The sequence below is a fragment of the Planctomonas psychrotolerans genome, from assembly GCF_008642235.1.
GTDB lineage: Bacteria > Actinomycetota > Actinomycetes > Actinomycetales > Microbacteriaceae > Planctomonas > Planctomonas psychrotolerans.
In genome coordinates this window covers 1,975,394-2,030,650 of record NZ_SJEV01000001.1, presented here as the reverse complement: position 1 = coordinate 2,030,650, position 55,257 = coordinate 1,975,394, and the positions used below count along the sequence as shown (strand labels likewise).

Below are 55,257 nucleotides of genomic sequence, written 5' to 3'. Positions count from 1 at the left end.
CCTCGCCGACGAGATCCGGCCCGAGTCCCGGGACGCCGTGGCCGCCCTGCACGACCTCGGCATCTCCGTCGTGATGATCACCGGGGACGCCCAGCCGGTTGCCGATGCGGTTGGCGGTGCCCTCGGCATCGACCGGATCTTCGCGGGCGTGCGCCCGGAGGACAAGGCCGCGAAGGTGGCCGAGTTGCAGCGGGAGGGACGACGGGTGGCCATGGTCGGCGACGGGGTGAACGACGCCCCCGCTCTCGCCCGTGCCGACGTCGGCATCGCCATCGGGGCCGGAACGGACGTCGCCATCGCCTCGGCCGGGGTCATCCTGGCCAGCGACGATCCGCGTTCCGTGCTGTCGGTGATCGAGCTGTCCCGGGCCAGCTACCGCAAGATGGCGCAGAACCTCTGGTGGGCGGCCGGCTACAACCTGATCTCGGTGCCCCTCGCCGCCGGGGTGCTCGCCCCCGTGGGGTTCGTGCTGCCCATGGCGGTGGGAGCGCTCCTCATGTCGGTCTCCACCGTCGTGGTCGCGCTGAATGCGCAGTTGCTGCGCCGGATCGACCTAGCCCCGAAGGTCGAGCGCGGTGAGCACTCGTTCCACTGATCCACCGAGCCCCCAGCGCTCGCCGAGACGCTCGATCTCGGCCCGCCCGGAGTCCGGGACACCGACGCTCGCCTCGACGGGCGGCAGATCGAGGTCCCGGGCGACGGCGACCACGGCGGGCGCCCGGGTGAGGTAGTCGGAGGCGGCCCGAATCTTGCTCCGCACCCCCGCCGACATCGGCGACCGCGGACCGCCCGCCTCCGCGGCCGCGAGGATGCCATCGAGGCTGCCGAACGAGTCGAGGAGGGCGGCCGCGGTCTTCTCTCCGATGCCGGGCACACCGGGCAACCCATCCGAGGCGTCGCCCCGGAGCACGGCGAAGTCGGCGTACTGCTTCGGTGAGATGCCGTACTTCGCGCGAAGCACGTCGTCGGTCACGATCTCCAGGTTCTTCATCCCCCTCGCCGTGTAGATCACGCGCACCTTGCGGTCGTCGTCGACCACCTGGAACAGATCGCGATCGCCGGTGACCACGTCGACAGGATGGCGGGAGGTGCTGGCCAGAGTACCGATGATGTCGTCGGCCTCGTAGTCCGCGAGCCCGACGATCGGAATGCCGAGCGCGGTGAGCGCGTCGACGATGATTGGCACCTGCGGCGAGAGGGCATCGGGCTCCTCCTCGAGGTCGGAACCGCCCTCGACCACCTCGGCCACCCGGTGCGCCTTGTACGTCGGCAGCAGGTCCACCCGCCACTGCGGACGCCAGTCGTTGTCCCAGCAGGCGATCACCTCGGTGGGGCGGAAATCAGTCACGAGTCGCGCGATCATGTCGAGCAGACCGCGCACCGCGTTGATGGGCACGCCGTCGGGGGACTTCAGGGTGTCGGGCAGTCCGTAGAACGCGCGGTAGTACAGGGCGGCCGTGTCCAGCAACATCTCTCGCCGATCGTTCACGGCTCCAGTGTGCCGCACCCGGAAGAATTCGGGCGCCCGGATCTCAGCGCAGCCACTGGGAACGCACCCGGACGTCGGCATCCTCGTACCCGAGCGCGTCGTAGAAGCCCAGCACGTGCTCATTCGTCGTGCGCACCATCAGCTGCACCTTCACGGCGCCCCGCTCCCGGAGCCACTCCTCGGCGGCGGCCATGAGCTGCCTTCCCAGACCGGCGCCTCGGCACTCCTGGCGAACCGCGAGGTAGTAGACCCACCCTCGGTGCCCGTCGGAACCGACCATCACCGTGCCGAGCAGACGACCGCCGGCATCGACGCCGCCCAGCACTGTGGAGGTGCTGCCGGTGAGGGCGCGCTCCAGGTCGCGTTCGGGCGGATTCCACGGCCGCGTCAACCCGGCCTCCTCCCACAGCGCGGTGACGGCGTCGAGATCCGACGGAGTGAGGTCGCGGATGTCCATACTCCCAGCTTGGCGGATGCGGTACACCGGACGACGGAAGAGACCAAGCTGGGAGGCGCGCCCACCCCTTTCCCTGGAGGACTCCATGCCAGAACACTCCGACCGCTCCGAGAACACCGAACGCTTCGACCACGCGGATCGCTACGACGTCGCGGTGATCGGTGCCGGACCCGCCGGAACCGCCGCCGCTTTGCGGGCCGCCGAACTCGGAGCCTCGGTGGTCGTGCTGGAGGCGGGTCGTGTGGGAGGAACCTGCGTCAACACCGGATGCGTGCCCACGCGAGTGCTCGCGAAGGCGGCCCGCCTGGTGCGGGAGACGCGCGCTGCGGGGAACTACGGCATCCTCGTCGGCCGACCGTCGATCGACTGGGCCGCCACCGTCGCGCGGGTGAATGACCGGGTGGACCGGGTGCGGTCCATCAAGCGGGAGGCCGAACGATTCGCCGCGGCCGGGGTCGAGCTGATCCAGGAGGGCCGGGCCCGATTCGAGAACGATTCGACCCTCGTGCTCGACAGTGGACGGCGCATCACCGCCGAATCGATCCTCGTCTGCGTCGGGGGGCACTCCCGCCGTCTGCCCGTGCCGGGGGCGGAGCTCGCGACCGTTCCGGAGGACGTGCTCACCCTGGTCGAGCTCCCCCGTCGGGTGGCGGTGATCGGTGCGGGCAACACCGGCGCACAGCTGGTCACCGTCTTCAACGCCTTCGGGTCGGAAGTGACGCTGCTCGACGTCGCCCCCCGGGTCCTGATGGCCTCGGACGCGTCGATCTCGGAGCACGTGACCGCCGCGTTCCGCGACCAGGGGGTGGACGTACGCACCGGCATCGAGACCGTGGAGGAGCTGAGCCGCGCAACCGACGGCTCGATCACGCTGCGCTGGCGCGCCGACGACACCGCGGAGTCCCTTGACGTGGATGCCGTGATCATGGCCACCGGGTGGCCGGCGGATGTCGGCGACCTCGGCCTCGACAGGGCCGGCATCGAGGTCGAGCGCTCGGCGATCCCGGTCGACCAGTACTTCCGCACGGTCGTGCCGCACATCTTCGCCGTCGGAGACGCGAACGGGCGGGACATGCTCGTGCAGGCGGCGCAGTTCGAGGGCGAGGCGGCCGCGGAGAACGCGGTGCTCGGCGCGAACCGGCGCACCCCGCACCACCTGCTTCCCGCGGGTGGCTTCACCGATCCCGACTACGCCGGTGTCGGGCTGAGCGAGGCGGAGGCACGCGACCGCGACATGGACTGCGTGGTCGTGACGGTGCCCTTCGACAGCCTGGACCGTGCGGTGATCGACGATCGCGAGCGCGGCTTCCTGAAGCTCATCGCCGATCGTCGCCGCGAACTGATCCTCGGCGCCCACGCGGTCGGCGAGACCGCGGGCGAGGTGATCTCCTCCGTCACCACGGCGATGGCCGCCGGGGTCGACGTCGCGACCCTCGCCAACGTGCGCTTCGCCTATCCCACCTACGGTGCCGTGATCGGGATGGCGGCGCGGGCGCTCCTCGCGGAGCCTCCGCGCGATGCAGAACTCGAGTGACGCAGGGGTAGCGCCCCCGTCGTCAGCTCGGAGTTCTCACTTCTTCGTGCCGTCGAACATTCCCCGGTAGGCGAAGCCGGCGACCATCGCGCCGACGATCGGGAACACGAGAAACACCCACAGTTGGCCGAGCGAGTCGGTTCCGCCGTAGATCGCCGCGGCGAGAGACCGGGCGGGATTGACCGACGTGTTGTCGACGGGGATGGTGACGAGGTGGATGAGGGTCAGCGTGAGTCCGATCGCGAGTCCTGCGAACGCCGGGTTGCCTCGGGTGGGATGCGTGACCCCCAGGATCACGAGAAGGAACAGCGCGGTGAACAGCAGCTCCACGACGATGGCGCCGAGGATGCCGAACCCTCCCGGCGAGAGTTCTCCCCAGCCGTTGCTGGCGAAGCCACCGTCCTGAGCCGCCTGCACCCACCCGTCGCGGGACGACCCGATGAGCGCGATCATGCTGGTGGCGACGGCGCCGCCGAGCATCTGGGCGACGATGTAGCCGAGGGAATCCCGCCACGGGAATCGTCCTGCAGCAGCGAGACCCAGCGTCACAGCCGGGTTGAAATGCCCGCCGGAGATCGGACCGAACGCGTAGGCGGCCGCCATGACGGCGAGCCCGAACGCCAGCGATACGCCGACGAAGCCGATCCCGAGCGACGTCCCGCTGGTGCCGGTTCCGAAGTCCGCGGCGAAAAGGGCCGCACCGACACCGCCGAGCACGAGCAGGAAGGTCCCGAAGAACTCCGCGAGCAGGACCGCGACGGAGGAGGGCCCCTTCGGCGTATCGGGCGGCGTATGTTTCAGTCGAGTGCGGTCGACACGGGGTTCCGGGCGAGGGTCGTTCATTCGGGCATTCCTTTCACGGGGCGACAACCACGTCGGGTGTTCATCGACGTGGTGCCGTCTGCGAAGGACGATCAACGACAGCCCAAGTCAGGAGCAGCCCGAGCCGAAGAGTCTCGCCCGTGACATAGCCGCCCCGAATTTCCCTACCGATCAACCGTATATCGGTCGCCGAAGAAATGATCGGCGGTATCGCATGACGCCCCGCTAGGTGCCATGATCCGGATCGGGGAACGCGCCGGGACACCACCGCCGCGGGACGACGCGATCCGGCTGGTAGTGTTCGGAACTCTGATTCGATTCCCGCGGAAGGAGGGCGATGAGCTCGCTCCGGGGTCTCGTGGACCTCATCGGGTTGTCGTCCCGCAGCAAGGAAACGATCGTGACCGGGATCCGCGCGAATGGTGCATCGGTCGAACCAGGCCTCTGGGTCGCGACGCGAATCGGCTCGGCGGCGCGGGTGACGCGCGGCATGCGCTCCTCCCCCGAGGCGGGCCGCTGGACCCGCCTGAAGGGCGGCCGCGCCAAGGTCCTCCTGCTGACCGTCGCGGTGGCCGTCGCGCCGCCCATGATCTTCCGCGTCCGGGGCGCCGGCGGCGCGAGCCGCGCCCTCGCCACGAAGGCCGGTGGGCTGATCCTGTTCGACGACGCCCGGAAGCGCGTCGTCCACGTCGCCGAGGAACCATACCCCGCCGACTACGCGGAGCGACGCCGGTTCCTTTCCGAGTACCTACCGGCGCCGGCGGCTGAATTGAGTGCGGACCGGCTGCGCCTCACCGAGGACCTCGCAGCCGGGGTTGCCTTCGAGTCCCTGGCGCCCGGTCGTAAGAGGGCCATCGCCCGCGACTTCATGGCCAAGGCCTCATTCCTCGTCGAACAGAACAGTTCCGCGAGTGCGACGGCGGTCGTCGCCTCGGCACTGGCAGCCGCCGACCGCGCCGAGGGGCTCCCGGAGCACGTCGCTTCACGGCTGCCAGAGCTGCGCCCAGCGCTCGCCGCGGCGGCAGCGACCTGGCCGCTCATCCCGGCGCACGGCGACCTCACCGGTCTGAACATTCTCGTCGAGGGCGAGGCGGACTGGTCGCTCATCGACTTCGAGGACGCCGACGACCTGCCGTTCTTCTACGATGCCGCCTGCCTGCTGTTGAGCGACCCCGACCTCCGTCCCGACGCGGTGAACGGCGCCTTCGACGACGACCTTCGTCGCCTCGCCCAGTCCGCAGGAACGGCCGCGGAGCCGGCTCACCTCGACCTGTATCTGGCTGCCACGGCGCTGATCGCCGCCGATCGGCACGCCACCCGCCACGGTGGCCGATTCGGCCAGACCGTGCAGAGGCTCTGGCCGCCGGTCGACCCGCCCGCCTCTTCCCACCATGCCTGAACGCCGACACCGAGGGACCCCGACATGACCACGACGAATCACCCGGATCCCGTGAGCGTCGTCGTCGCGGTTCTCACGTTCCGGCGTCCGGAGGGCATCCGCCGCATCCTGCCTCAGCTGGTGGAGCAGGCGGAGGCGCTCGTTCCGCCCGCGACCGTGCTGGTCGTGGACAACGATCCCGACGGCAGCGCCGCCGAGTACGTGGAGGGCTGGGGCTCCCGCGGCGTGCGCTACGCCAACGAGCGGACCCCCGGCATCGCCGCGGCCCGCAATCGCGCCCTCGACGAGTCCGCGGCGGACGACCTCCTCGTCTTCATCGACGACGACGAGAGTCCGCTGCCCGGCTGGCTCGCCAGCCACGTCGACGGCTGGCGCCGGTGGCGCTGCTCCGCGGTCTCCGGTCCGGTCGTCTCGAAGTTCGACAGCACGCCGACCGAGTGGGTGCGCTCCAGCGGTGTGTTCGAGCCGGCCGTAAGACCGACCGGCACGGTGCTCGCGGGCGCCTCGTCGAACAATCTGCTGCTCGACCTGAACGATCTACGCGGCCGGGGGCTCCGGTTCGATGAACGGTTCGGGTTGACCGGTGGCGAGGACACTCGGCTCATCCACGGACTCATCGCGTCCGGCGGAACAGTGCGGTGGTGCGCGGAGGCCCAGGTCGTCGAGTACGTGCCGGCGAGCCGTGCCACCCGCTCCTGGGTCGTGAAGCGCCGCCTGCGCACCAGCAACACCTGGAGCCGGGTCGCCCTCGACCTGGCGGGCTCGCCCCTGCGCCGCGGCATCAAGCGGGCCGAACTGACCGCCCGCGCGGCCGTCATGGTCATTCGTGGCAGTGTGCGGGTCGTGCTGGGCGCGCTGCGTCGGGACGTGGGCGCTCGTGCCCGTGCCACGGTCGAGATCGTCAACGCCGCGGGAATGCTGCTCGGCGCGTACGGCTACATCAGCGGGGAGTATCGTCGGCCTGCGACCTCCGCGGCGAAGCAGCCGGCCGCCTAGGGTCCCGCTCTGCGGTGCCGAACGCCGCACCGCTGCACGCGACGAAGGGCCCCGGGGACGACCCGGGGCCCTTTCCCGTTCAGGCGGGTGCTATCGCTTCAGGTTGGTGAGCTCCTGCAGCACCTCGTCGGACGTGGTGATGATGCGGGCGTTGGCCTGGAAGCCGCGCTGGGCCACGATGAGGTTGGTGAACTCCTGCGAGAGGTCGACGTTCGACATCTCGAGGCTTCCGCTCGTCACGGTGCCGCGTCCCGTTCCGGGCGCGCCGATGTCGGCGGCGCCGGAGTTGAAGGTGGCGCGGTAGCTGGACCCGCCGGCCTTCTCGAGTCCGGCCGGGTTCACGAAGGTCCCGAGCACGATGCGGCCGATGGCCTCGGATGCGCCGTTGCTGAACGATCCGATCAGCGTTCCGTCACCGCTGAGGGTGAAGCCGGTGAAGGTGCCCGCGCTGCGCCCGTCCTGTTCCGCGATACTCACCGTGGCGAGCTTGGCGAAGCCCGTGACCGCGCTGAGGTCGACGGCCACACCGCCGACGGCGAGGGTGCCACCGCCCGTGAGCTGCCCATTGGTGAAGGTCATGGCGGAGGTGCCGGTGGCGCCTGCGCCGTCGGCACCGGCGGCGTTCCACCCGCCCGCCGTGCGTGTGAAGGTGAGGTTGAGCGTGCGGGTGGCGCCCGCCGGGTCGAATACCACCACATCGCGAACGATCTCGGCACCCACCGCGGCGTCGGTGGGCAGGTTGCCCACCACCCGCGCCGAGGAGGTGGGCACGGCCGCGGAAATGCTTCCCTCGGGAAGGCGGATGTCGCCCACTGCGCCGCCCTCGGCGACCACACCGTTGGTCGCGGCCCAGCCCTGCACGATGCCGCCCTCGGGCGTGACGAGGCGCCCGGAGGCGTCGAAGTCGAACGACCCGGCGCGCGTGTAGAGGGTCTCGCCGCCCTGCTGGGTGAGGAAGAAGCCGTCGCCGGAGATCATCAGGTCGGTGGCCCGGCCGGTGGCCTGCGTGGAGCCCTGCGCGAAGTTGGTGGCGATACCGGCCACCTGCACGCCGAGCCCGATCTGCGCGGGGTTGGTGCCGCCCACCCCGGCCTGCGGACCGCCCGCACCCTGCGTCATCTGCGACAGCGTGTCCTGGAACTGGGTCGCGGATGCCTTGAAGCCCGCGGTGTTGACGTTGGCGATGTTGTTGCCGGTGACGTCGAGCATGGTCTGGTGCGAACGGAGGCCGGAGATGCCGGAGTAGAGCGAGCGGAGCATGGTGTGCCTTTCGGAAGCGTTCGGTGAGAAGGAGGTGGTGTGGAAGACGTGGAGTGCGGACGTGCGAATCGTGCGGACGGTGCCGGTGCGGATCGGGTACGGGCTACGGGGCGGAGGTGGACCTCACGCCGGAGAGGGCGTCCATGGCGACCTCCTCTCCCCCGACAGTCACCTTGGGCACCGCGCCGGCGAACGATACGGCCGACGCCACACCCGTGACGGAGGTGCCGTCCGCTCGCGCGAAACTCACTTCCTGACCCAACAGGGCGGATGCGGCCATCCGCATCTGCAGGGAGAAGTTCTCCTCGTTGGTGGTGGTGAGCTGGCTGATCTTCTCCATCATGGCGAGCTGGGTCGTCTGCGCGATCATCTCGTTGGTGTCCATGGGCGAGCTCGGATCCTGGTTGCGCAGCTGCGAGACGAGCAGGGACATGAAGACCTCGCCGTCCATGGTCTGCTTGGGCGCGCGCGCCGCGGGTGCGTTCGACGCGGGGCTCGCGGCGGTGACGGCTTCAATGGGCATGGGTGCTTCTTTCCTCTAGGCCAGGACGTCGATGGTGGAGTGGGTGCCGAGCACGCGCAGCCGCGGTGCCTCGTCGGACGCGTGCCGGGCGGAGCGGGCGCCGGTTCCGGTTCCACCGTCGGTCTGGTCGGGCAGGCGGTGACGCCGGGCGTCGTCGCGAGCGTCGCGGGCGTCCGCCGGTGCGTTCTGGCTGGACAGGTCGAGGCTCGCGGTGATCCCCGACGTGACGAGATCCTTGCGGAGCTCGCCGAGGATGCCGCGGAGCGCCTCGCGACCGAGGTCGGTCGGGGCGAACAGCTCGACCCGCATGGACTCCGCGGCCAGGTGCGCGCGGACGGTGACGGGGCCGAGCGCGTCGGGCGTGACGGTGACGGTGACGGTGTGTTCTCCGGGGCCGGCGGCCGCGAGGGTGAACACCGGGCGCGCGATCTGCGTGGCGAACGGCACGGGTACCGCGGGCTGTGCCGGGGCGGTGGCCACGGCCGCCGCCGTCGGGGCGACGGGTGCCGTTCCGACGGCCTGCGCCACCGCCGATGCGGCGAACGCGGACGCGCTGGACGACGCGGATGCGGCTCCCGGTGCGAGAACCGCCTTCCTGCCCGAGGTACCCGGTTCCGTTGCTTCGGCACGGATCGCACCGACCGGCGTCGAGGTCCCGGTGACGACCGGGGCGCCGGTGGACGGGACGACTGCCGGGGCCGGCGCGAGCGGTGCCGGGGCGGCGGGAATGGTGGCGGGGACGGCCGGGAATCCGGTGGCCGCAGCGCCAGTCGCGACCCCCGCGGGCGTGCTGCCCGCGAGGATGGGCGCCTCACCCCGGGGCACCGGTGCGGTGCCGGGTGCGGTCGCCGGTGCCTCCGCGGGTGTCGTCGCGAGCGCGTTCGCGGGTCTCGTAGCGGGCGAGGGCACGGGGAACACAGGTGCGGTCGCGGTGGTCGGCGCGCTTCCGGATGCCGCCATTGACACGGCCGCGGACCGGTGCGGCGAGCCGTCCTGCGTGTCCGACGAGGTGTGTGTTCCGGTCGCTCCGACGGGGGCGGGACCCGCGGTCATGGGCGCCTCGCCCGTGACCGCGTGGGCTCCGGTGGTGGGGTCGACGAATCGGGCGAGTCCCGCGGTGAAGGGGAGCGGCCGTGCACCGTCCGCCGCCCCCGGCGGGACCGTGCCCGGCGCCGCACTCGACGTGACCTGCACCTCATCCGTCGGGGCCACGGCCGCCTCAGGCGTCGCGCCGTCGGCCGGGCTCGACCCGGTCGACCACTCCCCCGTCGATGCGGCGAGCGAGTCCGGGATGACGAGCGCGTCGGGAACGGCGAGTTCCTCGATCCCGGAGTCGGCGCCGTCCGGAGCCGACTCGGCGGAAGAGGCAGCGGCTTCCGCGGCGGGACGTGGAGCGGAGACGGGGATTCCGAGCGCCTCGCGCAGCGCGGCTCCGAATCCGGCGGCGCTCGCCGCCGACGGGGCTCCGCCGAGCGCGACCGCTCCGGCCGCCGCAGCGGTCGGGGTCGCGGCCGCCGCAGCCGGGCGCAACGGAAGCGAGGACATGGTCATGAGGCGCTTCCTGCGAGAGCGGACCGGAGTGCGGCCGTGAGGACATCGGTCGGCGGGGTGGCGGCGCCCATGGCGCTCGGCGCGGACGCGGCTGCCGCCGCGGTGGCCTCGGCCGGGACGATGCGGCGGATGGTCTTGATGTCGGCGTCTCCGAGGTAGTTGTCGACGAGCCGCACGTCCTTGCCGGGGCGCGGTGCGTGGATGATCTTGCCGTCGCCCGCGTAGATGACGATGTGGGTGTTGCCGTGGGTGACGAGGAGGTCGCCCGGCTTCGCGTCGGTGAGCGACGCGACCTCGGTGCCCTGCGCCGCCTGGCCCGAGACCAGTCGGGGCACCTCGATGCCGAGGTCGGCGAAGACCCGCTGCACGAGTCCGGAGCAATCCATTCCGCTCGCGTCCTCGCCTCCGAACACGTAGGGCACGCCCAGGTACTTCTGCGCACCGCTCACCACACTGTGCCCGGTCACGCCGGCCGTTGCTCCCGGGAGACGCGGAACGGCGGCCACGCCAGCGGTGGCGGACGGACCGGATGCGGCGAAAGACCCGGACGCGCCGGCCGTAACGACCGCCGCGCCGGAACTCGCCGCCGCCTCGGTGGCAACAGGAGCCGCCGCATTCGCCAGCGTGCCCGCGAACGCGGTGGCCGAGGCGGGAGAAGTCGTCGGAGTGCCCGGTCGGGACAGTTGGGTGAGCGTGTTCTGGATCTGCGCGATTCGTCCGACGGTGTCGGCCATGGTCATCGTCATCGATCGTCCTCCTGCCCGCGGTTCCAGGCGGTGGAGGCGATCTCGTCGAGCACGATCTGCTCGCTGCGCACGTCCTCCTCGGCCACGACGGCGTTGTGCTTCTGCTCGAGCTTCTCGAGGCCGATCGAGCGGGCGCGTGCGGCGGAGAACGCGACCTGCGCCTGTTCGGCGGAGGCCTGGTGCCCCTGCGCCACGGCGTCCAGTTCGGCCAGCATGCTGCGAGCCGAGGATCGCGCAGCGGCCACGGCCAGGAGTGCGGACGAGTCGAACACGCCGTCGAGCTGGGACCCGTTCTCGAGTTGCGCACGCGCCATGGCGCTCCGCACGGCGGCCTCCCGCGCCCGGGCGTTGGCGGCGGCGAGCACGCTCTGCGCCTCGTCCTCCTGCACGTGGCGGAGGCGGAGCAGGCCCGCGAGGGCGAAAGTGCGCGCCATCAGGCCGCTCCGAACGATCGGGTGAGGCCGGCGAGTCGCTGCCAGGCGTCGGTCGCGGGCGTCTGATCGGTCATCCGCTGCTGCAGGAACGCGTTGATGGCGGTCTCGTTGTCGACGGCGGCGTCCACGAGCGGGTTGGTTCCGCGCTGGTACGCGCCCACGTCGATGAGGTCCTGAGCCGCCCGTCGCGCGGCGAGCACCTTGCGCAACGCGGTCGCCGCCCCGCCCTGCTCGGGCGTCATGACCTTCGACGCCACGCGCGACACCGAGCCGAGCACGTCGATCGACGGGAAGTGACCCACCACCGCGAGCTTGCGGTCGAGCACGATGTGTCCGTCGAGGATGGACCGGGCAGCGTCCGCGATGGGTTCGTTGTGGTCGTCGCCGTCCACGAGCACCGTGTACATTCCCGTCACCGAGCCGGTCGCGTCCGTTCCCGCCCGCTCGAGCAGCGAGGCGAGCACGGAGAACGTCGACGGCGGGTACCCGCGCGTCGCGGGCGGTTCGCCGACCGACAGGCCGATCTCACGCTGCGCCATGGCCACGCGCGTGAGCGAGTCCATCATCAGCATCACGTCGGCGCCGCGGTCGCGGAACGACTCGGCGATCCGGGTGGCCACGAACGCGGCACGGAGGCGCATGAGCGCCGGCTCGTCCGACGTGGAGACGATCACGATCGACCGGGCGAGGCCCTCGGCGCCGAGGTCGTCTTCGAGGAACTCGCGCACCTCACGGCCGCGCTCGCCCACGAGTGCCACCACGGACACCTCGGCGTCGGTGCCGCGGGCGATCATGGAGAGCAGCGAGGACTTGCCCACGCCGGATCCGGCGAAGAGGCCCATGCGCTGCCCCTTGCCCACGGCGGTCAGCGTGTCGAGCGCGCGCACGCCCAGCTGGAGCGGCGTGTCGATGCGGGCGCGGTGCATGGATGACGGGGTGTCGTGGTCGAGCGGCACCATCGCGTCGATGTCGAGGGGACCTTTGCCGTCGATAGGGCGGCCGAGTCCGTCGAGCACCCGTCCGAAGAGCCCGCGACCGGTGGGTACCAGGAGCGGCGCGCCCTTGGACCGGACCGGCGTCCCGGAGCGGACACCGGCCATGCGCCCGAGGGGCATGCAGCGCACACCCTCGGTCGTCGCGGCCACGACCTCGGCGTCGACGCCCGCACCGTCGCCGATGGTCACGATGTCGCCGATCGCGCAGTCGAGACCGGCCACGACCACGCCGAGGCCCACGACGGATGCGACGGAGCCCACCCGCTCCGGACGTGCCGCCGCACGGGCGAGGGCGAGCGCCTCGGGGTGCGGACGCCAGGTGGTGATCATGACGGACCTTCGGTGAGTGCGGCGCGCATGCGCGACAGTGCGGTGTCGATGCGCGCGTCGAGGAAACCGTGCGGAAGGTCCGCGATCGCGTCCCCCCGGCCGAGCGACGGGTCGGCGACGAGGTGCATGCCCACGGCGGCGCGCGTGTCGGCATCGAGGGTGGCGAGGTCGTCGGCGTTCATGCGCACCGTGCGCACGTGCGCGGGCTCCACGCTCGCCAGCACGCGGGTGATCGCGGCGAGTGCCGGACTGTCGGTGGACCGGATGTCGTGTCCCACGATGGCTTCGGCGAGGTCGATGGCGGTGGCGGCGAGCACCTGCTCCGCCTCGGCGACGATGGGCAGGATGCGGTTCTCGAGTGCACGGGTGGCGGCGGCGAGCGTCGCGAGCGCGGCGTCGGCGGTGGCGCGATCGCGCTGCCGTGCGGCCTCGTGCTCGGCCTCCATGCGGGTGATGCGCTCCGCGAGCTCGGCGGCGGCGGCGCGGAGGCCGGCCGCGTAACCGGCGGCGTGCCCGTGCGCGGTGCCCTGCGCCTCCCAGCGTTCGCGTGCCCCGTCCCGCAGACGCGGGTATGCCACCTGCGAGTAGGCGATCTCAGTTGACATATGCGTCCTCGTCTCCGCGCTGTACGGTGATGCTGCCGAGCGCCTCCAGTTCACGGATCGCGCGGACGACCCCCGCACGCGCATCCTCGACTTGCGACACGCGCACCGGTCCGATGGCGGCGATCTCGTCGTCGAGCAGTTGACGGTTGCGTTCCGACACGTTCTTGCGAATGCTCGCGGTCACCGTGTCGGGGGCGCCCTTCATGGCGAGCGCGAGCACCGAGGCGTCGATGCCGCGGAGCACCTGCTGGATGTCGCGCGATTCGAGCTTCACCAGGTCGGCGAAGGTGAGCATGCGTGAGCGCACCTCTTCGGCGAGTTCGGGGTCGCGCTCGGCGAGGCGCTCGAGCAGCAGGCGTTCGGTCGAGCTGTCCGACCGGTTCAGGATGTCGACGAGGGGCTGGATGCCGCCCACCACCTCCACGGGTTCACGGGTGGCGACGACCGCACCCGACCGGGACTTGAGGCTCGATGCGACGATGCTCACGGCCTCCGGGGTGGCGGTGCCCATTGTGGCGATGCACTGCGCCACGTCGGTGCGCAGCGCCTCCTCGAAGCCGGTCAGCACGGTCGAGGCGTGCTCCGGCCGGAGGTGTGCGAGCACCAGGGCGATGGTCTGCGGCAGCTCGCCCTCGAGGAGGGCGAGCACCTGGCGGGGGTCGGCGGACTGCAGGAACTCGAAGTCCTTGCCGGCGAGGGTCGACGCGAGGCGGTCCATGACCCCCGCGGCTCGTTCCGATCCGAAGGACGCTTCGAGGAGCCCCACGGCCACGTCCCGGCCGCCACGGCGTTGCCGCCGCCCGCTCATGGTGAGCTCGTGGAACTCCGACATCGCACGGTCGGCCACCACGGAGTCCACGCGGCGCAGCCGCATGATCTCGGCGGTGATCTCCTCCGCCTCGACCTCGTTGAACTTCTGCATGACCAGGGCGGCGCGGGCCTGATCCATCTGCATGAGGATCACGGCGACCTTCTGGCTGCCCGTGAGCGCCGTCATCGTGTCGGTCATACCGGCTGCCTCTCGTCCATCAGGTTGCGGAGGAACTCCGCCGTTTTCTCCGGGTCGCGTTCCGCGAGGGCGTCGATCTCCGCGCGCTTGCGCTCCATCGAGATCGCTTCGGGGCCGGGCACCGGTGCCGAGACCGGCTCGATGGGCATGGGCGGGGGAACGTCGGTCATCGCGATGGGTACGGTCACGCCCTCCCAGTCGGCGGGCACGCCGGAGAGCTGACCGATGTCGAGCTCCTCGCGCTCGTTGCGACGCGTGCGGCGGGCGACGAGGATGAGGGCCGCGATCAGGGGCAGCGCGATGGCGGCGGCGATCATGGCGGTGCGGATGAGGGACGAGCGCAGCTCCGCGGCCTCCGCGGCCTCGGCGGCGGCGAGAGCGGCGGCGGCATCCGCCGCACCGTCCCTGTTGAACTCCATGACCTCCACGGTCACCACGTCGCCGCGCACGGCGTCGATGCCCGCGGCGGCCGCAACGAGGTCGGACACGTTGCCCACGTTGACCGCTCCCGCGGCGGCCGAGTCGAGCGCGACCGACACCGTCTGGCGTGCAACGGCGCCCGCCGGGATGATGGTGGACTCGGTCACCTTGTTCACCGCGTTGTTCCGGGTCGCCGACTCCGAGGTGAAGGTTCCGTCACCGTTCGCGCCGCCGGGTACCGCGATGTTGTCGGGTCCGAGCACGCCGGCGGCGTTCCCACCCGTACCGGTGTAGTCCTCGGTGGTGCTCGATTCGTTGAGCGCCGGGGCGCCCTCCGGTGTGGTGAACGACTCTTCGACGCGCTCACCGGATTCGGTGCTCATGGTGGCGGCCACCACGACCGACGCGTTGCCCACACCGACCACGCGGTCGAGCATCGTCTGCACGGCTCCCCGCACGCGCTGCTCGTAGTCCGCGGCCTGCTTGTCCGCTCCCCCGGTCGCCCCGGAGCCGACGGCGGAGAGCACCGTGCCCGCCGCGTCGATGACGGCCACGTTCTCGGGCGTCATGCCCTCGATCGAGGCGGAGGTGAGGTGCACGATCGCCTGCACCTGGTCGGCGTTCAGTGTCGCACCGCGATCGGTCTCCACGAACACCGACGCGGTGGGATCCTTGGTCTCCGCCACGAACACGGTCGCTTCGGGGATGGCGAGGCGCACGGATGCGACTTTCACGCCGTCGAGGGCGCCGATCGTCGAGGCGAGTTCGCCCTCGAGCGCCCGCTTGTAGGTGACCGACTGCTGGAACTCCGACGAGGTGACGCCCATGTTGTCGAGCAGCGAGTAGCCGCCGGTGCTGGAGCTCGGCAGTCCCGCCGCGGCCGCCTTGAGCCGCTGGTCGTAGACGCTCTCCTCGGGCACGAGGATGGTGCCGCCACCGCTGGTCAGCTCGTAGGGCACACCGTCGGTGCGGAGCTGCTCGACGATCACGTTGGCGTCGGCCGCTTGGAGGCCGGAGAAGAGCGGCGTGTAGGAGGGCTTGGCCATCCAGGCGGAGAGCGCCACGACGCCGAGCACGAGGGCCGCGACACCGATCAGAGCGATGGTGCGCTGCGCGATGGTGAACTCGCGCACCGAGGTACCGACCCGGCCGAGCAGGTCGCGAAGGGGAACGGGCATCAGGCTTGCATCCTCATGATCTCGTTGAACGCGTCGACGCCCTTGTTGCGCACGGCGGCGACGAGTTCGAGGGTGACCTGTGCGCGGGTGGAGGCGATGGTCGCCCGGTGGATGTCGGTGAGGTCACCGGTGACGGCCTTGATCGCCAGCTCTTTCGAGGCGCCGGACAACTGCTGGGCGCCGTCGACGGCACCGGCCAGGGCCGTGGCGAAGCCGGCGCCGGTCGTGGCGACCGTCGGCGCGGAGAGCATCTCAGTCGGGGCGACGCCCGTGACGCCGGAGACCGGAAGGATGGACAGAGGCATCAGGAACGACCGATCTGCAGTGCTGCTTCGTAGCTTTCTTTGGCGCGGTCGACCACGGCGGCGTTCGCCTGGTAGCCGCGCTGCGCCATGATGAGCTGGCCCATCTGGGCGCCGAGGTCGATGTCGGGGTACCGCACGTAGCCCTCGGGATCCGCGAGCGGGTGGTCGGGCTCGAAGACCATGCGACCGGCCTCGCTGCCGTACGCCGCCCCGGCGACGTAGGCGCCGGTGGTGCCCTCACCCTCCTGTGCGATCACGTACCGCGCCTGGAAGGCGGCCCCGTCGGTCGCGGTGACGGTGTTGACGTTCGCGAGGTTGTCCGAGACGGCGTCGAGCCACTTGCGGTGAAGCGTGAGTCCGGACCCGGCAATGCCGATGGCGTCGAAGGTCATCAGCTGGTCCGCATCGCGGTGCGCAGGCTGCTGAACTGTCCCTCGACGGCGCGGGACGCGAACTGGTAGCGCAGCACCGTGTCGACGTTGGACAGGGTCTCGGTGTCGAGGTTCACGTTGTTGCCGTCGAGACGCGTCGGCTCGAGCGAGCGGGCGGTGGAGGCCTGCACGACGCCGTTCCCGGCTCGCACCGACGTGGCGAGGGCGTCCTCGAACGCCACGCGCTTGGCGGTGTAGTTCGGGGTGTTGACGTTGGCGATGTTGTTCGCGATGGTGCGTTGACGCAACGCCAGACCGTCGAGGGCGCTCGAGAGCGCCGCAGAGGTCACGGATTCCAGCATGACTACCCGATTTCGCAGGAGGGACAAGCGGCCGATCCGTGGCCTGGTATCGAGCAATCCGTGCTCGTTACTCCCTATCGGCCGGTTCCGTGGCGGCGTTAGTCGGGTGAGGAAAAATGTCCGGCGGCATCAACCCGTGACGTCGAGGTACACCGACTGGTCGGTGGGAGGCGTCGCGATGGAGCGCACGGCGGCGAGGTGGCGGCCGGCGGATCGTCGCGACGAGTCCAGGGCGGCCATCCGCTCGCGCTGCGCGGACAGGAGACGGGTCGCACGATCGATGAGGTCGGCGGGGAGCGGACCGAGGTTGGCGGGTGCCACCCAGTCGCTGCTCGGATCCGCACCGTTCGCCCGGGCGAGGTCCTCCTCGAACACGTAGGCCTCCAGCACCTCGAGCGCCTCTAGCCATCCAGCGCGGTTCTGCTCCGACTCAGCCAATTCCGAGCGCTCCGCCCATGCGAACCGGTGCCTGCGCGGGCAGTTGCCCGGCCGCCTCGTGCCACGCCTGACGCAGCGGCTCGAGGAGGGCGATGCTCTCCCGGGTGAGCGCCACGTCACGGTGGATGTTGGCATTGATGAGAGCGGTCGACACGTAGGTGTACAGCGCGAACAACCCCTCACCGCCCTCCCACAGCTCGACCTTGAGCGACGACATCAGTTCGGCGACGATCGCCTGCGCGTGCACGAGATTCTCCGACGCGTATCCCCAGCGCCCGTCGACCTGCGCGGATTCGGCGCGCCCGAGATCGAGCAGCAGCCGGTCGTAGAGCATCGTGAGCAGTCGCACCGGGGTCGCCGAGAGCACCGCGTCGCGGTTGTACTGGGATCGTTGCGCGAGTGCGCCCGCCGTCATGGTCATGAGGAGCTTCCTGTGGACAGTGATGAGAGCTGGCCGGAGAGCCAGGAGGACTGGGAGTTGAGCTTGCTGAGCGAGACCTCGAGTGCCGCGTAGGTGCGCTCGAGGATGGTCCGGCGCGAGTCGAGCCGCCGGTCCCAGCCCTCGACCTGCTCGCCCAGCACACGGACGGACTTCTGTTGTCCGGTGATCTTGCCGGTCAGCACCCCGTCGTATTTGTCGGAGATGCCCTTCCCCACCGCGGAGATGCGGTCGGCAAGGGTGTGCACGAAGGCCTCGGTGCCGGCGGGGTCCTTGGCGTGGGCCGCAGCGAACTTGGCGCTGTCGAACTCCATGGTGCCGGTCTTCGTGAGCGTGATGCCGAGCTCCGACGGCGAACGGCCGCCGATGGGCCTGGACGCCGCGGCGAGCAACTGCTGGTCGACGGTGCGCACGGTGCCGTCGCCCGCGAGGAGCCCGCTCGTCACGGTGGTCGAGCCGGTGGATCCGGTGCTGGTCGACACCTTGGATTGCGCGTCGATGAACGAGAACACATCGTTGACGCTCTTCACGAGACTCGCGGCGACCTCGCTCACCTTCGCGTCGTCCTTCTGCACGGTGATCGAGACGGCGGCAGGAGGCTTCGCGGTGAGGGTGGCGGTCACGCCGGGAAGAAGATCGGGAAAGGTGTTGCTCGACGAGGTGATGGTCTGTTCCGCGGCGGTTCCCGCCCAGAGCTTCAGCGACGCGTCGGTTCCGGTCGAGATGGTGGTGGTGGGAAGTACGGGGGCGGTGCCGTCGGCCACGCCGGCCGCGGTGCCGCGATGCACCGTGAACGCGGCGTCGGCACCGCTCGCCTTCGCCGTCAACTGGATGCGGAAGCCGTCGGCACCGACCGCGATCTTCGAGGCGACCACGCCGGTGTCCGCCGCGTTCAACGCGCTCACCACGTCGTCGAGGGATGACGACTTCGGCGTGATCTCGGTGCTGGTGCCGTCTGCGCGCACGATGGTGAGGGCGGGCGGTGAGTCCGGCCATACGGTGAGGGGTTCGGTCACCGACGTCTGCGCCGTGGCGAGACTGTCGACCAGGATGTCGAGTCGCCCGGGGGCGACCCCGGCGCCGGTGGTCAGCGTGACCGCATCCGAACTGCTCGTGCTCGTGTACAGCTCGAAGGCCACCGGCTTCGCGGTCTTCGCCGCGAGCTCGGTGAGCGCCGCGACGCGCGTGTTCAGGGTCTGCAGCGAGGAGACGAAGTTCTGCGACGTGGCGACCTTGTTCTTCAGCAGGGTCTGCGGGATGGCCTCGATCTTCATGAGCGAGTCGATCATCTGGGTGGTGTTCAGACCACTGATCAGTCCGTCGATCGCGAGCGACATGATGGGTTCTCTCGGGTAGGAGGCTCGGCGGGAAGAGAAAAAACTGGGTGCGGTGCTGGCGTCCAGCACCGCACCCAGCCGGTGCGGAGTCCCGGTGGTGATCGCTCACCACCGGGACCCGGGAACGAGCCCGGTCGACCGTGCCCTCTCCGGGTTAGCGGAGGAGCGAGAGCACGCCCTGGTTGGACTGGTTCGCCTGAGCGAGCATCGACGTACCGGCCTGCGACAGGATGTTCGCCCGCGTGAACTTGACCATTTCCTCGGCCATGTCCGTGTCGCGGATGCGCGAGCCGGCGGCGGACAGGTTCTCCTTCGACACGGCGATGTTGCGCACGACGCTCTCGAAACGGTTCTGGCTGGCACCGAGCTCGGAGCGCGAGGTCGACACGGCCTTGATCTCGGTGTCGAGCGCCGCGATCGTCGTGAGCGAGGCAGCAGCATCGGCGAAGCCAGCAGCGGCGAGACCGGAAACGGTCGTGCCGATGGCGGTGACGTCGGTGAGCTTGACCTCGATCTGGTCAGCGGCGGTGGAGCCGGCGCCGACCTGGAACTTCAGCGGGGTGGCCGCGGCACCGGAGTCCAGCAGGTTGATGCCGTTGAAGTTGGTCGACTCACCGATACGGGTGAGCTCAGCGCCGAGAGCCGTGACCTCGGTGGCGATCGCCGCACGGGAGTCCGCGTTGTTCGAGTCGTTGCCCGACTGAACAGCGAGGTCACGCACGCGCTGCAGGATGGAGTGAACCTCGGTCAGGGAGCCTTCAGCGGTCTGGATGACGCTGATGCCGTCCTGGGCGTTGCGGCCGGCGACCGAGAGGCCGTTGACCTGCGACTTGAGGCCTTCCGAGATCGCCAGGCCGGCCGCGTCATCCGCTGCGCGGTTGATGCGGAGACCGCTGGACAGCTTCTCCAGCGACTTGGACAGGTCGTTCTGCGTGTTGGTCAGGTTGCGGTACGAGTTGTTCGCCGCGATGTTGGTGTTGATCTGCATACCCATGATGTATTCCTCCGTGATGTTGGGTGGTGGTGCTGTCTGCCCATCCGTGGGCTGACACTGTTACCTATCGGCAGGTCCGAGAGGTCCGTAAGCAATCCGGTGAAGTTTTTTTCCCCCGGATCGCCCGAGGTTCAGGATGCGATGCGGATGTCCGCGAACGCGGGGCGGGTCGGGCGGCCGAAAGCGACGGCCGTCTCGGCCACGCGGGAGAGGTAGGCGTTGCGGCGCGCCGGCGCGGTGCGCGACTCGGGCACGTACTCCGTCTCACTGCTGTCGGAGTAGTGCGTCCCCATGCCGTCTCGGATGAGGCGGATCGCCTCGGCGCGCTGCTGGGACACCGCCGAGTGGGTGGTGCCGAGCTCGTCGGCCAGTTCCTTGACCGAGCGGTCCTCGAAGTAGATCGCGGTGATGAGGTACCGCATCTTCTCGGGCAGGGCCTCGACCGACGCGCGGAGGTAGCGGAGCTTCTCCGCGGCCAGGGCCGTCTCCTCCGGCAGGGCGATGTCGGCGACGATGAACTCCGCGGCGGGGTCGTCGAGGTTCGTGACGGTGCGGCTCGCATCCGCCAGCGCGGTCACCGCGGACTCCCGGTCCGTGCCGAGCGCGGCCGCGATCTCGTCGACGGTCGGCGTGCGCTTCAGGGCGCCGGTCAGTGTCTCCTGCACCGACAGGGTCTCCTTGATGCGGCGGCGGATGGAGCGGGTCGCCCAGTCGCCGGAGCGCATGTCGTCGGCGAAGGCGCCCACGATGCGCTTGCGAGCGTAGGCACCGAACGGCACACCGAGGGCGGGGTCGAACGACTCGGCGGCGTTGATCAGCGCGATGGCGCCGACCGAGGCGAGGTCGTCCCGGGACAGGTGCGTCGCGCGGGCGCACACCTCCGAGACGAGGTAGCCGACCAGCGGCAGATTCTCCACGACGGTCCTGTTGCGCTCGACACGGTTCATGCGATTTCCCCCCGGAAACAAATGCAGTGCGAATCCGAATCGATTCGCCCCCCGCGAGTGGTGTTCTCGCCTGCTCCATCACGCTAACAACGGCCCGTTCCGCTGTGGCGTTCGCGCCGCCCCCACAACGGGGGTTCAGTACCCCCCACTCTTAGGGACACGAATCGCGCCCTTATCCGCATCGAATTCGCGGATCCCCCTTACCGAGGGGCTTCCTCTGCCGATAGTGCGTCCTGAAGGCGGACGATTCCGCCCCCTCGCATCGAGTTCCTCCGCATCGGTCTTCCCCCGATCGCCGGTCCGGACCCGCCGAATTCTGGAGAACATTCATCGTGGGCGCAAACGAACTGTCAGCTCTGCTGTGGCAGGAACGTGAGCTGCTCGAGCTGCTCGTATTCAAGCTCGAGGAGGAGCAACTCCTGCTGACCGCCGGCAAGTCCCGGTGGATCGAGCACGCGACCCGCGAGGTGGAGCAGGTGCTTCAGCGACTCCGCAACGCCGGCCTCGCCCGCTCCGTGCAGGTCTCCACCCTCGCGCGGGAATGGGGTACGGCCGAGGACGCGCCGCTGCGGGATCTCGTCGCCTCGGCGCCTCCCGGACCGTGGTCCGACATCTTCGCCGCCCACCTCCGCTCCATGACGGAGCTCACCGACACCATCAAGCAGCTGCGGGACCAGAACGAACAGTTCCTCCGCACGGCCGCGCGGTCGACCCAGGAGACCCTGGCCGGCGTGCACCCCGACCCGGTCACCTACGACGCCTTCGGTTCGTCCGACGTGGCGGCGGTCGGTGGCCGCCTGTTCGACCGAAGCCTGTAGGAGCGACCATGAGCACGTTCAGTGGATTGAACACCGCGTATCGCGGCCTCGTCGCGGCGCGCGCCGGTCTCGATGTCGTGGGGCAGAACATCTCCAACGCCACCACGGAGGGCTACACCCGCCAACGGGTGGCCACGTCCTCCATCGGTCCGGCCGCCACGGTCGGCCTCTTCTCGGCCGGCGTGCGCGTGGGCCAGGGGGTCTCGGTGGACGCCATCGCCCGGCTCGGCGACCTGCATCTCGACGCGCAGGTGCGCGGGTCGAGCGCCGCCGCCGGGTACCAGTCCGTGCGGGCCTCGGTCCTGAGCACCCTCGAGACGTCGTTCGCCGAGCCCGGAGAGAACGGACTGTCCACCCAGCTGCAGGAGTTCTGGGGTGCGTGGCAGGATGTCGCCAACCGTCCAGGTGAGGCGGCGCCCGCTGCCGCGCTGCTCGGCCGGGCGGGCGTGCTGGCCAGCGAGATCGCCGGCGGCCACGCCCAGGTCGAGAACCAGTGGGCGCAGTCGCGGTCGCGAGTCGACGCAATGGCCACCGAACTGAACGACGCCGCCTCCATGGTCGCCGACCTGAACGGCCGCATCCGCGCCGTGCTGGCGTCGGGCGGCACGGCGAACGAACTGCTCGACCTGCGCGGTTCCCTCACCGAGAGCATCGCCTCGCTGGCCGGCGGGACCGTGCGTCAGCTTCCGGACGGCACCGTCGACGTCCTGCTGGGCGGCAACGCCCTCGTCAGCGGCGACACGTTCCGCCCGGTCCGCGTGACCGGTGCCCCCGCTCTGACCGGCACGGGATCCGCGCCCGTGTCGCTCGAGTGGGCGCACCGACCCGGTGCACCCGTTCCCCTCGACAGCGGTTCGATTGCCGGGACGCTGTCGGTTCTCGCCCCCGCCACGGGCACGGGCACGGGCGGTGTGCTGGCCGAGGCGGCCGCCACCTACAACGCGCTCGCCACCGACCTCGCGGCGCAGGTGAATGCGGTGCACCGCGTCGGCGCCACCCCCGGATCGGCGACGCCTTCCGGACTCGACTTCTTCTCGTTCGTCGCGGGGCGTCCCCCCGCGGAGGGCCTCCGGGTCGCCGCCACCGCGGTCGCCGCGATCGCGGTGGGCACCCCGGGCGCGGGCGGATCCGACGGCTCCGTCGCCGACGCGATCTCGCAGCTCGGTCGCACGACGACCGCGCCGGACGCGCGGTGGGCCGCCTTCGTGACGGCCACCGGTGTCACCACCCGGTCCGAACTGCACTTCTCTCAGCTCACCGACCTCGCATCGATCTCCGCCAAGAACGCGCAGCAGAGCGCGACCGCCGTCGACCTCGACGAGGAGAACGTGACCATGCTGACCTTCCAGCACGCCTACCAGGGCGCCGCCCGCGTGATGACCGCCGTGGACGAGATGCTGGACACCCTCATCAACCGCACCGGAATCGTCGGAAGGTAGTCATGATCGCCCGCGTCACCAACACGACCCTGAGCTCGGCCGCGCAGCGCAATCTGCAGACCAACATGCAGCGGCTCGCCATTCTGCAGGAGCAGGCGTCGTCGCAGAAGGCCATCTCCCGCCCGTCCGACGATCCGGCCGGCACGGGCGACTCGCTGCGCATCCGTGCCCAGCAGCGCGCGGTCGGCCAGTACGAACGCAATGTCGACAACGGCAACGGGTGGCTGACCGTCGCGGATTCCGCCCTCGTCGAGACCGAGCGGATCCTCGGCCGGGTTCGCGACCTTACCGTCCAGGGCGCGAACGACGGTGCCCTCTCCCCCTCGGCGAAGGAGTCGATCGCCACGGAGCTCACGTCGCTGCGCAAGGAACTGCTCACGCAGGCCAATGCGTCCTACCTCGGCCGGTCGGTGTTCGCGGGCAACTCGGATGCCGGGGCGGCCTTCGTTCCCGATGCCACCGCGCCGGGCGGGGTCGTCTTCACCGGATCGGACAGTGCGGTGCAGCGCCGCATCGGCGAGAACTCCACCGTGCGGGTCGACGCCGATGGTGCCGCCGTCTTCGGCACGGGCACGTCGTCGGTCTTCGCCCTCGTCGACACCATCGTGCGGGACCTACAATCGGGAACGAACGTCGGCTCGCACCTCTCGGGCCTCGACGACCGCCTCACGGCGATTCTCGGAAACCACGCGGACGTCGGTGTACGTCATGCGCAAATACAGCACGCCGAGGAGGCGCTCATGAAATTGTCGGGATCACTGGAGGCGCAACGGTCGAGCATCGAGGATGTCGATCTCGGGAGCGTCATCCTCGACCTCAAGCTGCAGGAGGTCACCTACCAGTCTGCGCTCGCCGTCACTGCCCGTGTGCTGCAGCCGACCCTGATGGACTTCCTCCGATGAGCGCGACGCCGAGCGCCCTGAGTGCCCTGAGCGCCTCGCTGACCTTCGTCACTCCTCCTCCCGGTCTCTCGCCGCTCGTCGACTTCTCGCTCGATGAGATCGTCGGCGCCGACGGTCTTTATGCGCTTCAGGCGGCGGACGATGCGGCGACCCGCCTCTTCGTGCTCGATGCCGGTATCCACCTGCCCCACTACACGCCCGAGATCACCGACGAGCAGTGTGCGGCGCTCGACGTGACGGCCGCCGAGGACGCCTTCGTGCTCGTCGTCGCCAACGCCGGCGAGTCGGGAACCACCGTGAACCTGATGGCGCCGATCGTCGTCAACGCGTCCACCGGGATGAGTGCGCAGTTCATCCTCGATGGCCAGGACTGGCCGTTGCGCGCCGAGCTGACGGGTCGCGCCGCCTAACCCCCTTCCCCCGTCCCGGCGCCGGCGGCGGATCGCCGCCACGAGCGATGGTGGCTCGATCTCGACGGGCGGGGTGGTGCCCTGCTGCGGACGGTGGTCGCTGATGCCCCGCCGGTGATGGCCCGCTGCTGACGTTCACTTCTCATCGTCGTCATGTGCGTTGCCGTGCTCTTCGCTGTCGCGTTCGGACGGTGTGTATGTCGGGGTTTCGGCTGGGCATCGGGATCAACGTCTGTGTCGGGTCGATGGCCGCGGGTGGTTTGAGCCAGTAGTCGCCGTCGTGGCGGAGGACCTTCCAGTGGTTGTCGTGGAGGAGGAGGTGGTGTCTTCGGCAGAGGAGTACCCCGTCGGCGATGTCTGTTCTTCCGTGTTCTTTCTTCCACTGGTTGATGTGGTGGGCTTCGCACCAGGACGGTGGCCGGTCGCACGACGGGAACAGGCACCCGCCGTCCCGAACGGCCATTCCGACGCGCTGCCTCGGGGTGAAGAACCGGCGGGCCCGTCCCACGTTCACGCACTGCCCGGTGTCGTCGAACCCGACGGCTATTGCTCCGGTGTCGCAGAGGTGCCGTTCCACCGTGCGGAACGACACCGGGTCGGGGTGACCCTCGATCCGCCCGTGACCGGCACCGTTGTGGAGGTCAGCGTCGGTGACGATGACCCTCACGGCGGGGCGGTGAGTGCCGAAGATGGTGCCGGGGTCCGCGTCGACGGCGACGCGGATCATGTCGACGAGCGCATCGGCGGCGATCTGCTCCGTGGTGCGTCCGTCGTTCAGGAGCGCGTCGGCGGCGGCCTTTTCTTCCGGGTCGACCATCCGCGGGCCGCCCCGGCGTGGGGAGAGGATTTGGTCGATGGCGCCGGCGAGGATGGTGCCTTCTTCGGGTGCGAGGCGGAACTTCCCGCAGTACATGCCGGCACCGTCCCACCAGGTGCGCAGCGTCCGGTCGTCGCGGCGTTGCTTCTCGCGCCGGTCGATGCCGTCACGGTCGAGCTCGTCGCGGAGGTGCAGTGCCTTCCGGAACAACTGGTCCGGACTCAACCCCGCCGCGGACTCGAGGAGCTCCTCGCACGCGGCGGTGAGTCCCGCAGCCGGGATGCCGGGGCTAACGTCGCCGAGTGAGCGCTGGATTGCGTGGAAGCAATCCGACGACAACACGCCTTCGGCCAACGCAGCGACGAGTGGTGCCTGCCACGGCGGCGCCAACGACGCGAAAGGAATCGCGGGCCCGGTCGACGCGTCATCCCCAGCACCACCCTCTTCCGCGGCGCCCACTGTTCCTGCGGTGAGGCTCTCGGCGGCTTCTGTTTCGGCGATGATCGTGCCCAACTGCACGAGCTTGACCGCTTCGGGACGGGACAGCTTGCCGATCGACTGGATCATCGCCTCCGGCGACACGAAACCTGCGCTCTGCGCCATCCCACCATGCCCCGCCTCCGGTCGGGACCGGTGTGCGATCTCGCCCGCGATGAAGGCCGCGTACCGGTCCACGCACTGGCGCAACACGGTCACCCGGTCCTGCGCACCCCGCAACTCCCCGTCCTGCAGCACCGCGACGTCGGCCGCGCAGTCACCGAGGACGGCGACTGCGTCCGCTGCGGTGCGGAGTCGGGTGGAGAGGAGGTCCATACCACCTATTGTCCCACAATCGAACACGTGTCTCAAGAGGTGGGTGCGAATGGGGATAAGTTCTTGTCCACAGGTGGGTCGAGAACGGGGTGCGTCCCTTCGACGGGCTCTGGGACCGTGACGGGTGTGTCCCTTCGACAAGCTCAGGAACCGTGCCGGCTTGTGTCCCTTCGATGGGCTCGGGGACCGTGAGGGGTTGCGTCCCTTCGACAGGCTGAGGGACCGTGTCGGCTTGCGTCCTTCGACAGGCTGAGGGACCGTGTCGGCTTGCGTCCTTCGACAGGCTCAGGGACCGTGTCGGCTTGCGTCCCTTCGACAAGCTCAGGGACCGAGACGGCTTACGTCCCTTCGACAAGCTCAGGGACCGTGCCGGGTCGGCATCCCCTCGACAGGGTCGGGGACCGCGGGGAGCCGGGTCAGTCGATCCACTCCAGCGACTCTTCGAAGGTCTCGCGACCGTCGTCATCGTCGAAAACGTTCGCGACGAGGTGGGTCACCAGCAGGGCGAATCCTGTCGCCACCTCCGCGAACAACTCCGGATCGTAGGGTCCGTACCAACTCGCACCGCCGGGGCTCTCCGGGTCGAGGTCGAGTCGGTGCACGACCGACTGCGCGCCCGACGATCGCACGACGATCCGAAGCGCCCGGAGCGGCGGCTCCGAGCCGGTGAGCTCGGCGTGCTGAGCAGCAGCCTCCGCGGTGGCGGCGATCGCGTGCGACAGCAGCACCGCCGTGTCGGCCGTGCGGGGCCCCGCCGCGGGATACCGCGCGTACTCGTCGGCGTCCCCCGACACCAACGAAATGGCGGACGGCGTGCCCGCCAACCGGCGGTAGGTCAGCATCTTCAGGGCGGCCCGGAGGAGGCCGGTCAGCACAGCCGCGGCATCCTCTGCGTCGTGCACCGCCGCATAGTCCGGCGCCGAATTCGTCCACACGGCCCGAACCACGTCACGCGTCGCGGGAATGCTGGCCATCTAGGAAGTCCCCCTGTTCGTCGACGGTCGTCGCGACCAGTCTACGAAGGACGGATCCGCACAACGACCGATCGGCCCGTCCGCGCTCGATGCACGGGGTATCGACCTACAGACCGACGGCACAGAGACGGACGGACACCTGAACCCGACACCGCACACCGCACACCGCACACCGCCCGCCCGCACACCCGACGCACCGTCGCGGCGCACACCGCCGCAACCGCACTTCTCAGGCGGCGGGCATGAGGAACTCGTTCCACTGCGGCAGCCCGCGCTCCATTCCCTTCACGATCCACGTCGCACCATGCGGCGGCTTCGGCACGCTGCGGAGCATCCAGCCCATCTCCACGGGAGTGCGGTCGCTCTTCAGGTTGTTGCAGCGCAGGCAGCACGCGACGAGGTTCTCCCAGGTGTCCGCTCCCCCGCGCGAGCGCGGAACGACGTGGTCGATCGTGCTCGCGGCACTGCCGCAGTACGCGCAACGGTTGCCGTCGCGCCGCAGCACGCCGCGCCGGGACACCGGTACCGCGCGACCGTTCGGAATGCGCACGTAGCGGCGGAGGATGATGACGGCCGGTCGATCCCAGGCGCCCGATGCGCTCCAGATCGGATTGCCCTCGTCGCTCGCCAGCACGGTCGCCTTACCCTCGAGCACCAGCACGAGCGCGCGCTTGAACGACACGATGGACAGTGGCTCGTAGCCGGCGTTCAGCACCAGTGTTCGCATGACTCTCCCTTTCGAACCGGCCTGGACGGCTTCCAGGCAGTCGATGCGTTCCGGCACTCGAATGGGATCCGGGCAAACAAAAAGGCACCGCCGCGAACGACGATGCCTACCTGAGCGGAATGATGCTCAGACATGTTTGTGAGCTGTGCCCTTGGGCACAGTGGCGATAGACGAGGTGGCCGCGCACATCCGTGGTTGGGATGGTTCGAACCGAGTCCATGTCGCGCTCCCGGGATCTCACATGAGTGTCAGGAGGACAGGGTAACCCAGAACCGGCCGTAACGTGCATCCGCCGCACCACTCCCCCTCCGAGGACTGGCGCGGCGGATGCGCGTGCGAGGCATTCCGCTACATCGCGATGCGGACGAAGTAGACGTCCTGCGACCAGATCGGCCGCGCGATGACGCTCTTGCCGGGGCGCGGCGCGTCGATGAAGTTGCCGTTCCCGAGGTAGATGCCGTTGTGGCTGTGGTTGTTCCAGATCACGAGGTCGCCGGGCTGCGCCTCGGCGCGCGAGATGCGTGTGCCGGACGCGGCCTGGCCGCGGACGCCGTGCGGCAGGCTCACACCGAACTGCGCGTACACGTACATGACGAGTCCGGAGCAGTCGAAGCCGGCGGGCGTCGCGCCGCCGAGGCGGTAGGGCACGCCCTGGTACTGCATGGCGACGGCGGCCACCTGGGACGGGCTGGAGCTGGCGTACGGTGCGGCGGCCACCAGCGCGTCGGCCGTGGGGCCGGAGTACGTGCTGTCGGTGGTCGCGATCTCTGCGCGGCGGCTGGTGGCGGTGGCCGACTGAGTGGAGGCCGCGGAGGCTGCTGCTGCGGCGGCGGCCTGGGCAGCCGCCGCCTGAGCGGCGGCCTGGGCAGCGGCCTCGGCGGCGATGCGGGCCTCCTCCGCCTCCCGCGCCTGGATCTCGGCGAGGCTGGTCGCAGAGAAGGTGTCGCGGGTCACGCTCGGCGCGACGGCGTTGGTCACCGCGAGAGTCTGGGCGTTGCTGGCGGTGATGGTGGAGAGGGAGGCGGGGGCCTGGGCGATGGTCTCGGCGGGGCCCGCCGCGTAGGCCGGGAGCGCCAGGACGCCGATCAGGCCGCTCACGAACGTCATGACGACCGCGTTGGCGGCGGTGCGCTTGAGCTTGCGCTTCTTCGCGGCAGCTATCGCGTGCGGGGTCACCGCCAGAGAACCGGTCAGTGCCTGCTGGGCGCGGAGCACCTCGACCGACGGCGTGAGCTCCACCGTGGGCACGAAGGCCGGGCGGGCGACGGAGTGCAGCTCCCGCCGGCTGGCGAGGTGCGGAAGGGGTGGGACATCTGACGTCAGATTCGGGTTGGCGTGGTTCTGGGACGAACCGATGGTGTCACCAAGTATCAAGTTAGGGCCTCCAGCGCCTCAACGCCGCACGCGGCATTGTCCCGTCCAAAACATGACTGTTCTGAGAAGCGATGCAAGAGACGGGAAGTGGAGACGTCTTGCTTCGGACCCTGTGGCCGGTGAGTTCGGTCGGTCGGGCTCGTTCGAGAGTACGGGACCGTTACCGATTTGTCATCCTGAAGGAGGACATTGCTAACGAATTGGTAACGGGTCAGGCTGTGATGAAGATGTGGCTCGCCACTTCGGTGGGCAGTTCAAGACCGGTGTCGAACCCGTCGACCTCCACCAGAACGTACGATCCAGCGGCGGAGAAGCGGGCACGGGCACCGGGCACCACGCCGGCCTGCTTGAGCTGCAGCAGTAGTTCCGGATCGAACTGCACCGGCTCACCGAGGCGACGAACCTCGCCCGTGATCGGCTGGGTCGACGCCGCCACCGCGGGCACGAGTCCGACCACACCGCTCATGAACGCCACGGCGGGCGAGTCGCCGAGTTCGTCGAGCCCGGGGATCGGGTTGCCGTAGGGCGATTCCGTCGGGTGTCCGAGCAGATCGAGGATCTTGCGCTCCACCTGCTCGCTCATCACGTGCTCCCAGCGGCAGGCCTCGTCGTGCACGTACTCCCACTCGAGGCCGATGATGTCGCTGAGCAGACGCTCCGCGAGACGGTGCTTGCGCATGACATGAATGGCCTTGCTGCGGCCGGCGGGCGTGAGTTCGAGGTGCCGATCGCCGGAGACGATGACCAGGCCGTCGCGTTCCATGCGGGCGACGGTCTGCGAGACGGTGGGTCCGGAGTGGCCGAGTCGCTCGGAGATGCGTGCCCGGAGCGGGACGATGTTCTCTTCCTCGAGGTCGAGGATGGTCCGCAGGTACATCTCCGTCGTATCGACCAGATCCGTCACAGTTGCCTCCCTGCGTGCTTACCGGCGTCAACTCTACTGGCTGCGCGCTCCGGGCCCGGACGGAGCGGGGACGCGGATCGCTAGTATTCGTGCATGCCTGCCGAATCGATCCCTTCGTCCCTCCTGCCCGCCGACGGCCGATTCGGCTGCGGTCCGTCGAAGATCCGCGACGAGCAGCTCGATCATCTGCTGCGCCATCGGGACATCCTCGGCACCTCGCACCGCCAGGCGCCGGTGAAGGATCTCGTGGGCAGGGTGCGGGCCGGCCTCGCCGATCTGCTCCGCGCACCGGAGGGGTACGAGATCGTGCTCGGCAACGGCGGATCCACCGCGTTCTGGGATGCGGCCACCCATTCGCTCATCGAGCGCCGCAGTCAGAACCTGGTGTTCGGTGAGTTCGGCCAGAAGTTCGCCTCCGCCGCGAGCGCGCCGTTCCTCGAGGCGCCCGACGTGCGGAAGGCCGTTGCCGGGTCGCGAAGCGAACCCGCCGCGGTGGCGGGCGTCGACGTCTACGCGTGGCCGCACAACGAGACCTCGACCGGCGTGATGGCGCCGGTCACCCGCGTGACCGGCGATCCGGGCGCGCTCACCGTGATCGACGGAACGAGCGCCGCCGGTGGGATCGACTTCGACGCCGCGGAGTGCGACGTGTACTACTTCGCGCCGCAGAAGAACCTCGCCTCCGACGGCGGCCTGTGGTTCGCCCTCTTCTCCCCCGCCGCTCTCGAACGGGTGGAACGGATCGCCGCGAGCGACCGGTACATTCCCGAGTTCCTCAGCCTGAAGAACGCGGTGGACAACTCGCGGCTGAATCAGACGCTCAACACGCCGGCTCTCTCGACCCTTCTGCTGCTCGAGGCCCAGCTCGACTGGCTGAACGCCTCCGGCGGCCTCTCGTTCGCCGCGGCCCGCACGCTCGAGTCGTCCAGCGCGCTCTACGACTGGGCGGAGTCGGTGGAGTACGCGGCGCCCTTCGTCGCCGATCCCGCGCACCGCTCGCAGGTGGTGGTCACCATCGACTTCGACGACACGATCGACGCCTCCGCCGTCGCGTCGGCGTTGCGCGCCAACGGGATCGTCGACACGGAGCCGTACCGCAAGCTGGGCCGCAATCAGCTGCGCGTCGCCACGTTCGCCGCGATCGACCCGGCCGACGTGCGGGCCCTCATCGGAGCCATCGAGCACGTGGTGAACGCCGGGAGCTGACCCGGAGGATCAGCGGCGGCGAGCGTTACGACCGCTCGCTCCCGGCCGCGTCGTCGGCGACGGTTGCGTCCGACGCCGCGTCGTCCTCCGACGCGTCATCGTTCTCCGGCGTCGCGTCGTCCCCCGGCGCGTCGTCATCGTCCTCGAAGGTGACCCCGTCGAGGACGTCGTCGATGTCGTCGGTCAGGTCGGTCGGATCTTCGATGTCGTCATCGTCGTCGGAATCTTCGTCGTCCGACTCGTCCTCATCGTCGTCGTCGTCGTCATCGTCCGACTCGTCATCGTCGTCGTCGTCCGACTCGTCATCGTCATCGTCGTCGTCGTCGTCCGACTCGTCATCGTCATCGTCATCGTCATCGGACTCGTCGTCGTCCTCACCGGATGCGGCGCGCAGCGCCTCCTGCTCGGCGAGCTCCTGCGCCGTGTTGTAGTCGGCGAGCCGATCGGACCACGGCACCCAGTCCGGCGCGAGCAGGGCGTCCTCGCCCGGGAGCATGTCCACCTCGAGCACCGACGGAGGTGTTCCGTCGCCGATGCTGGCCAGCGTCACGTTCCAGTTCCATCCGGGGTAGCCCGACAGGAGGCAGGGGAAGCGCACGGAATACGCGTTCCCCTCCTCGGCCACCGCTGTGGCCGAGTCGCCCACCGTGTCCGCGGGAGTGATGTCCAGCAGGGCGGTTCGGGCGATGTCGACGGAGCCCTCGGGCAGGTCGTCGAGGGAGACGTCAGGCATCCAGCTCGTCCGCGACCTTGCGCAGCACGGCGGCGATCTTCGCACCGTGGGTGCTGTCGGGGTAGCGCCCGCGCTTCAGGTTGGTTCCGATCCCGTCGAGGAGCTTCACGAGGTCCTCCACGATGATGGCCATGTCGTCGGCGGGCTTGCGGGACATCTTGGCGAGGCTGGGCGGAGCATCGAGGATCCGCACCGAGAGCGCCTGCACGCCACGCTTGCCGGCCACCACACCGAACTCGAGTCGGGTACCGGGCTTCACTGCCGAGGTGCCGGCCGGAAGCGCAGACGCGTGCAGGAAGACCTCCTGGCCGTCATCGGAGCTGATGAAGCCGAAGCCCTTGTCGTCGTCATAAAACTTGACCTTGCCGGTGGGCATCTCGACCTCTTTCGAATGTGGTGCGCGAACCAAGCGATGACCAGTTTATTAGCCGTTGCGCTGGCGGGGTGGTCGTATCCTTGACGAATGCCCAGCGACTCCCCCCGAACCGTCCATCGTAGCGAGCGCATCCTCGCATTCATGTCGCTCACCCTCGTCGGGGCATCGCTGGCAGCCATCCTGGCCATCATCGTCGGCACCGCCCTCGGCGCCGGAAATGACGACGGATTCAGTCGCGGGGTGTGGCCCGTCGTGATCGTCCTGCCTCTGCCGGGTCTCAGTCTCGGGCTCGCCCTGCTGATCGCTCTGCTCATCGTGTCGTGGAGCCGACGCAGCCGGGACAACCGTCGGAGTGCCCGCTGACCCGCACGGACGGGTGGAGCCGATGAGCACTCTCCTCGCCCTCGCCACACGCCTTCGCGGAATGCCGGAGCACGAGCTGCTGGCCGCGCTTCGCCTGCGAGAAGTCTCGGTCACGGGCATCTCCGACTACTTCGATCTCGCCGAGGCGCTCCTCGACCAGGGGGCCATCTCGCGGGCGCTCGCCCGACTGAGCCGCGCCCCGCTCAGCGTTCTCAGCAGCGCGGCGCACCTCGCGTCCACCGGAGCGCGGCCCACCGCCGCGTCGATCGCCGAGCGCATCGCCACGTTCTCCGATACCCCTCCGTCAGTCGCCAGCATCGCCGAGTCGGTGCTGGGTGCGCGGGCACTCCTCTTGATCGACGCCGACACCCACGCGGATGCCGACGCGGGTAGTGCTGACGCCGACGCGACCATCGTCCCCTACGACGCCGTGGTCGAGGCCTTCGCCGCCTGGCCTGCCAAGGGGCTCCCCGACGAGGCGACCCTCGCCGGGGAGCGCCCGCCGGCATCCCTCGACCGCGTGGACCTCGAGCCGGGGTCGACGACCGATCAACTTGCGGCCGAGCGAGCGTTCGCCACGGTGGCGGCGGTCGCCGAGCTCCTCGCCGAGCTCGCCGAGCAGCCGGCGCGCGAGCTCAGCAGGGGTGGTCTCGCCCTGCCCGACAGCAAGCGCCTCGCGGGGGCCATGTCGCTCGACCTCGACGACGTGCCCGCCGTCGTGTCGATCGCCGAACGCGCGGGTCTCGTCGTCCTCGAGTCCTCGTCGTGGCTGGTCACCGAGGCGAGCACCGCGTGGTTGCTCGACTCGTCGGTCTCCCGGTGGACCACGCTCGCCGAGGCGTGGCTGGATGCGCTGCCCGCCGACATCCGCGGCATCCTGCGCGCCCGCTCCCGGGCGCGCTGGGGTGACGGACTGCTCGCGTTCGTGAACTGGGACTACCCGATGGGCGGGGAGTGGCTCCAAGGCCGCGTCGACGACGTCGTCCGGGATGCCGAATTCCTGGGCCTCGCCGCGCACTCCGGCCCCAGCACGCCGGGCTCCGCGCTCCTCGAGTCCGGCGCCGCCGAGGCGGCCGCCTCCATCGCCGGGATGCTGCCCGCGGAGGTCGAGAGGGTGTACGTGCAGCACGACCTCTCCATCGTCTCGCCCGGACCGCTGGCACCCGCGCTCGATGCGCGGCTGCGCACCATGGCCGACGTCGAGAGCCGCGCCCTCGCGGCCACCTACCGCGTCTCCGCCGCGAGCCTCACCCGGGCGATCACGAGCGGGGAGAGCGCCGAGTCACTGCTCGACTTCCTCCGCGGGGTCTCCCTCACCGGCATTCCCCAGCCCCTCGATTACCTGATCCAGGACGTCGCCTCCCGTCACGGGCTGCTCCGCGTGGGCGGCACCGACGCCGACCCGCGAGGCCCCGCCGGTGGCGAGGGCGCACGGAGCTACGTCTGGTCCGATGACCCCGAGGCGCTCGCACCCCTCGAGGTGGACACGAGACTGTCTGCCGTCGGCCTGTCGCGGGTGACGGCGAACCGCCTCGAGTCGCGCTTCGATCGCGATGTCGTCTTCTGGGCGCTCACCGACGCGCGGTATCCGGCGGCGGCCGAGGATGCGGAGGGCCGGATCCTCCTGCTCACCCGAGGTCGGGTGGGTCGGGCCTCGATCCCCGCGGGGAACGATCCGCTGGAGGCACTGGTCGCTCGCCTGGTGGCGGACACCTCGACGAGCGTCGAATCGACGACGAGCGACTGGGTCGCCCGTCAGCTCGACCTCGCCATCCGCAACCGCATCGCCCTCACGGTACGGGTCGCCATGCCGAACGGTGCCGAGTTCGACTACCTGCTGGAGCCGACCGGACTGTCGGGCGGACGCCTCCGGGCCCGGGACCGCCGGGCGGACATCGAACGCACGCTGCCCCTGTCGAGCATCACGGCGATCCTCGCTCCCGACCCGCGCTGAGCGGGACAGCGCACCGACGCATGGACAGCGGGGCGGATTACACTGTTCGCCGTGCCAGACGGTCCCCTCATCATCCAAAGCGATCGCACCGTTCTGCTCGAGGTGGCCCACCCGGCCGCCGAGGATGCGCGCCACGACCTGGCGGTGTTCGCCGAGCTGGAGCGGGCGCCGGAACACATCCACACCTATCGGATCACCCGGCTCGGTCTGTGGAATGCGCGAGCGGCCGGCCACACCGCCGATGACATGCTCGCCACCCTCGACCGCTACGCCAAGTTCCCGACGCCCCAGACCGTCGCGGTCGACATCACCGAGACGGTCGGTCGATACGGTCGCCTCGTCATCGAGCGGGACGACGAGGGCACCCTCCTCCTCAGCAGCGATGACATCGCCGTTCTCACCGAGGTCTCCGGCGCACGGCGGATCACCCCGCTCCTCACCGGGCGGGCCAGCGACACCTCGTTCACCGTGCAGGCCTGGGCGCGCGGGCAGCTCAAGCAGGAGCTGGTGCGGCTCGGCTGGCCCGCCGAGGACCTCGCCGGCTACACGCCGGGGACACCCCACCCGATCGACCTGGACGAGGCCGGCTGGGCGTTGCGCGGATACCAGCAGAAGGCCATCGACAATTTCTTCGACGGCGGATCCGGCGTGGTGGTCCTCCCCTGCGGCGCCGGGAAGACGCTCGTCGGCGCCGGTGCGATGGCGAGCGCGAAGACCAGCACCCTCATCCTCGTGACGAACACGGTGTCGGCCCGGCAGTGGCGCGCCGAGTTGCTGAAGCGCACGAGCCTCACCGACGACGACATCGGCGAGTACTCCGGCCAGGTGAAGGAGGTGCGACCGGTCACGATCGCGACGTACCAGATCCTCACCGCCAAGCGGAAGGGCGAGTACGCGCACCTCGCCCTTCTCGACGCCATGGATTGGGGACTCGTGATCTACGACGAGGTCCACCTTCTGCCCGCCCCGGTGTTCAAGCTCACCGCGGACCTCCAGGCCCGTCGGCGACTCGGACTGACCGCCACCCTCGTGCGCGAGGACGGGCGCGAGGGCGACGTGTTCAGCCTCATCGGCCCCAAGCGCTTCGACGCCCCGTGGAAGGAGATCGAGGCGCAGGGCTTCATCTCCCCCGCGGCGTGCTTCGAAGTGCGCATCGACCTCCCCCAGCACGAGCGGCTCCGCTACGCGGCCGCGGCCGACGACGACCGATATCGGCTGGCCGCCACGGCGCCGGCCAAGCTCGACGTGGTGCGTTCCCTCGTCGACCGGCACTCCGGCGAACGCATCCTCGTCATCGGCCAGTACCTCGACCAGATCGACGAACTCGCCGACGACCTGAAGGCGCCGAAGCTCACCGGAGCCACCCCCGTCGACGAGCGGGAACGCCTCTATCAGGCGTTCCGCGACGGGGAGGAGAACGTGCTGGTCGTGAGCAAGGTCGCCAACTTCTCGGTGGACCTCCCGGAGGCCACCGTCGCCATTCAGGTGTCAGGGTCGTTCGGGTCGCGCCAGGAGGAGGCCCAGCGTCTCGGCCGCCTGCTGCGCCCCAAGGAGTCCGGGCTCTCCGCGAACTTCTACACGCTCGTCTCGCGCGACACGGTCGATCAGGACTTCGCGCAGAACCGGCAGCGCTTCCTGGCCGAACAGGGCTACAGCTACACCATCCTCGACTCGCACAGCCTGGACGCCGCCGCCTGATCGAGGCGGCGGCGAACCCAACGAGCTCCCAGAAACCTTCCAGCGAACCCGCAGATACTGGAGCCATGACTGACGGCCCCAAGATCCTCATTGTCGACGACGAGCCCAACATCCGCGACCTGCTCACCACCAGCCTGCGTTTCGCCGGCTTCGCGGTGCGAGCGGTCAGCAACGGAGCGCAGGCGATCTCCGCGGTTCTCGAAGAAGAGCCCGACCTCATCATCCTCGACGTCATGCTGCCCGACATCAACGGCTTCGGCGTCACCAAGCGCCTCCGCGCCGCCGGGTACACGGCACCGATCCTCTTCCTCACCGCGAAGGACGACACCGAGGACAAGATCACCGGCCTCACGGTGGGTGGTGACGACTACGTGACCAAGCCGTTCAGCCTCGACGAGATCGTGGCCCGCATCAAGGCGATCCTCCGGCGCACGATGCACGCCGACGAGGAAGCCATCATCCGGGCGGGCGAGCTCACGATGGACCAGGACACCCACGAGGTGCTCATCGGCTCCGAGTCCATCGAGCTGAGCCCCACCGAGTTCAAGCTGCTGCGCTATCTGATGCTGAACCCCAACCGGGTGCTGTCCAAGGCGCAGATCCTCGATCACGTGTGGGAGTACGACTTCAACGGCGACGCCGGGATCGTCGAGTCCTACATCTCCTACCTCCGCCGCAAGCTGGATGCGCACTCGAGCGAGCCCGTCATCCAGACCAAGCGCGGGTTCGGGTACATGCTCAAGGCGGCCAAGGTCTAGCCTTTCTCCAGAATGGTCGCCTATGGTCGGCTGAGTCAGGCCGCCGACCCGAAGGAGACCGTTCCCCGTGCACGAAAAGATCTCAGAGCGCTGGGCGGCGATCTCCCTTCGCACCAAGATCACCGGGGTCACCGTTCTCCTGCTCACCCTCGGGCTCCTCATCTCCGGACTCGGCACCACGGCATTCCTGCGCCCGCAACTGGTCCGCAGCATCGACGACCAGGTCAAGTCGTCGCTCGTCGACATGCGCATCATCTTCGGTCAGGACTTCTCGGGCAGCGTCTTCCGCGAAGCGCACGTCGACGGCGCGAATGACAGCTATTACGTGGCGCTCGTCGACCCCGACGGCAGAGTGATGGTGGACAACCGGCCCGCCGGCGACACCGACGGCCCCGTGGTGACCGGTCTGACCGTGGCCAAGGCCAAGGAGATCGGCACGTCGATCGTCACCCTCACCGACGCCTCCGGCAGGGACGAATGGCACGCCGCGGTGCGGCAGAGCAACCTCTCCGGTAGTCCCGTTTTTTACAGCCTCGTGGTCGCCCTGCCGATGAAGCCGGTCGAGGCCTTCATGGCGACCTACCTCACCGTGTTCTTCGGTTTCGGCGTGGCCGTGGTGGTGCTCGGGGCGGCGCTCACCCGACTGCTCGTGACCTCGACCTTCGCTCCGCTGCGCGAGGTGGAACGCACGGCCGCCGCGATCGCCGACGGCGACTTCGGTCAGCGGCTCGGCGGAGCGACGCCGAACACCGAGGTGGGCAGGCTCAACCGCTCCCTCAACACCATGCTGAGCCGCATCGATCAGGCCTTCGCCGACCGGGCGCGCACCATCGACCAGATGCGCCGGTTCGTCGGCGACGCCAGCCACGAACTCCGCACACCGCTCGTGTCCGTGCGCGGCTACGCGGAGCTCTACCGGATGGGCGCCCTGCAGACGCCGGAGGACGTGGCGAAGGCCATGGACCGCATCGAGAAGGAGGCCATCCGCATGGGCGGCCTCGTCGAGGACCTGCTCGAACTCGCCCGGCTCGATGAGACCAAGCCGCTCGAACTCCGTCCGGTGGACCTCTACCCCATCGCCCGGGATGCGGCGCTCGACACCATGGCGTCGTCGCCCGGCCGAGTGGTCACCGCTCTGCCTCCCGTCGTGATCTGGAGCGCCGGGGTGGGCAACGAGGTGCCGGTGACGCCGGCGGACGGCGAACTGACGGCCGGCTCCGCGCCCGATACCGATGACCCGACGACCGGCGGCGCCGCCGGCCCGAGCACCGGGGCGATTCCTTTCGCGCGCCTTGCGCGCCTGCGGGGACGCTGGCCGCGGCGCACCGAGACCGAGGACGAGGCGACGCCGCCCGCGGCGGCTGCACCGGAGCACGTCGACGGCTCGGTGCCCACGGCCGCCATCGTGCTGGCCGAGGAGAACAAGATCCGGCAGGCGGTCACGAACCTGTTGGGCAATGCGGTGCGGTACTCGCCGGCGGGCTCCCCCATCGAGCTCGGGGTGGTGATCGACCGCAGCACCAATGAAGCGGCGATCGAGGTCATCGACCACGGTGACGGCATCCCGCCGCAGATCCGCGAGAAGATCTTCCAGCGGTTCTGGCGTGCGGACACGTCGCGGGCGCGCGAGACCGGCGGTAGCGGGCTCGGCCTCGCCATCGTGGCCGCCATCGTCACCGCGCACCGCGGGCGGGTCGACGTGGTCGACACCCCCGGAGGCGGAGCGACGCTCCGCCTCATCTTTCCTCTCCTCCAGAACCCCGCCGACGGTTCGCCGTCGACAATCGTCGCCGAGGCTCCGCGCACGGCCTGAGCCCGGGTTTACCGTGGCCTCCCACATCAACCCAGGGAGGCACAATGACCAGATATCAGGTGGACAGCGACGCGGTGATCGGCGCGACCGGTGCGGTGCAGGCGAGCATCGGCCGCATCCAATCGGAGGTCGGCGGACTGTACGGCCAGTTGAGCGCGCTCGAAGGGTCGTGGACCGGGCAGGCGGCGAGCGCCTTCCAGCTCGTGGTGGCGGAGTGGCGCGCCACCCAGCAGCGAGTGGAGGAGAACCTCGCGATGATCAACTCCGCACTCGCGTCGGCCGGTCAGCAGTACGCCGAGATCGAGACGGCGAACGCCCGGATGTTCGCGCTGCGCTGACCCCGCTGAGCGTGCTCGATGGCGGCACGGCCCGGTGACGAGATCCGGAAACGACGAAGTGGGCGGCTCCCCGGAGGGAACCGCCCACTTCGTGGGTGCTGCTCTGGTGCTAGTGGACTTAGAAGTCCATGCCACCCGAGGGGTCGCCCACCGGAGCGGGGTTCTTTTCCGGCTTGTCCGCCACGACCACGGAGGTCGTGAGGAACAGGCCGGCGATCGACGCGGCGTTGACCAGCGCCGAGCGCGTGACCTTCACCGGGTCGCTGATGCCGGCGGCCAGCATGTCGACGTACTCACCGTTCGCGGCGTTGAGGCCGTGTCCGACCGGGAGGCCGCGGACCTTCTCGACCACGACGCCGGGCTCGAGGCCCGAGTTGAACGCGATCTGCTTGAGCGGCGAGTCGATGGCGACGCGCACGATGTTCGCGCCGGTCGCCTCGTCGCCCTCGAGGGAGAGGGTCTCGAAGGCCGTCTTGCCGGCCTGGATGAGGGCGACGCCACCACCGGCGATGATGCCCTCTTCGACGGCCGCCTTCGCGTTGCGCACGGCGTCCTCGATGCGGTGCTTGCGCTCCTTCAGCTCGACCTCGGTCGCTGCACCCGCCTTGATGACGGCGACGCCGCCGGCGAGCTTGGCGAGGCGCTCCTGGAGCTTCTCGCGGTCGTAGTCGCTGTCGGTGTTGGCGATCTCGTTGCGGATCTGCTGCACGCGGCCGGCGATCTGCTCCTCGTCACCGCCACCCTCGACGATCGTGGTCTCGTCCTTGGTGATGATCACCTTGCGAGCCGTGCCGAGCAGGTCGAGGGTCACGTTCTCGAGCTTGAGACCGACCTCCTCGGAGATGACCTGTCCACCCGTGAGGATGGCGATGTCCTGCAGCTGCGCCTTGCGACGGTCACCGAATCCGGGAGCCTTGACGGCGACCGACTTGAAGATGCCGCGGATCTTGTTGACGACCAGCGTGGCCAGGGCCTCGCCGTCGACGTCCTCGGCGATGATCAGGAGCTGCTTGCCCGACTGGATCACCTTGTCGACGACGGGGAGCAGGTCCTTGATGTTCGAGACCTTGGAGTTGACGATCAGGATGTACGCGTCTTCGAAGACGGCTTCCTGGCGGTCGGGGTCGGTGACGAAGTACTGCGACAGGTAGCCCTTGTCGAAGCGCATGCCCTCGGTCAGCTCGAGCTCGGTGCCGAAGGTGTTCGACTCCTCGACGGTGACGACGCCTTCCTTGCCCACCTTGTCGATGGCCTCGGCGATCAGGGCGCCGATCTCGGGGTCGCCGGCGGAGATGGATGCCGTGGCGGCGATCTCTTCCTTGGTCTCGACCTCCTTGGCGTTCTTGATGAGCTCCTCGACGACGGCCGCGACGGCCTTCTCGATTCCGCGCTTCAGTCCGATCGGGTCGGCACCGGCGGCAACGTTGCGGAGACCCTCGCGGACGAGAGCCTGGGCGAGCACCGTGGCGGTGGTGGTTCCGTCACCGGCGACGTCGTCGGTCTTCTTGGCGACCTCCTTGACGAGCTCGGCACCGATCTTCTCGTACGGGTCGTCGAGCTCGATCTCCTTCGCGATGGACACGCCATCGTTGGTGATCGTGGGGGCGCCCCACTTCTTCTCCAGTACCACGTTGCGACCGCGCGGGCCGAGCGTTACGCGTACGGCGTCGGCCAGCGTGTTGAGTCCACGCTCGAGGCCGCGGCGGGCTTCCTCGTCAAAAGCAATGATCTTTGCCATGTGTGTTTTTCGTCCCTCCCGGACGTAGTGAAAAAACGATGGGTTAGCACTCGGCAATAGCGAGTGCCAACCAATTCTGGCACTCTCGATGGGCGAGTGCAACCGAGGAGCGCGTCAGCCCGAAACGACGCGCACGGCACCGGTGCCCGCGGGCACGAGCTCCACCCAGGTGTTGCCGGGGGCGAGCCGGATCGACGCCCCCGAGTCGGCCGTCAGGCGGAGGGGCGCCTCGGCGTGCGTCTTCGACCAGGTCGCCTCGACGACGCGGCCGTCGGTCAGGGCCCACGCGCTCCCAGTGCCGAGCAGCTCCGTGCGCGGCACGTCAGTGCTCTGGTCGACCCGCACCTGGAGCGCCACCACGTTGGTGGCGCCGAGCTGCCGGCCCGTCGCGTCGAGGTCCGGAACCCCGTTCTGCGATCGGAGGTACGCCTCCCTCGCCGGGTCGAACGCCCAGGATGCGGAGGAGGACGGCGAGAACACGGTGACGACCCCCGAGGCCGGCGCGCCGTCATCCGCGGACGGACTGGCCGCGTCCGTCGCGTAGACGAACTGCGGGTCGGGCGGGTCGAGCTCGTCGTGCTTCGCCACGAGGTCCCGTGCATCGACGACCACGTTGTGCGGAGCCGACCGCTCGGCGAGGCGACGGAAGGTGTCCGCCGTGTCGGGGTGCTCGTGGATGGCGTTGAACACCGGGGTGTCCTGCATCGCCTCGACGAAGCGGGGCTGGCCACCCGAGTAGGCGACGATTCCGCCCATCGGGGAGAGGATCTCCGGATCCATGGGTCGGATGGAGCGCACCGGCCCGACGGTCTCGGGGATGCTCGAGTGCCAGAGGGCGACGTACCGGGTGAGACCGCCCTCCACCAGTTCCTCGAACACGATGTCGGTCTCCTCGAGGCCGAACTGGGGACGGGCGGCCGGGTGATTGTCGATCTTCGCCGCCAGTGACGGATGGTCGTTGCTCCCCGAGTCGACCGGCGTACCGCGAAGCGGCGCGTAGCCGAGCGGGATCGCCGTCTGGGTCGGGCTCGGCGGGAGCGGCTCCCCCGGTGACGGCCCGACGCATCCGGTCAGCAGCGCAACGGCGGCGGGAATCGCCGCGCACAGCGCGATCGGTCGGCGGGACCGGCGAGTCATTCGGCGTAGTCCGCCCCGAGCACCACCGTCAGCCGAGCCGCGACATCCGGATCGTCGCCCGCCGCGGGGGCGTAGGTGTCGGAGAGCTCGATCGCCGAGACGCCGAGCGACCGCGCGAGCCCGCGTGCCGGTCCCTCATCGGCGGGATCCCAGTAGTAGACGGTGGTCGTCTCGATGTCGTCGGAACTGGCATTCGCCCGCGATCCGATGGTCCAGCCGTCGTCGGTGAGCGCGTCGGCCGCCTCGATCGCGAGACCCGCCGAGCTCGAACCGTTGAGCACCGTCACCACCAGACTCTCGTCGATGACCGGCTCGGCGGTTGCGGTCGCCTCCTCCGCGGTCGTCGGACCGAGCGGGAGCGTTCCGGTGAAGGCGTTGTTGCTGCCGATCACGGTGATGGCGATCACCCCGGCGAGGACCAGGACGCCCGTGGCGAGCGCGGCCCAGCCGAACACCCAGAGGGCACGCCGCGGGCGACGCGGGGCCCGGTGGGCACCGACGCGCTGAAGGTCGGCGGGTACATCGTCGAAACGATCGGAAGGGTGGTTCGGCATCGGAGCGTCGGAAGGTCCTTCAGTCCGTCGTGCCCGGTCGGGCCCGTTGCGAGTCGCGCACCAGGTGCACGCGTTCGGCGCGCGCCGCGGTGCGGGCGGCACGCACCCGCTGCAGCCGCTTCACGAGCATGGGGTCGTGCGCGAGGGCAGCGGGAGAATCGAGGAGGGCGCCGAGGAGCTGGTAGTACCGGGCGGAGGACAGTCCGAACTCTTCACGGATCGCCTGCTCCTTCGCGCCGGCATGTCGCCACCACTGACGCTCGAAGGCCAGAAGCCGGACGTCGCGGTCGGTCAGGCCGGAATGTCCCGCACCGGGACCCCGTTCCGCCGGCTGTGCCGCATCGTCCATGCCGGGTCCCCTTCCGCCGATCCCCCACATCCTAGGTGGCTACGACGCCGTCGCCGGGGTGCGCCCCGCGCGATACATGGAAATGTGCGGGATGCCCGCCTCCAGGTACTCGTCCCCGTACGGCTCGAAACCGAGGCTCGCATAGAGGGGAGCGACGTACGCCTGGGAGTGCAGCACCAGCGGCTCGGAACCGTGCTGCTCGAGCACCCGGTCGAACAGCCTCCGCGCGAGCCCCTCCCCGCGCCGATCGGCGCGCACCACGACGCGGCCGGGGACGAGAGTCGCTCCGCGGTGCTCGGGTTTCGTCAGCCGCACCAGCCGCAGGTAGGCGGCCACGCCGCGGTCGTCGTCGATCCACAGGTGCTGCGTCGTCGGCGCGAAGTCGGCGTCGTCGAGCTCCTCCTCATCGATGCGCTGTTCGAGGAAGAACACGGTGGTGCGCAGGCGGAGGAAGGCGAAGAGCTCGTCGGTTGTGAGTTCGCCCCACGTCTTCACCGTGATGGAATGGTTCTGCACGGTGCCGAGTTTATCGAGGGTGGAACGAACGCCCGCGTTACCGTGCGGGCACCCGACGAGAGGATCCCGTGGACTACAACGTGACGAAGACCGACGAGGAGTGGCGCGCCGAGCTCTCCCCCGAGGAGTACCGGGTGCTGCGCCAGCAGGCGACCGAGCGCCCCTGGACGGGTGAACTGCTCGACGAGAACCGTATGGGCGTCTACGCCTGCAAGGCGTGCGGCGCCGAGCTGTTCCAGAGCGACACCAAGTTCGACTCGCACTGCGGATGGCCGAGCTTCTACGCTCCCAAGGAGAGCGACTCGGTGAAGCTCTTCACCGACACGACCCTCGGCATGACGCGCGTCGAGGTCGTGTGCGCGAACTGCGGATCGCACCTCGGGCACGTGTTCGATGACGCTCCGCAGACCCCGACCGGCGACCGGTTCTGCATGAACTCCGTTTCGCTCTCCTTCACCACGAAGGACTGAGGTCCCGCGGGGACTGACGACCGGATAGGCCCCGGTCCGGCGCTCTCAGGCGCCGGGCCGGGGGCGCATTCGACGACCGGGGATGGCGGCGATCCCCACGGCGATCACCGCCACCGCGGTGCCGGCGATCGTGGTCCAGGCGATCTCCTGCCCGGGCGCCGGTGCGGCGACGTCGATGACCAGCGAGATCAGCAACTGACCGGCGATGGTGGACAGCCCGAGCAGCAGCACACCGGTGATGCGCACGGCCACCGCGGCGCCGGCGATGAACACGATGCCGATGAGGCCGCCGACGTAGAGCCACGGCTCCGTCGGGAGAGCGCGCGGCACCCCGCCCGCCAGCACGTGCACGAGCATGGCGACCGCGAGGACCGTCGTGCCGACCGCGAAGTTCACAAAGGTCGCGGTGAGCACCGAGTTCGCGATGATCCGCACTTGCCCGTTCACCGCCTGCTGCCAACCGACCGCGACCCCCACGAGGAGCGGCATGATGAGCATCCACACCGGAATGTCACCCTGGAACCTCGTCGACACGGCGAGGGCCACGGCGACGAGCACGAGCGCGGATCCGATGAGACGCGGGACGGTGGGCGCGCTGGCCGCCATCGTGCCGAGGCCGCGTCGATCGATCACGAGCCCGCTGAGGATCTGCCCGCTCACGGTCGCCACGGTGAAGAGCGCCACACCCAGCACGGATGCGGTGAGTCCCTGAGCGAGCACGAAGAACGCTCCGGCCGTGCCCCCGAGCACGTACCACGCGGGCACCCGTCGCTCGGCGACGGTCGACCAGACGCGCGCGAGTCCGACGCGGCCGGGTCGCCAGACCGCCATGGCCCCGACAAGCAGCACGAGGCCGGAGCCGAAGGAGATGAGCGCGGCGAGGTAACCGTCGCCGAGTTGTCTGCCCAGTTCGCCGTTGATGCGGGACTGCAGCGCGATGCAGCCGCCGAAGAGCAGAGCCGCGCCCACCGTGAGGGCGACGAGCAGGCGGGACGGAGCGGGAGAGGAGATGCTGTCTATCGCTTTCTCGGAGTACGGAGGGTACGTTTCGGGCCATGGACCGAAACGACCAGGATGCCGGGTCGGCCGACGAGTGCCCGGAGTGCGGCGCCGCGCTCCGCATCCTCGTGGAACCCGGCCTGCACGGGCCGGTTCGACTATACGTCTGTGCGCTCCACGGACTGATCTCCGCCGACTCCTGACCCCGGACGTGCGACCGGGCGGGGCTCCGCGGTCACATCCCCGGGAGGACGTGCCCGCGACCGCCGCTTCCGTACTCCCTCTGAGCTGCCTGTCAGATTCGAACTGACGACCTGCTGTTTACAAGACAGCTGCGCTACCAGACTGCGCCAAGGCAGCAACTTTCCCGGCCCACCCTAGCCGATGGTCCGTCGACGTGGGATGCACGCCCACCCGATACCGGTCGGAGGGGGCGGCCGAAACGCGGGCACCGGTTACGGAGCGGGCGTCGGGCTCTCGCTCGGTGCGGGCGTGCTCTCGTCGGCGTCGTCCTCGTCGGACTCGGCGTCGCCCTCGGCGTCCTGATCCGCGTCGGCGGAGGTGCCGGCGGAGGTGGCTCCGTCAGCGGACTGCGCGAGCACGAATGCGGCGAACTCGCTCGCGTCATCGAGCGCGCCACGGTACTGCTTGCCGTTCACGATCACGATGGGGGTGCCATCGACCTCGTCGATGTTCGAGTTCGGGATGTCGGCCGCGAGCACCCGGTCGGTGGCGGCGTTCACCCACCCCTTGTACCGCTGGTCGGTCACGCAATCGGTCATGTCGCCGGTGACGGGCACGCCCGCCTCCTCGGCGATGTCGAGGAGTTCGGTGTCCGGCAGCCCGCTCGTCTGCTCGGCGGGCTGGTTCTCGAACAGGAGAGAGTTGAACGACCAGAAGTTGTCGGGAGCGTAGTTCGCCACGCACGCCGCCGCGTTGGCGGCGCGGAGGGAGTACTGCGTGCCCTGCGACCGGCTGGTGAGCACGGCCAGAGGATGGATCTCCACCGTCGCCGCGCCCGTCTCGAGGTACCCCTCCAACTGCTCCGCGTTCGTCTCCTCGAACAGCTTGCAGTACGGGCACAGGTAGTCCACGTACACCCGGATGTCGACGGTGCCGTTCTCGTCGGACTGCGTGGGCACCGGGTCGGCGTCGGATGCGAGTGCCGCCGTCGGAGTGGCGACGAACCCCTCGCCGATGTGGATGCCGTCGCTGGCCATGTTGGCGGGCCCGGGCCCGGGGGGCTGCACCCCGTTCCAGATGATCAGGCCGACGGTGGTGACGATCGCGACGAGCACGAGGGCGAGTCCACCCTGCAGCGCGACGCGCCCGCGGCGATCACGGCGGGCCTGGCGCTCGCGGTGCACGCGTGCCTTCTCGCGCGCCTCCTGGCGGCGTCGATTCTTCGCCGGCTGAGCTTCTCTGGAGTCGCCGTTGGTCATGGAGAAATCACTTCCGAGTACGTAGAGGGCAGGGCGCATCCCCCCACGAGTGCACCTCGACGATAGTAAAGGCGCACCCTGAGTATCGTCCAAACGAATACTGAACGCCCACTCGGTCGAATCGACCTCGGCTCGACGGGGTTCAGAACCCGACCGGTCGGGGCGGATGAGCGGTTTCCGGCGGGCGTCATGCCATACTGGGTGCCGTGGTCAGCGTTGTCCATCGATGCGCCACATCGAAATATCCATCACAACGGATCGTCCGGCACGTACCTGCCGGTGAAGGAGCATTAAATTGGCATCTGTAACTTTCGACAAAGCAACACGCCTGTACCCGGGCTCGACGAAGCCCGCGGTCGACTCGATCGACCTGCAGGTCGCGGACGGCGAGTTCCTCGTCCTCGTCGGCCCCTCCGGTTGCGGTAAGTCCACCAGCCTCCGCATGCTGGCCGGCCTCGAAGAGGTCAACGACGGAAACATCTTCATCGGCGACCGCAACGTGACCGACGTTCCGCCGAAGGACCGCGACATCGCGATGGTGTTCCAGAACTACGCGCTGTACCCGCACATGACGGTCGCCGAGAACATGGGCTTCGCGCTGAAGATCGCCGGCGTCAACAAGGACGAGCGCGCCGAGCGTGTTCTCGAGGCGGCCAAGCTGCTCGACCTCGAGCCCTACCTCAGCCGCAAGCCGAAGGCGCTCTCCGGTGGTCAGCGTCAGCGCGTCGCCATGGGTCGTGCCATCGTGCGTCAGCCCCAGGTGTTCCTCATGGACGAGCCGCTGTCGAACCTCGACGCCAAGCTCCGCGTCCAGACCCGTACGCAGATCGCATCGCTGCAGCGTCGTCTCGGTGTCACCACGGTCTACGTCACGCACGACCAGACCGAGGCCCTCACCATGGGTGACCGCATCGCCGTGCTCAAGGACGGCGTGCTCCAGCAGGTCGGCTCCCCGCGCGACCTGTACGAGAAGCCGCAGAACGTGTTCGTCGCCGGCTTCATCGGCAGCCCGGCCATGAACCTGTTCTCGTCCGACATGGCGGACGGTGGCGTCAAGTTCGGCTCCTCCGTCGTCAACCTCGACCGCAAGTTCCTCCAGGCGGCGCACGGATCGAAGATCACGGTCGGTGTCCGCCCCGAGGACGTCATCGTGTCGACCACGCCCGGCGACGGCCTCGAGATCGAGGTCGACCTGGTCGAGGAGCTCGGAGCCGACGGTTACCTGTACGGTCACGCCACCACCCAGGGCGGCGAGCGCACCGACATCGTCGCTCGCGTCGATGGCCGTCTGCACCCGCACGCCGGCGAGAAGGTGTACCTGCTCCCGCAGCCGGGTCACCTGCACGCCTTCGACGCCGAGACCGGTGTGCGCCTGAACGACGCCGCCGCCATCGGCTAGCACCCTCGTTCGACCGGCTCTGCCGCGGCCCGTTTCCCGGGCCGCGGCAGAGCCGTTTTACGTTGACCGGTAGCCTCGTACCATGGCCGGAACTCTGAACATCACCGCGGCGACGGTGGACCCCGCACTCCTCGACCTGCCGTGGCACATTCCGCTCGGCACCTGGCCGTCGGAGAACATCGCCACGCTGCCGAAGGGCATCTCGCGACACCTCGTGCGCTTCGCCAACATGTCGGGCTATGTCGTCGCCATCAAGGAGACGACCGACGAGATGGCGAAGGGCGAGTACGAGATGCTGCGGGTGCTGCAGCGGCTCGAGATCCCCTGCGTCGAACCCGTCGCCGTGATCACCAACCGGCTCGACGAGGACGGCAAGCCGCTCATGTCGGTGCTGGTGACCCGGCACCTCAAGTTCTCGCTCCCCTACCGCGCGCTGTTCTCGCAGACCCTGCGCCCGGACACGGCCACCCGCCTCGCCGATGCGCTGGCGGTGCTGCTGGTCCGACTGCACATCATCGGCTTCTTCTGGGGCGACGTCTCCCTGTCGAACACTCTCTTCCGCCGGGACGCCGGGGCCTTCGCGGCGTACCTGGTGGACGCCGAGACCGGCAAGCTCTACAACGGCGGCCTGTCGAACGGGCAGCGCGAGAACGACCTCGAGATCGCCCGCGTGAACATCGCCGGTGAGCTCATGGACCTCGCCGCGGGCGGACACGTCGATGAGGACCTCGACCCGGTCGAGACGAGCGAGCGCATCGTCGCCCAGTACCGGATGCTGTGGCGCGAACTCACCGGCTCCGAGCAGTTCGCCACCTCCGAGCGCTGGCGCATCAGTGAGCGCGTCAATCGCCTCAACGCCCTCGGGTTCGACATCGAGGAGCTGGCGATCCGCACGGTCGAGTCGGGTGCGCAGGTGCACATCCAGCCGAAGGTCGTCGACGCCGGGCACCACTCGCGGCGCCTGCTGCGGCTCACCGGCCTCGACGCGCAGGAGAACCAGGCCCGCCGACTGCTCAACGACCTCGACTCCTACACGGCCCGCTACAACAAGCAGGACCTCGACGAGGAGCAGGTCGCCCACGAATGGCTGGCCCGCGTGTTCGAACCGGTGGTACGCGCCATCCCGCGGGACCTGCGCGGAAAGCTCGAGCCCGCCGAGATCTTCCACCAGCTGCTCGAGCACCGCTGGTACATGTCTCAGCAGCAGTCGCGCGACATCCCGCTGGCCGAGGCGGTCACGGCGTACGTCAACGACATCCTGCGCCACCGCCGCGACGAGGCCACGGTGATCGGTTCGCCGCCCACGGGGGCGCTGCCCGCCGTCACCGACACCATCCCCGTGACGGGTCAGATCCCCGTCACGGCCGACGAGGAAGAGGACTGGCGCACCAAGGTGTGACGCGCCAGCCCGCTCCCGCGGTGCAGGTCACCTCGCGGCGCGCTGCTTCGCGATCTCGTACAGGGTCACGCTCGCGGCGATCCCGGCGTTCAAGGACTCGGTGCTCGAGCTGATCGGGATCGAGACGACGGCGTCGCAGGTCTCGGTCACGAGTCGCGAGAGTCCCTTGCCCTCGCTGCCCACCACGACGACGAGGGGTTCGGTCGCCCAGCTGAGCCCGGGCAGTGACACGTCCCCGCCGCCGTCGAGACCGAGCACGAAGACCCCGCGCTCCTTGAACGCCTTGAGCGTCTGGGTGAGGTTCGCCGCCATGGCGACAGGGGTGCGCGCCGCGGCACCGGCCGACGTCTTCCACGCCGCCGCGGTGAGTCCGACGGAGCGTCGCTGGGGCACGATGACCGCCTGACCACCGAAGGCGGCGACGGATCGGATGATCGCCCCGAGATTCCGGGGGTCGGTGATGCCGTCGAGCGCGACGAAGAGCGGAAGCTGGCCACGCGATTCGACGGCGTCGAGCAACTCGATCGGGTGGGCGTAGTCGTACGGCGGCACCTTCAGCGCGACACCCTGGTGCACCGAGTCGAAGCCGGCCAGCCGGTCGAGTTCGGGGCGCATGACCTCGAGCACCGGCAGCCCGCGACGGGTCGCGAGGTTCATGATCTCCTTGACCCGGTCGTCGTACTCCAGCCGGGTGGCGATGTACAGCGCGGTCGCCGGGATCTGGGCGCGCAGCGCCTCGACCACGGAGTTGCGGCCGGTCACCACTTCGACGTCGTCCGAGGACTTCGCCCGGCGCGGCCGCTGCTGCTCACCGGTGGGACGCTGCTGCGGTTCGCTCGCGGCGGGACGCTTCCCGCCGGAGGCTGCGACGTACCGATCCTGGGCGGCCTTGCGCTTGCCCGCGGGGTGGTACGGCCGGTCCTCGGCCTTGGGCGTGGGCTTCCGTCCCTCGAGGGCCTGCCGCCCCTGTCCGCCCGAGCCCTTCTGCGGGCCCTTCTTCGTTTTGCGCACCGATCCGGCGCGGCTTGGCTTATTCGCCATCGATCCTCCAATGTGAGCCCGTAGGCCCGTCTTCGATCAGGATGCCGGCGGTCGCCAGCGCATCCCGGATTCGGTCGGCGGCCGGAAAGTCCCGCGCGACGCGAGCCTCCTGACGGCCGACGAGCAGTTGTTCCACGAGGCGATCGAGCGCGCTCCGCACGGGGAGGTCGGATCCGGCGCGCCACTCCTCGTCGAGCGGATTGATGCCGAGCACCGTCGTCATGGCGAGCACCTCACCGCGGTGCACCGCGGCGGTCTCGAGCTGCTCGGCGTCGAGCGCCGCGTTCCCCGCCCGCACCCGCTCGTGCAGCACACCGAGCGCCTGCGGCACCCCGAGATCATCGTCCATGGCGCGGCGGAACTCGGCCGGCAGCTCGACGGCCTCGGCCGACGCGAAGCGGGTACCGAGGAGTCGGCGGGTCGAACGACCGAGGAAGACCTCGATGCGCTCGAGTGCGGCCTCGGCCTCGAGCAGGGCACCGTCGTGGAACTCCAGCGTCGATCGGTAGTGCGCGGCACCGAGGAAGTAGCGGATGACGAGCGGTCGCGCAGCCCCGAGCAGTTCCGACGCCAGGATGGAGTTGCCGAGCGACTTGCTCATCTTCTGGCCGTTCACCGAGACGAGCCCGTTGTGCACCCAGTAGTTGGCGAACGCGTCCCCGGCCGCCGTGGACTGGGCGAGTTCGTTCTCGTGATGCGGGAACCGGAGGTCGAGTCCGCCGCCGTGGATGTCGAACCGCGGGCCGAGGTAGCGGGTGGACATCGCGGAGCACTCGATGTGCCAGCCCGGTCGGCCGGGGCCCCAGGGCGACGCCCACGACGCGGACTCCGGCTCTCCGGGCTTCCGCCCCTTCCAGAGCGCGAAGTCGCGGGGGTCACGCTTGCCGCGCGGGCTCGAGTCCGCGGTCGGCTCCATGTCGTCGACCCGCTGACGGGTCAGTTCCCCGTAGTCCGGCCAGCGCGCGGTGTCGAAGTACACGTCACCCGATCCGTCCGTCGCCGCGTAGGCGTGCCCCGACGTCACGAGTCGATCGATGAGGGCCAGCATCTCCGGGATGCTCGCGGTGGCGCGCGGCTCGTAGGTGGGGGCGAGGATGTTGAGCGCGGAGTAGCCGCGGCTGAACTCGAGTTCGACGCGGTAGGCGAGCGCCCACCACGGCTCCCGTTCCGTGGCGTTGGCGAGCACCTTGTCGTCGATGTCGGTCACGTTGCGCACGAAGGTGACGTCGGAGCCGCTGGCCGTGAGCCATCGGCGGAGCTGGTCGTAGTTGAGAGCCGACCGGATGTGCCCGATGTGCGGTGACGACTGCACGGTCGGCCCGCACACGTAGATCCCCACCCGACCGTCGACGAGCGGAACGAAGTCCCGGAGGGACTGGGTCTTGGAGTCGTAGAGCCTCAGGGTCACGGCGTCAAGCCTACTTGCGCCCCGACGGCACCCCGGCGGATGTGACGAGGGCGGTGGCGATCGCCGTGAGCCCCTCCCCCGTGCCCGTGAAGCCGAGGCCGTCGGAGGTGGTCGCGGCGAGGCTCACCGGTGCACCCACGGCGCGACTGAGCAGCGCCTCGGCCTCGGCCCTGCGCGGGGACAGCTTCGGACGGTTGCTGATGACCTGCACGGCCACGTTGAGAACGGTGACACCGGCGTCGCGCAGAAGCTCGACGGTGCGGTGCAGGAACACGGTGCCGTGCGCGCCCGCCAGATGCGCCTCCGCCGTGCCGAAATGTCCGCCGATGTCGCCAAGACCCGCCGCCGAGAGGAGCGCGTCGCAGATCGCGTGGCTCACGGCGTCGCCGTCGCTGTGGCCCGACAACCCCACTTCGCCGGGCCAGTGCAGTCCCGCGAGCCAGAGCGGCTCCGCCGGATCGAACGCGTGCACATCGACGCCGACACCGGTGCGGAGACCGGACGGCGACCCGAGCAGCCCCTCGGCCCGGCGCAGGTCCCACGGGGTGGTGATCTTGAACGCCATCGGATCGCCGTCGACGAGGTGCACCTCGTTGCCCGCGGCGGCGAAGAGCGCCGCATCGTCGGTGTGCTCGGCATCGGCCGCCGCGTAGGCGGACGTCAACGCCGTGCGCGGGAAGCCCTGCGGGGTCTGCACCGCGACGAGTTCGGAGCGGTCGACCGTGGCGAGCACGAGGTCCGCGGCGTCCCGGCGCTTGATGGTGTCGGCCACCGGAAGCCCGGGGATGATCCCGTGTCCCGTCGAGCGGACGGCGTCCAGCACGCGGACGAACTGCGCACGGGGGGTGAGCGCGCGCGCGGCATCGTGCACGAGCACGACGTCCACGGCGGGGTCGACGGCGGCGAGACCCGCCGCGACGGACGCCTGTCGGGTCGGGCCGCCGACGGTCACGGTCACCGCCTCGTGCATGATCCCGGCGACGGTACGGGCGGCCACGCGCGTCGCGTCGAGGTGGGTCGACGGAGCGACCACGATCACCTGCACGGGCTCGGCGAGTTCGAACAGGGTCTCGAGCGCGCGCTCCAGGATGGACCGTCCGGAAACGGGAACGAACGCCTTCGGCTCAGCATGGCCGAGACGGGTGCCCGAACCGGCGGCGACGACGATGATCGCCGTCGTGGGTTCGGGCGTCATGCCGAGGCGCCCGTCATGCCGAGTTGCCGAGACGGAGAGTCAGGGAGCCGGGTCGGAAGACCGGGACTCAGGAAGCCAGAACCTCGTCGAGGACGGTCGAGGCCTTGTCCTCGTCGGTCTTCTCGGCGAGCGCCAGCTCGCTGATCAGAATCTGCCGGGCCTTGGCGAGCATCCGCTTCTCGCCCGCGGAGAGACCGCGGTCCTGGTCGCGGCGCCACAGGTCGCGCACGACCTCCGAAACCTTGATGACGTCGCCGGAGGCGAGCTTCTCGAGGTTGGCCTTGTACCGGCGCGACCAGTTGGTCGGTTCCTCGGTGAAGGGAGCGCGGAGCACCTCGAACACGCGGTCGAGGCCTTCCTTGCCGATGACGTCGCGGACACCGACGAGGTCAACGTTCTCAGCCGGCACCTCGATCGTCAGGTCGCCCTGAGTGACGTTGAGCTTCAGGTAGAGCTTCTCTTCGCCTTTGACCGTGCGCTTCTTCACCTCGATGATGGTGGCTGCGCCGTGGTGGGGGTAAACGACTGTTTCGCCGACCTCGAATAGCATGAATGTCGTCCCTTCGATGACCCCCAGTTTACCATAGGCGTGTCGTCGGCCCTGCCCCATGCCCGCGTGCTAGCGGCGTGCGCTGCGGGCTCCGGCCGCTCGGTTCCTCTAGGCTAAACTCGACAGCGTTTTCCCCGGCAGGCATGACACGTGCAGTGCGCGGGAGCAGATATCCGGAGGGTCAAGTGAGAGTGCGCGCCGCCACTTCCATCGTTCTGGCAACACTGATCCTCGGGGGCACGACCGGGTGCAACTTCATCAGCCCGCAGACGACCAACGAGTTCTACCACCCGGCTGAGGGCTACAACTTCGAGTTCGGCGATGTCCTCGCCCGCAACGTGACGCTGCTGAGCGAAGAGGGTGAGCGCGCGAGCCTCATCGCCACGTTCGTGAACCGGTCCGACGAGTCGCAGAACGTGATCGTGCAGTACGACGCCAGCGGCGGGCGCATCACGCAGGAGATCGCGATCGCCGAGGGCATCACCATCTACGACGGATCCGACGAGAGCCGGACCATCGTGCTCGAGGATATCGACGACGCACGACCGGGGAGCCTCTTCCCCCTCTACATGCAGTACGGCGACGTGGAGGGCATCGAGGCCCGCGTCCCCGTGTTCGACGACACGTTCGAGCACTACGAGGGACTCCTCCCCTCCCCCGCTCCCAGCATCGATCCGGAGCCGTCCGGCCCCACGGACGAGGAGCCCCCGGCCGACACGCTCGACGGCAGGTCGGAGTCCACCGACGTGTCGGAGACCCCCGACGTGTCCGACACCCAGCCCGACACCGGTACTCCCGCGCCGTAGTGCACGCTCGGCCGCCGCGTCACCGCATCGTCGGTGACGGCGCCGGCCGCGCCGCCCGCTACGCCTCGAAGCGGTAGCCGAGCCCGCGCACGGTGACGAGCAGCACCGGTTCGGACGGCTGCTTCTCCACCTTCGAGCGGATGCGCTTGATGTGCACGTCGAGGGTCTTGGTGTCACCGAAGTAGTTGGCACCCCACACCCGGTCGATGAGCTGCCCGCGCGTGAGCACCCGGCCCGCGTTGCGCAACAGCAGCTCCAGCAGTTCGAACTCCTTGAGCGGCATCGGGGTGTCGACGCCCGACACCTCCACCGTGTGACGCTCGAGGTCCATCCGCACGGGCCCCGCCTGCAGGATGCTCTGCTCCTCCTCGTCGACGTCGGTGCGGCGTCGAAGTACGGCCCGGATGCGGGCGAGGAGCTCGCGGGTGGAGTACGGCTTCGTCACGTAGTCATCGGCGCCGAGCTCGAGTCCCACGACGATGTCCACCTCGGAGTCCTTCGCGGTGAGCATGATGATCGGCACGGCCGACGTGGCGCGGATCGCGCGGCACACCTCGGTGCCGGGCATTCCGGGCAGCATCAGATCGAGCAGCACGAGGTCGGCGCCGGCGCGCTCGAATTCGCTCACCGCGCGATTGCCGTCCTCGGCCACCGTCACGTCGTAGCCCTCCCGCTCCAGCAGGTACGCGAGGGGTTCGCTGAGTGCGCCCTCGTCTTCGACGAGAAGGATGTGGGTCACGGGTGTCTCTCCTAGGGGATCGAGGAATGTTCAGGGGCGGGGACGGCCTGGGCGGGGGCGGGCGGCGTGAGGTCGACCGACGCCTCCGGCAGGCGGAGGGTGAAGGTGGAACCGCGGCCGGGTTGCGACCAGACGCGTACGTCGCCACCGTGGTTCT

Annotated in this window: 60 protein-coding genes and 1 tRNA gene (2 of these 61 only partly in view); 20 read left to right on the top strand and 41 right to left on the bottom strand. The window is 69.6% G+C overall.

The annotated features are described in order from the left end of the window. A protein-coding gene (locus EY822_RS09370; RefSeq protein WP_150308026.1) for a heavy metal translocating P-type ATPase crosses the window boundary here: on the top strand, positions 1-595 show its final stretch. 1,673 nt of this gene lie to the left of the window's left edge; only the last 595 of its 2,268 coding nucleotides appear in the window; the start codon falls outside the window, past its left edge; its stop codon occupies positions 593-595. On the opposite strand, the gene EY822_RS09365 is transcribed toward EY822_RS09370, so the two are convergent. Both EY822_RS09365 and EY822_RS09360 read right to left on the bottom strand, forming a co-directional pair. Next, positions 554-1,471: a 5'-3' exonuclease gene (locus EY822_RS09365; RefSeq protein ID WP_150308859.1), complete on the bottom strand. Its 918-nt coding sequence runs from the start codon at positions 1,469-1,471 to the stop codon at positions 554-556. The two genes, EY822_RS09370 and EY822_RS09365, sit on opposite strands and share 42 nt — an antisense overlap. 61 nt (positions 1,472-1,532) lie before the next feature. Further along, positions 1,533-1,946, bottom strand: coding sequence for a GNAT family acetyltransferase (locus EY822_RS09360; RefSeq protein ID WP_406610190.1), 414 nt, complete (start codon positions 1,944-1,946; stop codon positions 1,533-1,535). A gap of 85 nt (positions 1,947-2,031) precedes the next feature. Here EY822_RS09360 and EY822_RS09355 point away from each other — a divergent pair, with 85 nt between their 5' ends. Next, on the top strand, positions 2,032-3,480 hold the full coding sequence (locus EY822_RS09355) for a dihydrolipoyl dehydrogenase family protein (RefSeq protein WP_150308024.1): 1,449 nt from the start codon (positions 2,032-2,034) through the stop codon (positions 3,478-3,480). 36 nt (positions 3,481-3,516) lie between these two features. Here EY822_RS09355 and aqpZ read toward each other — a convergent pair whose 3' ends face one another. Next, entirely contained in the window at positions 3,517-4,323 is an 807-nt protein-coding gene (aqpZ, locus tag EY822_RS09350) for an aquaporin Z (protein ID WP_150308023.1), read from the bottom strand. 316 nt (positions 4,324-4,639) lie between these two features. Between aqpZ and EY822_RS09345 the strand changes: the two genes are divergently transcribed. Next, positions 4,640-5,701: a phosphotransferase gene (locus EY822_RS09345; protein ID WP_150308022.1), complete on the top strand. Its 1,062-nt coding sequence runs from the start codon at positions 4,640-4,642 to the stop codon at positions 5,699-5,701. Positions 5,702-5,725: 24 nt separating this feature from the next. Then, the gene (locus tag EY822_RS09340) at positions 5,726-6,697 is read left to right on the top strand and encodes a glycosyltransferase family 2 protein (RefSeq protein ID WP_150308021.1); all 972 of its coding nucleotides are present in this window, start codon (positions 5,726-5,728) and stop codon (positions 6,695-6,697) included. A 90-nt stretch (positions 6,698-6,787) separates the two neighbouring features. On the opposite strand, the gene EY822_RS09335 is transcribed toward EY822_RS09340, so the two are convergent. From EY822_RS09335 to EY822_RS09255, 17 genes are all read right to left on the bottom strand, one after another. Beyond that, entirely contained in the window at positions 6,788-7,957 is a 1,170-nt protein-coding gene (locus EY822_RS09335) for a flagellar hook protein FlgE (RefSeq protein WP_150308020.1), read from the bottom strand. A gap of 103 nt (positions 7,958-8,060) precedes the next feature. Continuing rightward, positions 8,061-8,480 carry a flagellar hook assembly protein FlgD gene (locus EY822_RS09330; RefSeq protein ID WP_150308019.1) on the bottom strand — a complete coding sequence of 140 codons (420 nt, stop codon included), beginning with the start codon at positions 8,478-8,480 and terminating at the stop codon, positions 8,061-8,063. 15 nt (positions 8,481-8,495) lie between these two features. Beyond that, on the bottom strand, positions 8,496-10,031 hold the full coding sequence (locus EY822_RS09325; protein ID WP_150308018.1) for a flagellar hook-length control protein FliK: 1,536 nt from the start codon (positions 10,029-10,031) through the stop codon (positions 8,496-8,498). Then, positions 10,028-10,777, bottom strand: coding sequence for a C40 family peptidase (locus EY822_RS09320; protein WP_227497161.1), 750 nt, complete (start codon positions 10,775-10,777; stop codon positions 10,028-10,030). Before EY822_RS09320 ends, EY822_RS09325 begins: the two co-directional genes overlap by 4 nt. After that, positions 10,774-11,211 (bottom strand): flagellar FliJ family protein, encoded by a 438-nt coding sequence (locus tag EY822_RS09315; protein WP_150308017.1) that lies wholly within the window; start codon positions 11,209-11,211, stop codon positions 10,774-10,776. Before EY822_RS09315 ends, EY822_RS09320 begins: the two co-directional genes overlap by 4 nt. Beyond that, on the bottom strand, positions 11,211-12,536 hold the full coding sequence (locus EY822_RS09310; protein WP_150308016.1) for a FliI/YscN family ATPase: 1,326 nt from the start codon (positions 12,534-12,536) through the stop codon (positions 11,211-11,213). Before EY822_RS09310 ends, EY822_RS09315 begins: the two co-directional genes overlap by 1 nt. Then, the gene (locus EY822_RS09305; RefSeq protein ID WP_227497160.1) at positions 12,533-13,141 is read right to left on the bottom strand and encodes a FliH/SctL family protein; all 609 of its coding nucleotides are present in this window, start codon (positions 13,139-13,141) and stop codon (positions 12,533-12,535) included. Before EY822_RS09305 ends, EY822_RS09310 begins: the two co-directional genes overlap by 4 nt. Further along, positions 13,131-14,150: a flagellar motor switch protein FliG gene (gene fliG / locus EY822_RS09300; protein WP_227497159.1), complete on the bottom strand. Its 1,020-nt coding sequence runs from the start codon at positions 14,148-14,150 to the stop codon at positions 13,131-13,133. The genes EY822_RS09305 and fliG overlap by 11 nt, the downstream gene beginning before the upstream one ends. Continuing rightward, entirely contained in the window at positions 14,147-15,748 is a 1,602-nt protein-coding gene (gene fliF / locus EY822_RS09295) for a flagellar basal-body MS-ring/collar protein FliF (RefSeq protein WP_150308014.1), read from the bottom strand. Before fliF ends, fliG begins: the two co-directional genes overlap by 4 nt. After that, a complete protein-coding gene (locus EY822_RS09290; RefSeq protein WP_150308013.1) occupies positions 15,748-16,053 on the bottom strand; it encodes a flagellar hook-basal body complex protein FliE in 306 nt (101 codons plus the stop codon). The genes fliF and EY822_RS09290 overlap by 1 nt, the downstream gene beginning before the upstream one ends. Beyond that, on the bottom strand, positions 16,053-16,445 hold the full coding sequence (locus EY822_RS09285; protein WP_150308012.1) for a flagellar basal body rod protein FlgC: 393 nt from the start codon (positions 16,443-16,445) through the stop codon (positions 16,053-16,055). The genes EY822_RS09290 and EY822_RS09285 overlap by 1 nt, the downstream gene beginning before the upstream one ends. After that, positions 16,445-16,786 (bottom strand): flagellar basal body rod protein FlgB, encoded by a 342-nt coding sequence (gene flgB / locus EY822_RS09280; protein ID WP_150308011.1) that lies wholly within the window; start codon positions 16,784-16,786, stop codon positions 16,445-16,447. Before flgB ends, EY822_RS09285 begins: the two co-directional genes overlap by 1 nt. A 129-nt stretch (positions 16,787-16,915) precedes the next feature. Then, on the bottom strand, positions 16,916-17,224 hold the full coding sequence (locus EY822_RS09275) for a hypothetical protein (RefSeq protein WP_150308010.1): 309 nt from the start codon (positions 17,222-17,224) through the stop codon (positions 16,916-16,918). Further along, complete coding sequence (gene fliS, locus EY822_RS09270; RefSeq protein ID WP_319803471.1) at positions 17,217-17,645, bottom strand: flagellar export chaperone FliS; 429 nt, start codon at positions 17,643-17,645, stop codon at positions 17,217-17,219. Before fliS ends, EY822_RS09275 begins: the two co-directional genes overlap by 8 nt. Further along, the gene (gene fliD / locus EY822_RS09265) at positions 17,642-19,000 is read right to left on the bottom strand and encodes a flagellar filament capping protein FliD (protein WP_150308009.1); all 1,359 of its coding nucleotides are present in this window, start codon (positions 18,998-19,000) and stop codon (positions 17,642-17,644) included. The genes fliS and fliD overlap by 4 nt, the downstream gene beginning before the upstream one ends. A gap of 154 nt (positions 19,001-19,154) precedes the next feature. Beyond that, positions 19,155-19,994: a flagellin N-terminal helical domain-containing protein gene (locus tag EY822_RS09260; protein ID WP_227497158.1), complete on the bottom strand. Its 840-nt coding sequence runs from the start codon at positions 19,992-19,994 to the stop codon at positions 19,155-19,157. Between the two features lie 131 nt (positions 19,995-20,125). Then, positions 20,126-20,941: a sigma-70 family RNA polymerase sigma factor gene (locus EY822_RS09255; RefSeq protein WP_150308008.1), complete on the bottom strand. Its 816-nt coding sequence runs from the start codon at positions 20,939-20,941 to the stop codon at positions 20,126-20,128. A gap of 332 nt (positions 20,942-21,273) precedes the next feature. Here EY822_RS09255 and EY822_RS09250 point away from each other — a divergent pair, with 332 nt between their 5' ends. The 4 genes from EY822_RS09250 to EY822_RS09235 are packed head-to-tail and all read left to right on the top strand — an operon-like array spanning position 21,274 to position 24,510. Further along, the gene (locus tag EY822_RS09250; RefSeq protein ID WP_150308007.1) at positions 21,274-21,759 is read left to right on the top strand and encodes a flagellar protein FlgN; all 486 of its coding nucleotides are present in this window, start codon (positions 21,274-21,276) and stop codon (positions 21,757-21,759) included. An 8-nt stretch (positions 21,760-21,767) separates the two neighbouring features. Beyond that, positions 21,768-23,198 carry a flagellar hook-associated protein FlgK gene (gene flgK / locus EY822_RS09245; protein WP_150308006.1) on the top strand — a complete coding sequence of 477 codons (1,431 nt, stop codon included), beginning with the start codon at positions 21,768-21,770 and terminating at the stop codon, positions 23,196-23,198. 2 nt (positions 23,199-23,200) lie between these two features. Beyond that, complete coding sequence (gene flgL / locus EY822_RS09240) at positions 23,201-24,100, top strand: flagellar hook-associated protein FlgL (RefSeq protein ID WP_150308005.1); 900 nt, start codon at positions 23,201-23,203, stop codon at positions 24,098-24,100. Continuing rightward, positions 24,097-24,510 carry a flagellar assembly protein FliW gene (locus EY822_RS09235; RefSeq protein WP_227497157.1) on the top strand — a complete coding sequence of 138 codons (414 nt, stop codon included), beginning with the start codon at positions 24,097-24,099 and terminating at the stop codon, positions 24,508-24,510. Before flgL ends, EY822_RS09235 begins: the two co-directional genes overlap by 4 nt. Before the next feature lie 151 nt (positions 24,511-24,661). On the opposite strand, the gene EY822_RS09230 is transcribed toward EY822_RS09235, so the two are convergent. The 5 genes from EY822_RS09230 to EY822_RS09210 all read right to left on the bottom strand — a co-directional run bounded on the left by EY822_RS09230 (position 24,662) and on the right by EY822_RS09210 (position 30,119). Beyond that, positions 24,662-26,140 (bottom strand): DUF222 domain-containing protein, encoded by a 1,479-nt coding sequence (locus tag EY822_RS09230; RefSeq protein WP_150308004.1) that lies wholly within the window; start codon positions 26,138-26,140, stop codon positions 24,662-24,664. A gap of 416 nt (positions 26,141-26,556) precedes the next feature. Further along, a complete protein-coding gene (locus tag EY822_RS09225; protein ID WP_150308003.1) occupies positions 26,557-27,114 on the bottom strand; it encodes a hypothetical protein in 558 nt (185 codons plus the stop codon). A gap of 229 nt (positions 27,115-27,343) precedes the next feature. Continuing rightward, complete coding sequence (locus tag EY822_RS09220; RefSeq protein WP_150308002.1) at positions 27,344-27,841, bottom strand: HNH endonuclease; 498 nt, start codon at positions 27,839-27,841, stop codon at positions 27,344-27,346. A gap of 348 nt (positions 27,842-28,189) precedes the next feature. After that, positions 28,190-29,215 (bottom strand): C40 family peptidase, encoded by a 1,026-nt coding sequence (locus tag EY822_RS09215; RefSeq protein WP_150308001.1) that lies wholly within the window; start codon positions 29,213-29,215, stop codon positions 28,190-28,192. A 211-nt stretch (positions 29,216-29,426) separates the two neighbouring features. Continuing rightward, on the bottom strand, positions 29,427-30,119 hold the full coding sequence (locus EY822_RS09210) for a metal-dependent transcriptional regulator (protein WP_150308000.1): 693 nt from the start codon (positions 30,117-30,119) through the stop codon (positions 29,427-29,429). Between the two features lie 93 nt (positions 30,120-30,212). Between EY822_RS09210 and serC the strand changes: the two genes are divergently transcribed. Beyond that, positions 30,213-31,325, top strand: coding sequence for a phosphoserine transaminase (gene serC, locus EY822_RS09205; RefSeq protein WP_150307999.1), 1,113 nt, complete (start codon positions 30,213-30,215; stop codon positions 31,323-31,325). Between the two features lie 25 nt (positions 31,326-31,350). On the opposite strand, the gene EY822_RS09200 is transcribed toward serC, so the two are convergent. Together EY822_RS09200 and EY822_RS09195 are read right to left on the bottom strand one after the other, a co-directional pair. Next, on the bottom strand, positions 31,351-32,058 hold the full coding sequence (locus EY822_RS09200) for a DUF3027 domain-containing protein (protein WP_150307998.1): 708 nt from the start codon (positions 32,056-32,058) through the stop codon (positions 31,351-31,353). Next, positions 32,051-32,434 carry a cold-shock protein gene (locus EY822_RS09195; protein WP_150307997.1) on the bottom strand — a complete coding sequence of 128 codons (384 nt, stop codon included), beginning with the start codon at positions 32,432-32,434 and terminating at the stop codon, positions 32,051-32,053. Before EY822_RS09195 ends, EY822_RS09200 begins: the two co-directional genes overlap by 8 nt. 87 nt (positions 32,435-32,521) lie before the next feature. Here EY822_RS09195 and EY822_RS09190 point away from each other — a divergent pair, with 87 nt between their 5' ends. The 6 genes from EY822_RS09190 to EY822_RS09165 all read left to right on the top strand — a co-directional run bounded on the left by EY822_RS09190 (position 32,522) and on the right by EY822_RS09165 (position 39,358). Further along, on the top strand, positions 32,522-32,797 hold the full coding sequence (locus EY822_RS09190) for a multidrug ABC transporter ATPase (protein ID WP_150307996.1): 276 nt from the start codon (positions 32,522-32,524) through the stop codon (positions 32,795-32,797). Between the two features lie 22 nt (positions 32,798-32,819). Further along, positions 32,820-34,751 carry a helicase-associated domain-containing protein gene (locus tag EY822_RS09185; RefSeq protein ID WP_150307995.1) on the top strand — a complete coding sequence of 644 codons (1,932 nt, stop codon included), beginning with the start codon at positions 32,820-32,822 and terminating at the stop codon, positions 34,749-34,751. A gap of 51 nt (positions 34,752-34,802) precedes the next feature. Beyond that, on the top strand, positions 34,803-36,449 hold the full coding sequence (locus EY822_RS09180; RefSeq protein WP_150307994.1) for a DNA repair helicase XPB: 1,647 nt from the start codon (positions 34,803-34,805) through the stop codon (positions 36,447-36,449). Positions 36,450-36,514: 65 nt separating this feature from the next. Next, complete coding sequence (locus tag EY822_RS09175) at positions 36,515-37,207, top strand: response regulator transcription factor (protein WP_150307993.1); 693 nt, start codon at positions 36,515-36,517, stop codon at positions 37,205-37,207. A gap of 67 nt (positions 37,208-37,274) precedes the next feature. Further along, on the top strand, positions 37,275-39,020 hold the full coding sequence (locus tag EY822_RS09170; RefSeq protein WP_150307992.1) for a sensor histidine kinase: 1,746 nt from the start codon (positions 37,275-37,277) through the stop codon (positions 39,018-39,020). Positions 39,021-39,064: 44 nt separating this feature from the next. Then, positions 39,065-39,358: a WXG100 family type VII secretion target gene (locus EY822_RS09165; protein ID WP_150307991.1), complete on the top strand. Its 294-nt coding sequence runs from the start codon at positions 39,065-39,067 to the stop codon at positions 39,356-39,358. Between the two features lie 118 nt (positions 39,359-39,476). Here the strand turns inward: EY822_RS09165 and groL are convergent, their stop codons facing one another. The 5 genes from groL to EY822_RS09140 form a co-directional block, all read right to left on the bottom strand. After that, positions 39,477-41,096, bottom strand: coding sequence for a chaperonin GroEL (gene groL, locus EY822_RS09160; RefSeq protein WP_150307990.1), 1,620 nt, complete (start codon positions 41,094-41,096; stop codon positions 39,477-39,479). Between the two features lie 114 nt (positions 41,097-41,210). Continuing rightward, positions 41,211-42,233 carry a DUF3048 domain-containing protein gene (locus EY822_RS09155; protein WP_150307989.1) on the bottom strand — a complete coding sequence of 341 codons (1,023 nt, stop codon included), beginning with the start codon at positions 42,231-42,233 and terminating at the stop codon, positions 41,211-41,213. After that, entirely contained in the window at positions 42,230-42,787 is a 558-nt protein-coding gene (locus tag EY822_RS09150; RefSeq protein WP_150307988.1) for a LytR C-terminal domain-containing protein, read from the bottom strand. Before EY822_RS09150 ends, EY822_RS09155 begins: the two co-directional genes overlap by 4 nt. Positions 42,788-42,806: 19 nt before the next feature. Continuing rightward, positions 42,807-43,136, bottom strand: a complete 330-nt coding sequence (locus EY822_RS09145; protein WP_150307987.1) for a DUF3263 domain-containing protein — start codon at positions 43,134-43,136, stop codon at positions 42,807-42,809. 39 nt (positions 43,137-43,175) lie between these two features. After that, positions 43,176-43,652, bottom strand: coding sequence for a GNAT family N-acetyltransferase (locus tag EY822_RS09140; RefSeq protein WP_227497156.1), 477 nt, complete (start codon positions 43,650-43,652; stop codon positions 43,176-43,178). 68 nt (positions 43,653-43,720) lie between these two features. On the opposite strand from EY822_RS09140, the gene msrB reads away from it, so the two are divergent. Continuing rightward, entirely contained in the window at positions 43,721-44,122 is a 402-nt protein-coding gene (gene msrB / locus EY822_RS09135) for a peptide-methionine (R)-S-oxide reductase MsrB (RefSeq protein WP_150307986.1), read from the top strand. Positions 44,123-44,167: 45 nt separating this feature from the next. Here the strand turns inward: msrB and EY822_RS09130 are convergent, their stop codons facing one another. Further along, positions 44,168-45,091 (bottom strand): DMT family transporter, encoded by a 924-nt coding sequence (locus EY822_RS09130; RefSeq protein WP_227497155.1) that lies wholly within the window; start codon positions 45,089-45,091, stop codon positions 44,168-44,170. Positions 45,092-45,177: 86 nt separating this feature from the next. Between EY822_RS09130 and EY822_RS15420 the strand changes: the two genes are divergently transcribed. Further along, positions 45,178-45,324 carry a hypothetical protein gene (locus EY822_RS15420; protein WP_227497154.1) on the top strand — a complete coding sequence of 49 codons (147 nt, stop codon included), beginning with the start codon at positions 45,178-45,180 and terminating at the stop codon, positions 45,322-45,324. Between the two features lie 83 nt (positions 45,325-45,407). Here EY822_RS15420 and EY822_RS09125 read toward each other — a convergent pair. Together EY822_RS09125 and EY822_RS09120 are read right to left on the bottom strand one after the other, a co-directional pair. Then, a tRNA-Thr gene (locus EY822_RS09125) sits at positions 45,408-45,481 on the bottom strand. A 95-nt stretch (positions 45,482-45,576) separates the two neighbouring features. Next, entirely contained in the window at positions 45,577-46,563 is a 987-nt protein-coding gene (locus EY822_RS09120) for a DsbA family protein (RefSeq protein ID WP_150307984.1), read from the bottom strand. 295 nt (positions 46,564-46,858) lie between these two features. Between EY822_RS09120 and EY822_RS09115 the strand changes: the two genes are divergently transcribed. Further along, positions 46,859-47,962, top strand: a complete 1,104-nt coding sequence (locus EY822_RS09115) for an ABC transporter ATP-binding protein (protein WP_150307983.1) — start codon at positions 46,859-46,861, stop codon at positions 47,960-47,962. 82 nt (positions 47,963-48,044) lie between these two features. After that, complete coding sequence (locus EY822_RS09110) at positions 48,045-49,361, top strand: DUF4032 domain-containing protein (RefSeq protein WP_150307982.1); 1,317 nt, start codon at positions 48,045-48,047, stop codon at positions 49,359-49,361. A 27-nt stretch (positions 49,362-49,388) separates the two neighbouring features. On the opposite strand, the gene rlmB is transcribed toward EY822_RS09110, so the two are convergent. From rlmB to EY822_RS09090, 4 genes are all read right to left on the bottom strand, one after another. Then, positions 49,389-50,402 (bottom strand): 23S rRNA (guanosine(2251)-2'-O)-methyltransferase RlmB, encoded by a 1,014-nt coding sequence (gene rlmB / locus EY822_RS09105; RefSeq protein ID WP_150307981.1) that lies wholly within the window; start codon positions 50,400-50,402, stop codon positions 49,389-49,391. Further along, positions 50,392-51,810 (bottom strand): cysteine--tRNA ligase, encoded by a 1,419-nt coding sequence (gene cysS / locus EY822_RS09100; RefSeq protein WP_150307980.1) that lies wholly within the window; start codon positions 51,808-51,810, stop codon positions 50,392-50,394. Before cysS ends, rlmB begins: the two co-directional genes overlap by 11 nt. A 10-nt stretch (positions 51,811-51,820) precedes the next feature. Beyond that, positions 51,821-53,005, bottom strand: a complete 1,185-nt coding sequence (gene ispD / locus EY822_RS09095) for a 2-C-methyl-D-erythritol 4-phosphate cytidylyltransferase (RefSeq protein WP_150307979.1) — start codon at positions 53,003-53,005, stop codon at positions 51,821-51,823. A gap of 67 nt (positions 53,006-53,072) precedes the next feature. After that, the gene (locus EY822_RS09090) at positions 53,073-53,555 is read right to left on the bottom strand and encodes a CarD family transcriptional regulator (protein ID WP_150308852.1); all 483 of its coding nucleotides are present in this window, start codon (positions 53,553-53,555) and stop codon (positions 53,073-53,075) included. Between the two features lie 191 nt (positions 53,556-53,746). Between EY822_RS09090 and EY822_RS09085 the strand changes: the two genes are divergently transcribed. Further along, entirely contained in the window at positions 53,747-54,361 is a 615-nt protein-coding gene (locus EY822_RS09085; protein WP_150307978.1) for a hypothetical protein, read from the top strand. A 58-nt stretch (positions 54,362-54,419) separates the two neighbouring features. Here the strand turns inward: EY822_RS09085 and EY822_RS09080 are convergent, their stop codons facing one another. Both EY822_RS09080 and EY822_RS09075 read right to left on the bottom strand, forming a co-directional pair. Next, entirely contained in the window at positions 54,420-55,100 is a 681-nt protein-coding gene (locus EY822_RS09080) for a response regulator transcription factor (RefSeq protein ID WP_150307977.1), read from the bottom strand. A gap of 11 nt (positions 55,101-55,111) precedes the next feature. Further along, positions 55,112-55,257: the end of a sensor histidine kinase gene (locus tag EY822_RS09075; RefSeq protein ID WP_150307976.1), read on the bottom strand. 1,039 nt of this gene lie beyond the right edge of the window; 146 of the gene's 1,185 nt are visible here — the last part of the coding sequence; its start codon lies off the right edge, out of view; the stop codon is at positions 55,112-55,114.

Bases quoted from the DNA above. Each gene is read 5' to 3' on its own strand.
- EY822_RS09365 (WP_150308859.1), bottom strand. From the start codon at position 1,471: ATGTTGCTGGACACGGCCGCCCTGTACTACCGCGCGTTCTACGGACTG.
- EY822_RS09360 (WP_406610190.1), bottom strand. From the start codon at position 1,946: ATGGACATCCGCGACCTCACTCCGTCGGATCTCGACGCCGTCACCGCG.
- EY822_RS09355 (WP_150308024.1), top strand. From the start codon at position 2,032: ATGCCAGAACACTCCGACCGCTCCGAGAACACCGAACGCTTCGACCAC.
- aqpZ (WP_150308023.1), bottom strand. From the start codon at position 4,323: ATGAACGACCCTCGCCCGGAACCCCGTGTCGACCGCACTCGACTGAAA.
- EY822_RS09345 (WP_150308022.1), top strand. From the start codon at position 4,640: ATGAGCTCGCTCCGGGGTCTCGTGGACCTCATCGGGTTGTCGTCCCGC.
- EY822_RS09340 (WP_150308021.1), top strand. From the start codon at position 5,726: ATGACCACGACGAATCACCCGGATCCCGTGAGCGTCGTCGTCGCGGTT.
- EY822_RS09335 (WP_150308020.1), bottom strand. From the start codon at position 7,957: ATGCTCCGCTCGCTCTACTCCGGCATCTCCGGCCTCCGTTCGCACCAG.
- EY822_RS09330 (WP_150308019.1), bottom strand. From the start codon at position 8,480: ATGCCCATTGAAGCCGTCACCGCCGCGAGCCCCGCGTCGAACGCACCC.
- EY822_RS09325 (WP_150308018.1), bottom strand. From the start codon at position 10,031: ATGACCATGTCCTCGCTTCCGTTGCGCCCGGCTGCGGCGGCCGCGACC.
- EY822_RS09320 (WP_227497161.1), bottom strand. From the start codon at position 10,777: ATGACGATGACCATGGCCGACACCGTCGGACGAATCGCGCAGATCCAG.
- EY822_RS09315 (WP_150308017.1), bottom strand. From the start codon at position 11,211: ATGGCGCGCACTTTCGCCCTCGCGGGCCTGCTCCGCCTCCGCCACGTG.
- EY822_RS09310 (WP_150308016.1), bottom strand. From the start codon at position 12,536: ATGATCACCACCTGGCGTCCGCACCCCGAGGCGCTCGCCCTCGCCCGT.
- EY822_RS09305 (WP_227497160.1), bottom strand. From the start codon at position 13,141: ATGTCAACTGAGATCGCCTACTCGCAGGTGGCATACCCGCGTCTGCGG.
- fliG (WP_227497159.1), bottom strand. From the start codon at position 14,150: ATGACCGACACGATGACGGCGCTCACGGGCAGCCAGAAGGTCGCCGTG.
- fliF (WP_150308014.1), bottom strand. From the start codon at position 15,748: ATGCCCGTTCCCCTTCGCGACCTGCTCGGCCGGGTCGGTACCTCGGTG.
- EY822_RS09290 (WP_150308013.1), bottom strand. From the start codon at position 16,053: ATGCCTCTGTCCATCCTTCCGGTCTCCGGCGTCACGGGCGTCGCCCCG.
- EY822_RS09285 (WP_150308012.1), bottom strand. From the start codon at position 16,445: ATGACCTTCGACGCCATCGGCATTGCCGGGTCCGGACTCACGCTTCAC.
- flgB (WP_150308011.1), bottom strand. From the start codon at position 16,786: ATGCTGGAATCCGTGACCTCTGCGGCGCTCTCGAGCGCCCTCGACGGT.
- fliS (WP_319803471.1), bottom strand. From the start codon at position 17,645: ATGACCATGACGGCGGGCGCACTCGCGCAACGATCCCAGTACAACCGC.
- fliD (WP_150308009.1), bottom strand. From the start codon at position 19,000: ATGTCGCTCGCGATCGACGGACTGATCAGTGGTCTGAACACCACCCAG.
- EY822_RS09260 (WP_227497158.1), bottom strand. From the start codon at position 19,994: ATGGGTATGCAGATCAACACCAACATCGCGGCGAACAACTCGTACCGC.
- EY822_RS09255 (WP_150308008.1), bottom strand. From the start codon at position 20,941: ATGAACCGTGTCGAGCGCAACAGGACCGTCGTGGAGAATCTGCCGCTG.
- flgK (WP_150308006.1), top strand. From the start codon at position 21,768: ATGAGCACGTTCAGTGGATTGAACACCGCGTATCGCGGCCTCGTCGCG.
- flgL (WP_150308005.1), top strand. From the start codon at position 23,201: ATGATCGCCCGCGTCACCAACACGACCCTGAGCTCGGCCGCGCAGCGC.
- EY822_RS09235 (WP_227497157.1), top strand. From the start codon at position 24,097: ATGAGCGCGACGCCGAGCGCCCTGAGTGCCCTGAGCGCCTCGCTGACC.
- EY822_RS09230 (WP_150308004.1), bottom strand. From the start codon at position 26,140: ATGGACCTCCTCTCCACCCGACTCCGCACCGCAGCGGACGCAGTCGCC.
- EY822_RS09225 (WP_150308003.1), bottom strand. From the start codon at position 27,114: ATGGCCAGCATTCCCGCGACGCGTGACGTGGTTCGGGCCGTGTGGACG.
- EY822_RS09220 (WP_150308002.1), bottom strand. From the start codon at position 27,841: ATGCGAACACTGGTGCTGAACGCCGGCTACGAGCCACTGTCCATCGTG.
- serC (WP_150307999.1), top strand. From the start codon at position 30,213: ATGCCTGCCGAATCGATCCCTTCGTCCCTCCTGCCCGCCGACGGCCGA.
- EY822_RS09200 (WP_150307998.1), bottom strand. From the start codon at position 32,058: ATGCCTGACGTCTCCCTCGACGACCTGCCCGAGGGCTCCGTCGACATC.
- EY822_RS09195 (WP_150307997.1), bottom strand. From the start codon at position 32,434: ATGCCCACCGGCAAGGTCAAGTTTTATGACGACGACAAGGGCTTCGGC.
- EY822_RS09190 (WP_150307996.1), top strand. From the start codon at position 32,522: ATGCCCAGCGACTCCCCCCGAACCGTCCATCGTAGCGAGCGCATCCTC.
- EY822_RS09185 (WP_150307995.1), top strand. From the start codon at position 32,820: ATGAGCACTCTCCTCGCCCTCGCCACACGCCTTCGCGGAATGCCGGAG.
- EY822_RS09175 (WP_150307993.1), top strand. From the start codon at position 36,515: ATGACTGACGGCCCCAAGATCCTCATTGTCGACGACGAGCCCAACATC.
- EY822_RS09165 (WP_150307991.1), top strand. From the start codon at position 39,065: ATGACCAGATATCAGGTGGACAGCGACGCGGTGATCGGCGCGACCGGT.
- groL (WP_150307990.1), bottom strand. From the start codon at position 41,096: ATGGCAAAGATCATTGCTTTTGACGAGGAAGCCCGCCGCGGCCTCGAG.
- EY822_RS09155 (WP_150307989.1), bottom strand. From the start codon at position 42,233: ATGACTCGCCGGTCCCGCCGACCGATCGCGCTGTGCGCGGCGATTCCC.
- EY822_RS09150 (WP_150307988.1), bottom strand. From the start codon at position 42,787: ATGCCGAACCACCCTTCCGATCGTTTCGACGATGTACCCGCCGACCTT.
- EY822_RS09145 (WP_150307987.1), bottom strand. From the start codon at position 43,136: ATGGACGATGCGGCACAGCCGGCGGAACGGGGTCCCGGTGCGGGACAT.
- EY822_RS15420 (WP_227497154.1), top strand. From the start codon at position 45,178: ATGGACCGAAACGACCAGGATGCCGGGTCGGCCGACGAGTGCCCGGAG.
- EY822_RS09120 (WP_150307984.1), bottom strand. From the start codon at position 46,563: ATGACCAACGGCGACTCCAGAGAAGCTCAGCCGGCGAAGAATCGACGC.
- EY822_RS09110 (WP_150307982.1), top strand. From the start codon at position 48,045: ATGGCCGGAACTCTGAACATCACCGCGGCGACGGTGGACCCCGCACTC.
- rlmB (WP_150307981.1), bottom strand. From the start codon at position 50,402: ATGGCGAATAAGCCAAGCCGCGCCGGATCGGTGCGCAAAACGAAGAAG.
- ispD (WP_150307979.1), bottom strand. From the start codon at position 53,005: ATGACGCCCGAACCCACGACGGCGATCATCGTCGTCGCCGCCGGTTCG.
- EY822_RS09090 (WP_150308852.1), bottom strand. From the start codon at position 53,555: ATGCTATTCGAGGTCGGCGAAACAGTCGTTTACCCCCACCACGGCGCA.